We start from the raw sequence: 54339 nt of genomic DNA, 5'->3' as shown, positions 1-54339 counted from the left end.
TAAGCTTGTTGAAACTCAATCAAAAGCCCAGATATTTCTGCTAGTTTTACAAGGATTTTTTGCTGTGAAATACTATCTGCTGCCAAGACTTCGGTTAATGTTTGCTGCTGGCGTTGTTGAGCCATAATATCTCTATACAAAAAGCGGTCTGTTCTAAACAAACCGCTTGCAGTTTTTATGTGGTTGAGGAATGTTTTTATTAATGTGCAAATCTCGCTAACAGTTCTTCACGAGATAAATTAGTTAATTGCAGTAATACATTGGCAAATTCTTCTGGAGACAATAGTAACAAGCTATCAACGACTCTCGACAGTTCTTCATCTACTGAACCGAATCTAACTCTAAGCAAATTTTCAACGACTTGACGTTGACCTTGTTGTACTCCCTCTTGTACTGCCTGCGCTCTAGCTTCCTCATATGCCTGGGTTAAGTTCATAATTAGCTCCCTCTCGTCTTGGGTTAATTCCGGTTGTGCCATGACACTGATACGCCACCTATAAATTATCTCTAGTACATTGCGGCGTACAAGATCCTCTGCTGGTAGCGCCACCAGCTCTTCTACTGCGTGCCTTTGAACCTTTCCCCTGCCTAAGAGTCTAAACCACAGCGTTTCGGGTGTCACGGGCAACTGATTAATGGCTATTACTGCGGCTCTTAAACCGTCAGGCAGAAAATACACCCCACTTATCCAATTTTCTAAATCTAGTGTAGCCTTAAAAGTTTTGAGTATACCTTTTGAAACGCTTGGAGCAAGAATCCAAAGGTGTGGTAAATCTTGCTCACGTATCCTTCTCTTCTCTCGTTGGGCTTCACGCTCCGCATCAGCTATCACTATAAATACTTTTGCTATACAGTTACGTATCTGTGGCCTGCTTGGCTGATTGCGATACGGTTCTAGCAATGCAGTGTTCTGTGTGGCTACTTTACCCAACAAGCCTAATGTTTGGGCTTGGTAACAGATGTTGGTGTTGGGGAAAATAACACATCGACAAATCTTGCTTCATCTGTTACTTCATTACCAACCGATACTTCCCCTAACGGCGAAAGTAATTCTTGTAGAAACTGCTTGGCAAATCTATCGTGCGGTTTTGTCGTCATAGCTTTACTGTTAACCGGGAAGTATTATACCTATCTAGTTCTTCGATTACCTGTTGCTACTCGGTGATCACCTCATGTTTATCTAACATTGTGATAATTCATAAAGGCATATCTGCAACTGCCCCTGTTGGAAGCAATACGCTTTTTTCGACTCTCCCGAATGAATTATTTCAAAGTTAGGTTTTGGGAAAGTTTTGTTTGTTGTAGAGTGAAGCTGTGTAATATACAGTTCTGGATATACTTAGGAGCGATCGCTTGTTTCTATGGGGGCGATCGCTCTTTATTTGCTCATTGGTGTAATAACCTGCGTGTGCTTGTTGCATATTCTTTGCACAGAGAAAGCCATGATAATATGCTTCTAAGCTGATATTAAGATGCTTATCGAGATTTGTCACTGGTGCGATTGCTTGTTATGGAACTCAAGCAGCCGCACATTTTTATGACAATGCGTCCCCTCTCCCAAACTCACGCCGCTAATTCCTCACCAGTCCCGAACAACATATTCCTTTGCTCTAGACTTAGCTGACCAATCGGCACATCCAGCAGATCAACCGATTCACACGAGATTTGCTCTGGCAGCGTCTGCACGTAGTAGCATTGACCATTACCGTGGACGAACTCGACCAGCTTTGTGTCCCGGTGGTAAATTCCGTCTTCTAGTAGTTCTAGCCCCAGGCTTTCGCAGCCAGAGGCTATCTGTGCCATGATTTCGTTTCCTGTAGCGTCGGACATACCAAAATTCTCAATTACCAGTGATTGACTTTTTAACTGTTGTGTATTCTTAACTCATAAATGTAGTAAGCTGTTAACAAAGGGTTATTAGAGTGTTAGCTTAATGCTTCTTGTTAGTGCGATCGCTTGTTACGGAACCCAAGCGATCGCATTTCCATCTACACCGTCGTTAACTGCCTAACTCCTAACTTGGAGAGCGCATCAGAAGCAGTACGGGCATATCGGTCAGGCTCCATCACTCTGCGGCTGTATGTCCACATTTTCCCAAATCTGTTGAATCCAACAAAGCCAACCAAATCCCGACCTCGATAGACTTTTGTGGAGAACATCAAATAGTCAATCTCGCCATGCTGTAACTCGTACTCGGCGCAGGCTTGATTCAACTCGTCCTCTAGCCTTTGGTTGTGCCTGTGGAGGCTCTCTTGAGCTTCTAGAAAAGTCTTTTCTTGGGCTACTCTTTGCGCGAACCAGTTGCGCTCGAAGGGTAGTCGTCCGCCGTCTTGGAGTTGCACCCAGACCGTGATTCCGCAGTCAATCCAGAAGGTGCGGATTTCTTCAGGGTGGCGTTGGATGATGTTTGCAATGATTTGGCGATCGCGGTCGGTTAAGGGACTTTGTTGCTTGTTTATTGTTTGACAGGTCATAATATAAGTCTCTTTTTGATAAAGGGCGATCGCAAGGTTTACCAGATGATGCGATCGCTTTTTTTTGCTAACTACGTTGTGGAGGAGCCACAACGCTTTCACTCAGCTTCGGCGTAGCCGTTTCTTATTCGGTCAATACAAGCAATAGCAGTAATTGAAATGGCGATCACAAATTGTGGTCGCCTATGTTTCGGACTTACGTTGTGGGGGAGCCACAACCCCACTCATCTAGTTTTGGCGTAGCAACTTCTCTTCTTGCCCCGTGTCAGTGACCGGAGCTTGCAACAGCAGCATATCTTTTAATCTGGCGACAGTCGGCAAATGAGCTTCAAGCAACTATCGTACTGCTGTGGCAATTTTTTATTAACCCGATCCGTTTTCCCAACCTATACCTCTCACCTTCACTGTTGAGCCAGTGCCTCGGCTACCCCTCAATCGGTACTTCCAGTCTTCTTGTCATGGTTCTGCAATTCTGGATTGCAACTCTTTCGCGTTTCGGGTGCTGGCTGTTTGCTGTTCCTTTGCCCTTGCTGAATATTGTGCAACTAAAAGTTGCCATTGTCAACCCCTAATTGCACTATTTTGGTTTCTTTCAAACACAGTAACTCAGCCAAGCTACAGTTCAAGACTTTACATAAGCCCATCACAAGTTCAGGAGAAGCGCCTTTAACTTCTGGGTCTGTCTCCATGCGGTTTAAATACTGTCGTGAAATTTCAATCTCATGTTCGGCAAGCTTTTTAGCCAAAGCAACAAGAGTCAAATTACCGCGAAGCAAACGCATCTTCTGACCCCTGTGTTGTGTCCATTTAATAGACCCCACCTCACTTAGCGGTAACATTACAACCTCTTGTGTTTTTTCGTCGCTTGCCATATTATGCAATTTTTAGTTGACAAATGCAATCTCTATCTGCAATTATTAGTATCAGGGAAAAGATGTCATTGGCGCTTATTTTGGCTCTACTGCAACAACACAGATCATTCAAAATTGCTCACTCTATTCAGATTTTTCTAGAACAATTAGAGTACACCGACACGAGCGCCATTAGGTAAAAGCTTAAACAAATCTAATACTGGTTTATATGGATAATGCAGCACCTACCAAAAGCTTAAACAATGCTCACAGGAACCAGAGAATCGTACAGTCATCATTACCACAAAGAACTCACAATTGTTTTTCTTTAGTAGACAACAGACACAAACAGCCATCTGGAACAGCACCTTTTGAGCTGAAAGGCAAGGTCAAAAGTTTTAGCTACATTCGTCACTTGAAAGAAGGCAATCAACAAGTATTCGGTTACAAAATCGGTAGATGGCGTTTAAGTGAGTTTCAAGCTAGAAAACTTGGGATTCAATTATTTGACGGTTTACACTTGTACATTCAAGTACGTCGTTCCAATCTTTGGTCAAATAATCTGGAAATCATCAGAGCTATATTTGATAACAATAGAAAATATGGCGACATGAGAAATAACCATGTTTGGCAAGAAAAAGTACCAAATGTCATCCAGCAAATTAACTGGTTCTACGAACAGCGTGATCTTTTAAGTCAGCAAACAGGTATTCCTCATCATGTCGATCACATACATCCAGTGAATCACCCGAATTTATGTGGTTTAACAGTCAATACCTTAGCCAATTTACGAGGGTTCAACGCCTGTAGAAACGTTATGAATACGTCCCAAAGAAGTAAGTTTGGCAAAAATCTGAGTTAATAAAATAGGCTCAGGTATTTCGGGAAGCATTTTTAAAATTTCACGGACATATCGAAAACCACGATAGTGAGCCTTAAGGTCAAGGATGCCGGAGTCGGGATTAAGGAGACGAAAATCCGCGAGAAGATGATGGGATAAGTTGACCATAAAGAATGCTAGATTAGCAGCATTAGTTACAGCAGTTTGACTTAAGTTCATAAAATCTTCCAATCCCCAAAATTGCTTGGCATCTCGAAAATTGAATTCGATCTGAAAGCGTAGCTTGTAGTAGTCAATTATTTTTTCAGATGACAATTTTAGATCACTAGAAAATAGAATTACATGACTACGAGCATGAGTTTTAAGATTGGTTTTGACGAGAATAACTACATTTAGAGATTGGGCAAATTCTTTGTGAAGTAATGTAACTTGATAAACGTCAGTTTGGATATCATCATCAACGGTACTTTGACATAAATACTTCTTAGGTATGTTGTTGTAGTCAATTTTGTCTCCGTATTTACGACGAGAGCGACTATTGGGGTCAGGGTGTTGATAAGGTATATATAATGCTGAATCAGAGCGAAGCTTAGAAATTATATGCAAGTTAACTTGACGAGCCATCTGCAAGGCATTATTATTCCCAAAGTGTCCATCCAATACTAAGTAAGTAAGGGGAATAAATTTAGCTAATAACTTAAATAGCGACTTAATCATCTTCTGAATTCTGAGTAATTCAGATGTGAGAACTACCTGGGTTTTATTCTTGTTTTTACTTCCCTTTGGTCGCCCACGCCCACGTTTTTCTTGCGGTTTTATTTCTTTGGTTGGTGACGAGCTACTTTTTTCTATATCGCTCTTTATCACCTGTTCTATCTGAATCGGAAACGAGTGCCTTTGCTCAACACTGACTAATGATAATGTAAAAAAAGATAGCCCTGATATGGGTTTACCAGCCAGGCTAGAAAAAAATCTATCCAGTCCATAAGTTTGTTTTCCTGATTTACTTATCACAACTTCATCTCCCGCTAGCAAATATATCTCATTCGGACGAAATAAATGCTTGTGAAAGAATAACCAAAACAATGTCGCCCAAGGTATTACCGTATGAAAGAATCTCAACATCGTTCGATAACTGCCACCACTACCTGTCCAACGAGAAATTCCCAACATCGTCACTCGGCCACTCATTGCTAACATGGCCAGGATTATCTGGTTCAATTGCCGCATCGTCGTAGCGTTTATCTGCGGCAGGAGGCATTGCAGGAGTGATAAGATATCGGGCATGGGTTGATTGTGGCTTTTGAGTTGTCGTTTGGGAAGACAATAACTCTACTACATCAGCCCTCTCTCTTCACCCTCTTATTTTGGCTAAGGTATTGACAGTTCCAGCTAATTTACAAGTGATTCCAGCCACTCAAAATCGCCAAAAAAGCAACAAATTGATTTGAGAGTATAGAAAATCATTAGAGCAATATCTGGATCACTATCTGTAGAAATATAGAAGTTGGGAGCAATTAAAACTTTCTGTATCCATAAACAGAACTAGAGCTAAAACCGTACAAACTCACAAATAAACAGCAACCGCATTACAAATAACGCTTCAACTACCAATAAGAATCTACTTAAACACTTGCCAATAGAGTAAGGACATTTTGCCAGAATTTAAGCAAATTTACTCTCATCGTTAGCACAAGAATTAAACTAACCTTCTGCCCACACACCACAGGGAAATGGTTTAGCCAATTATTACTTTAAGCAAAGGAATTAACACTGATGGGACAAGGATTTTATATAGCCTATGTTTGGGGCATTTTACCTAATGAAGATATTTCTCATGTTTTAGATTCAGATGAAGTAGAGGATTTAATTTACCAACTAGATATTAAACGCCAATACGAATCTAAAGTGCGATGGATAGGAGTTTTTGTTGCAGATAATGACGGCAATCTGTATGAGAAGCGATTACCGAATGGGCGATGGGAATCTATTTCTTACATCATCAACTATACAGCTTTCCCTGCTGCCAATATCGAAGCTTATTTACGAGAGGTAGCATCTGTAGCATTTGCTAATGCCGAACACAAATGGTCTGAGTTTTCCACGGAATTTACCCGACTTACTCATACTGTTCTACCAAATCCTCAGTTGTTAGTTGTTCATGATTACGATTAACAACTCGTTTATTACTCAGCTTTGTTAGCAGTTTTGTACTAGCAACATCATCAGTATTTCTTAAGCGGCACACGAGGCTATGTGTCGCTCCGTTTTCATGCGCCTATCGGGGGGAATATGAATCTCGAAACTCATCATCTGCAAGAATGGCTCAATAGTGGCGTTGATGAAGAATTGATTTTGCTGAATGTGCGATCGCTCTTAGGAGAAGAAATATACGAATATTTACTATACGCGCTACCCCAAACCGCCCGACGCAATGACGGACGACTACGAGATGGTTATTTACGACTATACGCCCACATTACCAGAGTATGGTGGGTCAGTGGACTTGACCCGCTCAACGACTGGCAACCGATGGACTGGGGACGGGCAAAGCCAGATTGTCCGCGACTGGAATGGGAGGGGGAAAGGAGTAGAGGATCTGGGGGAGAATTTACAAGCGACCTTCCCTCGTCCTCTAAGCCCATAAAATACGAGTCCCCACCCAAAACACCTAACCGCGTCACATATTTCCGTGTTCCCTTGCATATCTGGCAGTTAATATCTCTGCGCTATGACGTGCCGATGCCAGAGAACATCGTGATTACCCAAGAAGGTGAAGCATTGGGCTTTTGGGCTTGGGTGATGGCACACCCGGAAATTCCAATTATTCTTACCGAGGGTGAGAAGAAGGCGGCTTGTTTATTATCTCTGGGGTATGCTGCGATCGCACTTCCCGGTATCTGGAATGGCCGTGTCGGCAAGGAAGACTTTGAGCGCTTGCATCCCGACCTAGTACCAATGGCTCAACCGGGTCGTAAATTCATCATCCTGTTTGACTACGAGACTAAACCCAAAACCCAACTACAAGTCTTTCAAGCCACACGTCGTACAGCCCATGTTATCCAAGACACTGGTTGTGAGTGTGCTATTGCTCTATTGCCAGGGCCAGAAAAAGGCATCGATGACTGGGTGGTAGCGTTAGGTAAAAAAGCAGACAAGGCTGTATCAGCGATGATTGCTGATGCTCTCACCCTCCAAGAATATCATCAGAGGTTTTTCTATAAAAAGCCTAGAGGGTTGCATAAGTATAAGCCCAATGTCACCGTTAATACTCGTTACCTCTCCCAAGTAATTGGCTCTTTACCCCAGTCCGGGTTAGTAGGTCTAGCCTCAGATATGGGGACGGGCAAAACCGAGCTTATGTCTATCGTCCGAAGAGATAACCCAGACTTGAGCTTTTTGAACAATGGGCATCGGGTGAGCTTGCTGAAAAACCTCAGCGATCGCCTGCTTACTGCTATGTATTCAGCGATCGCTTGCGGCGATTGGGCAACAGTCCAGGCTCTCAGCATCACCGTAGACTCATTGTATAAGATGGCGAATGATTTACGGGCTTATGATGTCATCTTTATAGATGAAGCATGTCAGTATCTCGCCCATTTGCTCCAGTCGAAAACCTGTAAAGAACACCGTGGGCTTATCCTCGAAGTGTTGGAGTATCTGGTGTACAATGCCAAGCTTGTTGTTTTGGCTGATGCTCATTTAGACGATTTGACCATTGACTTCTTCAGAGCGATGCGACCAGAAGGCGAGAAGCCCTACATTATCAAGAATGAATATCGCTCAGGCGATCGCCAAGTCTACTGGTACGAGGGCGAAGACAGCAGCGCCATCGTTGCTCAAATTCATCTTCAGTTGATGCTTGGTCTGAAGCCGATTGTCGTCAGCGATAGTAAACGATTCATCAAAAAATTAGAACGCGCTTTGAATGAAATAGAACAGCAAAGACGGAGGGGTAAGAAGAAAAAGCTAGCGTGGTAAAACTTACTAGAGAAGAGCGGAAATGCTGTAATCTTGACCTTGTAGCGAAATAATGGCGCAAAAACTTGGCAAGAAAAAGTCTAAAACCAGAGGCAACATCGTTTAAAGTACTCGATTGTATTCAAAAAAAATGCCCATCGTGCGGTCAAGCAATGTGGAATGAATACAATAATCCTCGACATATAAGAACGTTAAATGGGGTAGTAGAATTACAGCTAAAAATTCGTCGATGTCAAAATAAGTCATGTTTCTTGTACAAAAAAGTGTATCGACCAGAGCAAGAAGGTTCTTTAGCTCTACCACAAAACGAATTTGGTTTGGATGTGATTGCTTATATAGGAGCATTACGCTATCAGGAACATAGAAGCGTTCCCCAAATACACGCTCACCTTGAATTAAAAGGTATATGTATAAGTCAACGAACGGTCACGCACTTAATTGACAGATATGACGAGTTACTTTCTTTATGGTTAAAAGACCACACTAGGTTAAAAGCCATAATGGCTAATCAAGGACGGGTAATATTAGCGATCGACGGGATGCAGCCAGAAATTGGACATGAGGTATTATGGGTAATTCGAGATTGCTTATCTGGAGAAATCTTACTTGCTAAAACCTTATTATCATCAAGAAATGAAGATTTAGTGACGCTATTACTAGAAGTAACTAATAGCCTAAATGTACCAATTGATGGAGTTGTTAGTGATGGGCAACAATCAATTCGCAAAGCTGTTGGGTTAGCATTACCTAGTATTGCTCATGGTTTATGTCATTACCATTACCTGAAAGAAGCTATTAAACCCATATATGAGGCGGATAGACATGCAAAAAAGGAATTGAAAAAAAAAAGTTAGAGGATTACGAGAAATTGAACGTAGTGTTACCAATGAAGATCAGGATTTGGTGACTATTATTGAAGATTATTGCTCGGCAGTCCGTAGTTCTATAACCAATGATGGTCATCCACCCTTAGAAGCATCAGGGTTAAAGTTACAAGAAAATTTGACTTTGATAGAACAAAGCTTAGAACGGATGGAAAAAAGAAGTGCTTTACCACCACCTTTAGTCAATCTAAAACACCTTCTAGCTAAGGGATTATCTGCGACTGCATCTTTATTTTCACCTGTGAGGGTTGCATATGGGTGGGTTGATAAAGCTAGTAATATTCTCAATAATAAAATAGGTCTTGATGCTGCTGGTGTCAAACAAAGTTATCAGCAACTGTTAACTCAAATGTCCCAACAAAAGCAGAAAGCTGGCACATTGAACACCGCAATCGATAACTTTATAAAAACCACCAATAACTACTGGTCTGGACTTTTTCATTGTTACGAAATTGAAGATTTTCCTAGAACTAATAATGACTTAGAACACGCTTTTGGTATGCTACGTCATCATCAACGTCGTTGTACTGGTCGTAAGGTTGCTCCCTCATCCCTTGTTATTCGTGGCTCTGTCAAACTTGCTTGTGCCATTGCTACTAAACTTCGTTCTTTTACCGCATCTGATTTAGCACAAGTTGATATCGTTACTTGGCTCGAATTACGCTCTCAATTGCAAAAACACCACAAAGCCAGAATTGAACAGTATCGATTTCGCCGAGACCCCAAGGGTTACTTGGCTAATTTAGAGAGTCGTCTTCTCTAGTAAGTTTTACCACACTAGTTTTAATCTCCCCTTCACTGTAACCGAGTTCATACATACTCGCAGCTTCAGTATCATGCTCTGGTGGTGCTTTGGGTTTTCCCTCCCAAGCATCAGATTTTCGTGACGTACTCCACATACTCCCCTTTCAGGGTGAGTGTGGGCTTCTCAATGACTCTTCGCGCGAAGACATTAATTGAGCTTTAAGACCGTGCGTCCCACGGTTCTTTATGTTGATAGCGGCATTTAAATCCCTGCACAAACTTGTATAACAATTAGGACAATTGTGCATTCTTTGAGATAACAGCTTTTTGACTTTGTGACCACAGCTAGAACATTCTTGGCTAGTACCGTTTGGATTTACAACTATTACTCTCAAACCAGCGTTTTCGGCTTTGTTTGAAAGTATAGTTACAAATTGACTCCACCCAGCATCATGAATGCTTTTAGCCAATCTTGTTTTAACTAATCCCTTGACATTCAACTTTTCTACAGCTACGATATCGTACTTATCAAGTAATAGTTTTGCTGTTTTAAAATGAAAATCTTTGCGACTATCAGCAACTTTTTTGTGCTGTTTACCTAGTTTTTGAATAGCTTTTTTACAGCGATTAGAACCTTTTTTACGTCTGGATACTTTACGCTGTGCCGATTTTAATTTACGTTCAGCTTTCCGTAGATGTTTTGGTGCAGCAATTCTATTACCGTCTGAGGCAACATAGAAATCAATTAAGCCAACATCAATACCAACAATGTTTGCAGGATTGAAATCAGGCTTAACAGTTGTAACTGTTTTGTCGTCAAGGCTCAGGGTAACATAATAACCATCAGATTTCTTGGTAACAGATACGGTTTTAATATCAAATCCATCAGGTATTGGACGATGAACAATTACCTTAACTTCCCCAATTTTTGACAACGTGATTTTGTTGTTAACGAAGTGATGGTGTTTGAATTGGGCGTAAGTAAAAGTTTTATATTGCCCTTTTCCCTTGAATCTAGGTTTACCAGACTTTTTCCTATTAACATCACCTTTTAACCATCTATCAAAAGCCAATTCAACTTTTTTTGGAACTTCCTGTAGCACCTGTGAGTAAATCTCTTTGTACCAAGGTCTACTTATTTTGAGTTGAGTAAGAGATGCTTTCTGGTTGTAGTAGTTGGGTTGCTCTTTTAATTCTGGTAGGTGACAGATTAACGGACATCTATCAATTGGACAGCGATTCATTTCATACCATTCAAATCTTTGAGCAAGGAGATAATTGTACTGACAGCGTAGCATTTCCAGCATCTTGTCAATTTTTTCTGCTTGCAATGCAGTAGGTTTGATTTTGTATTGGTATGAAATTCGCATAACTATTCTTGGTTTTTCGACCTACAAATATAATAACAAAAATGTAAAGACATTCTCTAGGCAGTCCTGAAAAAAAGGATTAAAATTCAGAGTATTAGTCAGAGCTTAGACTGAACAACCTGCAGTTCTACTCTGCTCAAAACAATAAAACCATGACTCAGGTAATAGAAGATTTCGTAGATTTGCTCTTACGTTAAAATGGCAATGCTTCCTCGACCCCTGCCCTATAAATCCTACGAATTAAATCGCTTGTGGGTCAATTAGTCATTGCCCAAAAATTCATCTCATCGCTCCTGAAGCGCGCAGTGAGCGAGAGGCTTCTTTTTGATTCAGCTAAGTTAACCCAATCTTCATTACTCATCCCAAAACCGGATTCGTCTAAATTTGTTGTGTTCATTAATACTTATATTAGGAGTTAAGGTTTGCTTGTAGCTATGTTCCGATCATCCTTAAGCAAAAACATGTGCCTAGAGTCAGAACAAGCAGTAGCAATCTCTCCTGATGATACTTTTATGAAGATTTTACTTAAGACTATACCAAAAGCTCTTTGGAATAGCCAATACTAGAGCTTTTTTGTCATAAATACGCTGTTTGGGTCATTATTGTAATCCCCAAATGACCCTCGGTACTGAAAACCATACTTGGTGTATAAGGCTTGTGCTGGGGCGAACGCAGGCAAAAACCCTGTTTGCAAATTCAAGTATTCGTAACCACGCCTTTGTGATTCTTTGATAATGTGTTCTAGAATCTTTGAGGCAATACCTCTACGACGGTGAGCTTTGGCAGTACGCATTGATTTAATTTCACCAGTTCTCCAATCTAATTGCTTCAATGCCCCACAGCCAAGTAATTCTTCTGCTTCCCAAGCCGAAAAGAAAGTAATATCAGATGAACGCAATGCTTCTAAATCAAGAGCATAGACGCTCTGTGGCGGTGTGATCTCATACATATGTTCTAGATATTCCCGCAGAAGGTCAGCAATCTTTTCACCTGTGAGGTCATCTTCGCGGATTTGCAATTGATTCATCTCCTCAATTGATTAAGAAACTTTCTTGACCAAGGTAAACGCTATAGACTTGTCAGTCCTTAGTTTACCAAACTTAATCAGGAGAATTAAATTTATCGGTTCGTTGCATATATAATCATTGCTAAAAATTTACTCAAACAGCAACTTACATTAGTTCCCTAAGCTTTAAGAGGTCTAAAGTCTATGATATTTCCTGAGTGTGACTCAATTAATGCTGTAGACGAACTACTCAAGAAAATTCGTATTAAGGAAACCCAACTTAAGATTGCTCAAGAATCTGGAATGAGTTACGTGGCTCAAGCATTAACAGAACAACTTGTTGAGCTACGCGCTCAATTGTCAGATGCGCCAGACCCAGAATTTCAGTCGCTGATGAGTTTATTAGACAATTAACATCGTTTTCGACAAAGTTATTCGTTTTGGTTGCATTTGGAGCCAGTTGCTCCTACTCGAACAAGTGCTAATTACGTAGTGACAACAACACTCATGCAACTGGCATCCACGGGGATCTCGCAAAAAGTACCGCCGTCCGTCTCGTACAACTTCTTGGTCTTCCCGGTGTTTTGATATCCCTATTGAAACTGCAATAGCAAGATATTGGATGCCAATTTGCCAAAATCTTAAAGGATTAATGTTTTCTATAGTTGTTTTGTAACATTAACAAGAAAGTATCTTTAGTCTTTATTGCAATTGAAACTGCAATAGCAAGATATTGGATGCCAATTTGCCAAAATCTTAAAGGATTAATGTTTTCTATAGTTGTTTTGTAACATTAACAAGAAAGTATCTTTAGTCTTTATTGCAGATGAATTACACCATAGTGCATCAATTAACTAAAAATCAAATTCTAGAGTTAGTGGAGTTATACCAACATGAATTTTGGAGTAAAGGGCGAACATATCCAGATGTTGTCAAAATGATTAATTCTTCTAACATCGTTATTGCTTTGATAGATAAAGATGAACACTTGATTGGTTTTACTCGCGTCTTGACTGACTTTGTTTATAGAGCAACTATTTATGATGTAATTATTAAATCTACCCATAGAGATCAAGGTCTTGGTGCTAAATTACTTAATGCAATTATTCATCATCCCCAACTAATTACTGTTGAACAGTTAACTCTTTATTGTTTGCCAGAAATGATACCTTTTTATGAACGTTGGGGCTTTACATCTGCTACAGATAAATTTGAATTTATGTATAAATATAACTAACTGTGCTTGTTCGGTTACAGCACATATATATCAAAATTACATTAATGATTATTAAACCGACGACGATGTTGCAGCAATAAAGCCGCTCCAGTAAAAACTAAACCAATTAACGCTGCTGTATTTGCTGGTTCTGGTACTGTTTGAGGAGTGCGGAATGACATATTCTTTGTGAGCGCGGACAATAGATTTTTGCACTGTTTCTGTTGCATTTTTCCAACCGTGATGCTTTATTATAGCTCTGGTCGCATTCAGCCAACGCCATTGGAACCCCAGCAACTCAATCTCTTCGCCAACACTGCAATTAAGCCCAACTACAGCAGTAAAGCAGACACACTGCTGATGAGTGCTGATGCTTTACAAAGGTGGAAATCGCGCATACTGACTCATCAGCAACGGGTGAGGGCAAACCAATCACCTCCGCAGGCTACACTGTTTGACCTGACACCAACACACTGTGACCCAGAAGCGATAGATCCGTTCACGTTGCATTTACAACCAATGGCATTTTACCGGATGCCTGATGATTTCGGACAAGCCGCTTTGTACTTTGTCATTGATTCTGCTGCTTCCCTGTTGCTTTATGTCGGGGAAACCAAACGAAGCAATAAACGTTGGCGTGGAACTCATGATTGCAAGCATTACATTAGCAGTTACCAAGACCTACATTATCGCTACCAAATGGAGACAGGCGTTAACATTGGTTTTTGGTGGGATGCGCCTGTTGAGCGTCGAGCGCGGCAGCAGTTGGAGTTGAGTCTGATTTTGAAGTGGCGCTCCCCGTTCAACAAAGAAAACTGGGAGTTATGGGGGCAACCGTTTAAGTAAAGCAGCTGGTTTTCTGAGCAAACTAGAAAATGATTAGGTTATTAAGTTATTGGCTGGATTGGCAGATCGTTATCAATCTCAATTAAGTTAACCTTGGCGTTTTCAACCACTGCATTTCCTAGCAGTGTGTCTTGCAAAGCGTCAAATTTAGATTCGGCTTTTCTAATGCGTTCATAATGCAGAATTACAGGGAGCAACGCGATTTGGTGAGGTGGGATCAAAAACCAGCGATCGCTAACAACTTTCTTCAGTACTAAAAAATATTTCTTATATTAGAAGCCGTATTAATACGTAAGCTATCAACCAATTTCAAGTCTGGTGATGTGTGCAAAAATTTATAAAGGTCAAAAACAAGGTAGGATTCCGGTTAAGTAATCTTTCCAGAGTTTTAACGTCTACCTTTTATGGCAAAAAATATAAGTGCAACTCTTGATTTAAACAAGTCAGTTAAAAGTTTTCACTTACAGGTCACAAAACTTTTAGAATTTACAAATATCACAGAGTGGGATGGAAAAAAGCTGAGAGAACGAGAAAAAGAAATTAGAGAACAGGCAATGATTTTAGCAGGTCAATGTATAGCTGTTTTATTATATAATCTTTCCGTATCCCCAAAAATCCTAAACTATTCTGTTAGTCAAACACAGGGATGGAGAAATTTAAATACACAAAAACATGGTTCTAAAAAGCGAAAAATAGTAACAATTGGAAACGTCGAAGTAACTTTAACTTTACCTTATGTACTTGAACGGAATCCCACAAGTAAAGAATCTGATAATCCTCTGCTCAATGAGCCAAAAATAAAAACTTCAAATCAAGGATTTTGTCCGTTTTTAAAGTGGCTAGGGATGTCTGAAGGTATTACCCCTCTAGTCTGGTCAATAATCGCAAAATATGGTGCGATCGCTAGTTCTTTCGATGCAGCACGTTCGACGCTAACGGATTGGGGAATAAATGTTAGTTTAAAACGAATCGAACGCCTGACTTACCTTTTTGGTGAAATTGGTATTAATCTACGCCAATCAAAAATATTAAATCTGGAGATGAACCACTTATCTAATAGTAATGTTCTCAAAGGCCAACGAGTTGTAATCGCTGTAGATGGTGGAAGAACTAAAATTAGGTTTAATAAAAAAGGTAGACGCAGTAAGAAAACAAACCGTCATGGCTTTGTTGGTGAATGGATGGAGCCAAAGTTACTAACAATTTATGTAGTAAATGAAGAAGGTAAAAAAATTAGGACATCGACAATACCTATTACGAATGATGGCACATATTCAGGTTATAAAGAATTCCTCAAAATTTTAGAGATGTATTTAGTAAATTTGGGTATAAGTGAAGCCAAGCAGGTGTTATTGATTGCTGATGGTGCAGAGTGGATATGGATACACATTCCTCTTTTACTAAAAAAATTAAAATGCCCACTTGAAACTTATCAATTATTAGACTTTTATCACGCAGCATCACATTTACAAGATTTTGCTGATGCCGCTTTTAGTACAGATAATGAGCGTCAATCCTGGTTTAAAAAATCTCGGAAAATTTTAAAGAAAGGTCAGGCACTAGATTTAATGAGAAATATGGGTGAATTTATTTCCGAGGCAACAGGAGAGCGCTGTAAAATTATGGTAAGAGAGCGAAATTATATTTTAAAAGCGTATAGAAGGAGGCTTTTAAAATATAACGAAGTTGCAGCTCGAAAATTACCTCTCGGTAGTGGTGCAGTTGAAAGTTTAATTCGTCAAGTTGTTAATTTACGCATGAAAGGAAACAGTAAGTTTTGGTTACAAAATAATGCAGAAATTATGTTACATCTGCGTTGTCAATGGATAGCTAAAAGTTGGGATAATTTTTGTGATTCTATCTTTAATTCTTTTATCAAACCCCAAACTGGTTGATAAATTTTATACTTTAATTCTGCCTTCAATTTATTTTCTGCCGTAATTGATACTAAGTATCAAAGACTTGTTGCAGAGATTTTTGGAAATAATCCTCAAATGACTTGCTAGCAATCTTTTTGAGATATCTCATCAAGATGATTTTTCGTGTAAATCAATATTTTATTTGTAAATAAAATCACTATTAAATTAAGTATGATTTTTAGCGATCGCTTGATTTTGATCCGACTTCACAAAATCGCGTTGCTCCCGAATTACATGGTAACGCTTTTGAATTGGCTCTCCCGTAGAAGAACGCTCTACTGTTTCCCAATCGATACTTTGTTTCTCCTCAACAATCTGACGATATTGGCTGGCTAACTGCTCCAATGCAATAGCTATGGCGTGTTCTTCACTTTGTCCACAGCAGCGAATTTCCTTTGAGCTTGACTCAATAGGGGACAATAACTCACAAATATACTGATTATTCTCGCCAGCCTGCACATTAATCGTAATTGTTCTGGTGGTTGAAGTCATACCGCTCTGCGCTCCTGAGTAGTATAAATTGCTCTAAATCATGATGTTGTCCTTTCCAAAATCCACGCTGTTCAAATACACCCTGGCTTTGAAAACCTAATTTGCACAATAGCTTTTTTGAAGCGGTATTATTCATCATTACTTCGGCAGTTACAAACTGTAAACTACATTTTAAAAATCCAAACTGTAGAATCGCCTGCAATGCTTCTGTCATGATCCCCTGTTGCCAATAAGCACTGTTGAGTTCATAACCTATTTCAGCAGATTGCGCTTGTTTATCCCATGTAAACCCACACGAACCAATTACAACGTTGTCAAGCTGACGTGCAATTCCCCATCGTATTCCTTGCCCAATTTCAAATCTTTTTGTCCGACGCTCAATCAGGGCAATTGCCTCCTCAATCGAACTAAATGTATCCAGGTCATGAAATTGAGTGACTTTTGGATCGCCAAACACTGCTAAGACTGCACCAGCATCATCTGGTATTTCTTGGCGCAATAACAGTCGTTGTGTTCTTAAAGTTGGAAAATCATCCACAATTTTTCTACTTTATCCAAAGATTAGTTATCCCATAACCGCCAAAGTATCGCCTCATCTCCTTGGAGTTGTTCGAGAAATACTGGCATATAACCGTCTACCTTGGCATAACCACACAATACTACTCCTAAAACTATGAAAAAATCAGTATGCTTAGGAAATCTCGTATTTGAATTAATCGGAATTGCTTTTTCATAACCCAATTCTGGTAAGGAGCGGCTTACCCAAAGTGCGTTATCTTTCCAGAAATAGGGCAAGATAAACGGTGGATACCAATCTCCTTCCTCGTCGTGGCTTTCTTTGCAAACAGATATGCCACCATCAAAAACATGATATGGCAGTTTTTTAGTTGTTTCTGCTCCAGACATGATTGATTGTTCTCTCTAGCAAAAGGCATTTCTGAGCCGGAAACTGTATAAATTTTACTGGGATCAATAGAGCTATTCTTAAATACAAAAGCTTGGTATATAACTAATAATATGCTGAAGATTCCAGATTGTAATCGCTGCCTCCTATATTCTCATGGCCCCCACCCCATTTATAACGTTCATCCATTGGGGATAGAAGATGATCGCTGCTGGTGTTGGGATGTGGAGTCAGGTTAAAGAAAATCAGCTTTCAAATGAGTGCTAAGAAGATTTTCTCACCCCAGCTAGTATAAGAGAGATCGCTTCCTGTGCGTGGCTTTTCAGCATTGCCTTGCTCAAAAGCCGTTTACCTTGGGGAAAGTGCTTGATGTTTCCTGCTCCAATAAAATAAAACAAGCAAGTTCCCATGATATTAATTGCCGACCCAAACGGATCAAGTGGACGAAAACTGCCCTCTTCCACGCCTCGTTGCAAAATTGAAATTAAGATAGTATCAATGCTTACCGAACTACTGTGTTGATAATACTTCCCCTGGTTTTGCACGGACTCATGAAACATGATAGCGGGAAGTTTTGGGTTATTTGATACACAATCTAGTAATGCTGTGAGAAATTTTTCTAATGCCTGTTCGGCTGGTAAGTTTTGTGTCTCCAAATTCTCAAGAGTCTGCAAAAGCTCGGCGTGCGTTTGCTCCAAGACCGCTCGATACAAACCTTCTTTATCTTTGAAGTAGTAATAAATCATCGATTTTGCAACCCCTGTCTTAGCGGCGATCGCTTCGGTTCGGGCTGCGGTTAAACCTAATTGAGCAAATTCCTCTTGCGCTGCTTTTAAAATTACAGCTTTAGTTACCTCAGCATCTCTGACTGGCTTTTTAGAGTTGTTTATCTTGTCACCCTTGTTATACGTCACTGCAATTACATCACAAAACTTATCAATTAGTATACCTCTTACTGACTGAATAGTCAGTTGACGATTGCTGCTAAAAGCTGTTAGATAGGATTTATCAACTGACAAGTCTGTCGATAAACGATCATGACAAAAGTAATCATTATTGGTGGTGGGATTGGTGGTGCAGCAACAGCTTTGTCCCTATATCGTGCTGGCATTGAGCCTGTTGTTTACGAGCGAACTAAACAGTTGCGTGAAGTTGGTGCGGGGATTGCGCTGTGGGCTAATGCTACCCATATTTTGAAGCAGTTAGGTTTATTGGCTCAGGCATTAGAGGTTGGTTGTGTAATCACAAACTATCAATTTAATTCTCAATCTGGTAAAGAATTAGTCAACATCACGCTCGATAATTATGAGTTACCTGTGATTGGCATTCATCGCGCCAAACTACATCAGTTATTGTGGTGCAATGTCTCAGCTGATAAATTTATTCTCGGAGAAACTCTTGAGCGATTTGAGCATCAAAATAATCGAGTTGTTGCCTACTTTCGTTCAGGTTTAGCGGTTGAAGCAGATGCTTTGATTGGTGCAGATGGTTTGCACTCACGAGTCAGAGCCGCTATTTTAGGTTTGGAGCCTCCTATTTACCGAAATTTTCAAACTTGGCGCGGTTTGACCAATCGTGTTCCCAAAGACTACCGCCCTGGCTATATTCACGAATTTTTAGGACGCGGCAAAGCATTCGGTTTTATGATGCTTGGAGAAGAAAAGATGTATTGGTATGCAGCCGCAAAGTCATCAATCAAACAATCAAACACCCCAGTTTGTTTTTCCAAACAACTGGAAACGATGTATCAAGATTGGCCTAGAGCTATTCCAGAATTAATTGCTGCTACCGAACCAATGAATATTTTGACTACCGACTTATATGACCGCCCACCCAAACAACCTTGGAGCCAGCGAAATATTACTTTACTTGGTGATGCTGCCCACCCTATGCTACCTACTATGGGGCAAGGCGCTTGTACAGCTTTAGAAGATGCCTATGTGATTGCCCAATGCTTACAACTACACACAGATCCCAGTATTGCTTTTAAGCACTATGAATCTGCGCGTTTTCCACGCACTAAGATGATTGTTGAGCAATCTTTACACTCTGCCAAAATGGGCGAATTGAAGCATCCTCTCACTGTGGGACTTCGTAATCTGGTTATGAAGATAATGGGTTCTGCAATTAGTAATGGTTTTAAGTCTATCCACGCTTACCGCGCTTAATTGCTTGTAGATTTCAAGCAGGTGCAGAACCACCGAACAAATTTGGATAAGCATCAACAGCTTTTTCATTAAACAACAGCATGAATCATCAAAACTTTCCAAATAAATGTCTTAAATTCGCCCCAGCTTTTCTGATTTCTACTATATTAGTGACTTTCTTTATTGAACCATGTTTTGCTAAGGATAAAGTTAAAATTAGAGGCGAAGAATATGGGGGTAATGGTTGTCCTGAAGGCTCTGCTAGTGTCAGCGTTAGTCCCGATGGTCAGGAGTTAAGTATTTTATTTGCTCAATTTGTAGCTCTAGGAAATCAAGCAGACGAATCACACAAAAACTGTAATTTTAGTATTCCTATTCAAGTACCTCAAGGCTTTCAAATTTCTATCTATAATGTTGACTATCGAGGATATATTGCACCTGACACAATAGGAAGATTAAGAGTAGAATATTTTTTTGCTGGTCAGCGTGGCTCTATTTTTTCTAAAACGTTTAGAGGTGAAACTGATTACAACGTTCGAGACAAATTAGTGACTATGGGCGGTGCGTGGTCAGCCTGTGGTAATAGTGTAAATATGCAGGTGAATGCTGCAATGACCGCCAGTGGTCAAGGTATAGCAACTGTTGACTCATTTGATCTGACTCAACGTGGTTTAGTTTATTACATTAAATACCGTCAATGTAAAAAGTAATACTTCTTGTATAGTTTGCTGCATATATGATTTACAAACAAAAGTTAGGTGATAATTCCAATTTAAAGATATGCTCATGATAGATTTTTAACAGTGCGGTCTGCTCGTCCCACCTCATCAACATTATCCATTATGAACATCGACCAATTCCAGGAACTTAAGCAGAAACTGACTCTTGAAGCAGACTTATCTGTTATCTGGTCGTTTTATATGGATTATTTTGCGGATGATCCTGAATTTATTGAACTGGGCGAGCCTAAATATAATGAATACCTAGATGCTGTCATCCACAAAACCGGAGAGCAAATTTTTGGCAGGGTAATCAAGATTACTGGCTTTTTACCCATCTACATTGCAGAGTATGGTTTTTTCCATGCCCCTTTCTGGGCTGAACAACGTATTGGCGGTGTGATTTATTTCGAGGATATCAAAGTTGGCTTAATTGCTGTGTCGGCAGATTATCCTCCTACAGATGAAGTTAAGTATTCACGCTTTTCTGAGGTCATGCAATTACCTACACCTAATCGTAATGAGCTTAATTGAGATAAGGGTAATGAAATAATGGGCGTAAATGGCTCATTGCACTTAGCCACTATCAACTTTTTAAAATCAAAAGTAATACTTTCTATATAATTTGCTGCATATATGAATTTACGAACAAAAGTTAGGTGTATAACTGAAGTATGCCTAAAATCCCTGATTGCGATAACTGTCTTTTCTATGCCCATAACCCATACCTTGTCTGTGCTGTTCATCTAGATGGGGTAGATGCTAATAATTGCATTGATTTTAGATCCAAACCCAATGCCCAAATAGAAGAACTTTGGCATCCAGTTGGTGCAACCTACTACAACGGCGAGTTAATTCTACAGCCGCGCCAAAGATGGACACAAGAGCAACAGTTAGAGTTACTTGACTGGCATCCAATGTTTACTGGGTTTTGTCCTGGGTGCGGCGCTAAGTTTGAACATGATTATACAACACGGGTGCATTGGGATTGTGCAGACTGTGGTTGGATGGATGATACTGTTTAAGTTGACTATTTACTGACGTGGAATGTCAATGAGTATGTCAAGGGCATTAGTATTTAGTTTTGGGTTTCAGTAATATTACTAAAGTGTGATTTACAACTGCACAACTCGGATAGTATGTTTTGCGTAGAGAAACCCTAAAGCTTTTTATAAAAAGTTATATATTCTTCAATATGAAATTACGCAGTATTTATCAAACTAGCTTAACAGCACTTATATGGACTGGACTAGGAATAGCTATTTGTCAACCCAGCAGTGCAGCAACAGTTTACTCTGTCCTTGACCTTGGTAACTTGATTTCTCAACAAACAGATATCCGTGCAATTGATCTGAACAATAAAGGTCAGGTTACTGGCTTGACGAGCTACTACTATCCCTTGAATGAAAATCAGATAGAATTTCACGGCTTTCGCACTGCTGCTAATAGTCCTATCAACCCAACTACCGATTATATTGACCCCCAAAATGGTGGGTTTGCTTCTCCTTCTGCTATCAACGATTTAGGTCAGGTAGTCGGCATTATACCTTTTGGTAATCCTGAGTGGGACATATATGAAGCATTCCGAACCTCTGCCAATAGTCCAGTCAATGCCGCAACAGATAAACTTGGTCTTGGTAGTTTTAGCTTTGCTCAAAGTATTAATAACGCTGGTCAAGTAGCGGTTGTGACATCTTCCCGATTTTTAGGTTCATTTTCTTACCGAACTGCTCCTAATAGTCCAGTTAATCAAGCAACAGATGATATTGGTTCACTCGGTGGTATTGTTAAGGATGGCCCCTCCTTGGGATCTAGATTTACGTCCGCAACTGACATCAATGATTTAGGTCAAGTAGTAGGAGCTTCTTGGGACATCAATTTACAAACCCATGCCTTCCGTACTGCACCCAATAGTCCAATTAACCCAAATACAGATGACTTAGGGACATTAGGTGGCTCCACTAGTCAAGCTACTGCGATTAATAATTTAGGACAAGTTGTTGGTTTTTCAACTACAGCTAACGGTGAAACTAATGCTTTTCTAACAGCCCCTAATAGTCCAATTACAAATACCAGTAATTTAGGTACGCTAGGTGGCTCATTTAGTTCAGCCAATGACATTAATAATTTAGGTAAGGTAGTTGGTGAATCAACTACAGCCAATGGTGAGCGTCGCGCTTTTTTATATGAAAATGGTCAAATGTTTGACCTGAATAAGCTAGTAACCTCTTCACTGGGCTTGACTCTTAATTCGGCTATTGCAGTTAATGATCTTGGGCAAATTCTGACCAATTCTGAATTTATTGACCCAGATGGTAATCTTTTAAGAAACCGGGCATTTCTTCTCATACCTATTGCCTCTTCTACTGATGTACCTGAGTCATCTTTAAGTCTAGCTATACTAATATTTACGGCTATAGCAATATCAACAAACCGTCTGCTGCTATATAAGTCAACAACCCGCCACTGACCTAAGTACAGGTACAGTGGGGGTCTCCTGGATGTCCAGCTAATCGTCATCCCTCGCAACTAATCCCATCCCTATCCCTATCGAAAGAGTGCGGGTCTGGCTGATTCACCCTAAATCTGCGGTAAGGAATATCAGGACAGTCCAAGTCTGCTGCATTGGGTGGAATGCAGAAGTCTGGGTAGGAAAGATCGCACTGCTGTTGTTGTGGCGATCGCACTTTAGTAGGCGGAGTATCTTTCTTCCCCGCCTAAAATCCCAAGGCATTGTCAGCTGCGATTGCTTCCAAAAGCCCACCTTCTGTTGTTTGGCATTAGCCTCAGCCTGGAGGAATTGTTCTTTAGTGTTGGCACAACCTTGTAAATACTGCCGATATGTTAAATTTCTTGACAAACGTTCTTGAGCATCTGTCTTAACCAACAATTTGACTGATCTTGGTCTGTGAGTTTGCTCCACAGCATCGAAATCATCCACGGTTGTGTTTGTATAGGAAGTTCAAAAATCTCTAATGTGTCTTGATAGACCTTGGGTGCTACCAATCGTGATGGAACAGCAGCAACTAAGTCACTCGATGAAATAATTGCTGGTAGTATTAGTAAATGGGGAGTCGTCAAAACAACGCGACGCTTTTGATTGTACTGAGACAGCACCTTGTCAATTTCACCAACTTCATCCTGTCTGATAGTAAAAAGTGCATGGAGAAGATTAGCGAAAATTTCTGGTGAAATATCATCCTGAGTAATTACAGGATGCCCTCGACGACAAATGCCAACAAAGTGTTCGGAAAATAAAGGCATCTGCATTGTTTGCCTGGGTGGATTTTGGAAAACACCCAAGGCTAGATCAATCTCTCGTTGCTCTAGTAATTCTCCTACAGAGTCTTTGTTAAAACCAATCAATCGAAAATCAATGTTTGGTGCGATTTGATGACAAACTTTTAAAAGCTTGGGCATAACGATACAGCTGGTGTAATCTGAACTGCCAATTGTCAAAGTGCTTTTAGAAGTCGTTGCGTCAAATGTTTGGTTAGATTCTAATGTCTGCCGAATTTGTTGTAAAGCGGCCTTGATCCCCGGAGCAATTAAGATCGCTTTTGCTGTAGGTTGCATTTCTCTACCAATTCGGATAAATAAATCATCTTTAAATAGTGTACGTAATCTTCCCAATGCTGCACTCATAGCTGGTTGCCCTAAATACAGACGTGTTGCAGAGGCTGTAACGCTTTTTTCTTCAAAAAGCACTTCAAAGGCAACAAGCAGATTCAGATCAATGGCAGACAAGTCTATTAATCCCATCGATAAACTACATTATTTCAATCAATTTGATTAATTTATAACATCTCAGTAAAGTAAGACTGAAAGCTGTTTAAAATTTATCAATATGACAAATCAAACAAAGATTGCTGTAGTTACAGGTAGCAATCGCGGATTAGGACTTGCTATTTCTCGCAAATTATCTCAAATTGGCATTCATGTCGTGCTGACGAGCCGGAATGAAACAGATGGTCTTGCTGCTAAAAAGCAATTATCAAGTGAAGGGCTTGATGTCAATTATCATTTATTAGATGTAACCAGTGATACTAGCGTATTAGAGTTTACGCACTGGCTAGGACAAACTTACGGCAAGGTAGATGTTTTAGTGAATAATGCTGGCATTAATCCTACAGCCAAGCCAGAAGAATCTAGCTTGTTGACTGTGCAACTGGAAACACTACAAGCCACATTTAATACTAACGTTATAGCAGTGCTGAGAATTTCTCAAGCTTTAATACCTTTGATGAAAATTAATAACTATGGTCGTATTGTCAATGTTTCTACGGAAATGGCATCTTTAAGCAGCATTACCAGCGATTATTACCCACTAGCTCCTTCCTATAGACTTTCTAAAATTGGGATAAACGGGCTAACTGTGCTTCTGGCAAAAGAACTCCAGGGTGATAATATCCTCGTTAATGCTTATTCTCCTGGTTGGATGAAAACCGATATGGGAGGCGATGATGCACCGTTTACAGCCGAAGAAGGAGCCGAAACTGCTTTCTATTTAGCAACCTTACCAAATGGTGGAGCGCAAGGACAATTTTTTGCTGAGATGCGGAAGTTTGGTGGCCCAATTCAATTACAGTGGTAGGTTTTTATGGAGTCAAGCGATCGCCAATATTGGCTGTCTCAATCTCAACATTTGGTTCAATCTGAACCTCATGTTCAACAACTGAGTGCTTTAGAAGCATGGTTTTCCCTTCCAGGTCAACCACTCAAGACTCCACCTCGCTATAAAACAGCATTACTCACTTGGGTGGTTGTTTATGTCTTGATTAACTTGTTGAATAAACTTTTAGCACCCTTGCTTGGCTCCTTACCTCCTTTGATGATTTCATTCATTATTTCCGTTACTATGGTTGCGCTGCTGACCTATGTTGTTATGCCGAGGGTGACTCGTCTGTTTAGCTCTTGGCTATACGCAAAATCCTGAGAAATTTTTTAGGTTAAAATTTAGAGATTCCATTTTTGAAAAAATAGTGGAATCTCTGGACAATCCAACTTAAAATCTTCCCGTAGACTTCCTCAAACCCCTCTTGGCTTTCAATAGCCTCTGCATTGAACAGCAATTCTTCCAAAGATGCTAGATCGACATCAGTTAATGGAACATTGCATTTGAGGAGGATTAAGTACCAGAATTTTTAGTTGAGTCTACAGCTTGCAGCAAGTTCTACATTTAAAAAAGTTCCTGAGCGGGGTGTAATTGAACGCAATTGCTGAACAAAAGCATTAAATCTCTCATCAGTTATTCCGAAGCCAGCTTCAGCACAAGCAGACAAACCTCCTTCGATGGGAATAGGAGAACCATTCCTGGGACTATAGACAATGAATTTATCAACAGTACCAGTACCAACTGCAAACCCGATAAGTTGGCGAACTGTTCGCAAAGCAGCATTATCTAATCCACCACCAATACTGCCAATACTGATATTAACAGCGCGACTTTGGGCCAATGCCGGCGCACTCATCGACAATAGGGAGCAACGCGATTTTGTGAAGTCGGATCAAAATCAAGCGATCGCTAAAAATCATACTTAATTTAATAGTGATTTTATTTACAAATAAAATATTGATTTACACGAAAAATCATCTTGATGAGATATCTCAAAAAGATTGCTAGCAAGTCATTTGAGGATTATTTCCAAAAATCTCTGCAACAAGTCTTTGATACTTAGTATCAATTACGGCAGAAAATAAATTGAAGGCAGAATTAAAGTATAAAATTTATCAACCAGTTTGGGGTTTGATAAAAGAATTAAAGATAGAATCACAAAAATTATCCCAACTTTTAGCTATCCATTGACAACGCAGATGTAACATAATTTCTGCATTATTTTGTAACCAAAACTTACTGTTTCCTTTCATGCGTAAATTAACAACTTGACGAATTAAACTTTCAACTGCACCACTACCGAGAGGTAATTTTCGAGCTGCAACTTCGTTATATTTTAAAAGCCTCCTTCTATACGCTTTTAAAATATAATTTCGCTCTCTTACCATAATTTTACAGCGCTCTCCTGTTGCCTCGGAAATAAATTCACCCATATTTCTCATTAAATCTAGTGCCTGACCTTTCTTTAAAATTTTCCGAGATTTTTTAAACCAGGATTGACGCTCATTATCTGTACTAAAAGCGGCATCAGCAAAATCTTGTAAATGTGATGCTGCGTGATAAAAGTCTAATAATTGATAAGTTTCAAGTGGGCATTTTAATTTTTTTAGTAAAAGAGGAATGTGTATCCATATCCACTCTGCACCATCAGCAATCAATAACACCTGCTTGGCTTCACTTATACCCAAATTTACTAAATACATCTCTAAAATTTTGAGGAATTCTTTATAACCTGAATATGTGCCATCATTCGTAATAGGTATTGTCGATGTCCTAATTTTTTTACCTTCTTCATTTACTACATAAATTGTTAGTAACTTTGGCTCCATCCATTCACCAACAAAGCCATGACGGTTTGTTTTCTTACTGCGTCTACCTTTTTTATTAAACCTAATTTTAGTTCTTCCACCATCTACAGCGATTACAACTCGTTGGCCTTTGAGAACATTACTATTAGATAAGTGGTTCATCTCCAGATTTAATATTTTTGATTGGCGTAGATTAATACCAATTTCACCAAAAAGGTAAGTCAGGCGTTCGATTCGTTTTAAACTAACATTTATTCCCCAATCCGTTAGCGTCGAACGTGCTGCATCGAAAGAACTAGCGATCGCACCATATTTTGCGATTATTGACCAGACTAGAGGGGTAATACCTTCAGACATCCCTAGCCACTTTAAAAACGGACAAAATCCTTGATTTGAAGTTTTTATTTTTGGCTCATTGAGCAGAGGATTATCAGATTCTTTACTTGTGGGATTCCGTTCAAGTACATAAGGTAAAGTTAAAGTTACTTCGACGTTTCCAATTGTTACTATTTTTCGCTTTTTAGAACCATGTTTTTGTGTATTTAAATTTCTCCATCCCTGTGTTTGACTAACAGAATAGTTTAGGATTTTTGGGGATACGGAAAGATTATATAATAAAACAGCTATACATTGACCTGCTAAAATCATTGCCTGTTCTCTAATTTCTTTTTCTCGTTCTCTCAGCTTTTTTCCATCCCACTCTGTGATATTTGTAAATTCTAAAAGTTTTGTGACCTGTAAGTGAAAACTTTTAACTGACTTGTTTAAATCAAGAGTTGCACTTATATTTTTTGCCATAAAAGGTAGACGTTAAAACTCTGGAAAGATTACTTAACCGGAATCCTACCTTGTTTTTGACCTTTATAAATTTTTGCACACATCACCAGACTTGAAATTGGTTGATAGCTTACGTATTAATACGGCTTCTAATATAAGAAATATTTTTTAGTACTGAAGAAAGTTGTTAGCGATCGCTGGTTTTTGATCCCACCTCACCAAATCGCGTTGCTCCCTCGACAATATTGCTCCGACAATCATCAAACTGGTAAACTTCTTCATTTTCTCTCTCTAAAAAATTGGAAAACTAATACAGAGGTTTTATTGCTCACTAGTTAATATGCGGACATTATCTGAAGATGATCATTTATTAAAGCAGGGTTTAAGGAACAGCTTTATTAGACATGAGCGTTTTGAGAGTTAAAGCTATCACTTACGCTTGGGTTTCCTCTAACAATCATGCTGTAAGACTGTCTTAAACGGGCGGGTAAGTTCAAAGCAGCTATACACTCTACTTTAAGCCCAGGCGAGCGCAACTCACAACTCAGAATTATTTAGCAATTCCTATCAAAATGAGGAGGTCAAAACAAAATTTTACAAGGCATTCTAGAGTTAAACCTTGAAAAATTTCGGATGCCCAAAATTATGACAATCTCTCTGAATCACACTATAGTTCCTGCTCATGATAAAGAAGCATCTGCACAGTTTTTTGCACAAATTTTTGGTTTAAAAGTTGAGCCTGTCAAACATTTCGCTGCTGTGCGCGTTAATGACACACTCACACTAGATTTTGATGACAGAGAAACATTTGAGTCTCATCATTACGCTTTTCATGTCAGCGATGAAGAATTTGATACTATCTTTGTGAGAATCAAACAAGCTGGTCTGGAATATAGTAGCGACCCGATGCACCACAATCCAGGAGAGATCAACAATAGAAAAGGAGGGCGTGGGTTTTATTTTTATGATCCAAATGGTCATAACTTGGAACTTTTGACCCGTGATTAATGAAACTCAGCTTATCGTACTCAAATCTTTCTCAAGACGGCTGGTAAATTCAGAGAAGCGATGTCTAAGACGATGCTGCGCCTACGCAAGCCATAATTAGTTGGTTAATTACCCGTGTCATCGGCAAATACAGCAGCCGTGTTCATTCTTCGGGTGTATTGTATTGGTGGGGCATAAATTCTTAGAGGATAAGTGCCATGATACTAACACAACCTGAAATTCAACAAGTTTTAGAGCGAGTCAAAACTGCTTTTCCCAACTTTACTGACTGGGAATATAACAATGAAAACAACGAGGAGTATTTTGGTTTCTCAGTATGGGGAGAGTTGGAAATCAAAACAGAAGAACTAATAATGCCACGGCGGTTTTTTATCACACTTGATACTAATCATGAAGATAAATGGCAAGGATGTTTAACGATAGGGCTACATAGCTATCTGTGGTCAAGTGCTGATGTAGGTGATGCCCACTTAGTGAATACAGACCCTTGTGAAACTTTAGAACAAGCAGTTGCAGCACTCAAGACGAAAATATCAGACTTGTTTCAAGCTTTCTTAGCAGGAAATTAGGACAATTAGCGATCGCATATAAGTTTTCTTTAAGAAAACTCACAGGCGCTCATGTGCAGAATATTTTTAGATTTAATTAATTTAATTGAATTTATGTGCTTAATTTTATGTTCATAGTCTATATTTGAGCGATAATATATGTAGAGCTATCCCCTGTCGAGATAACTCTAAATAAGTAAGTCGTGGAGAAAATTCCTAACTATGTAACAAAGAATTAAGCAGAAGAATTAGAGTTAAATCTTACACGTTGCGTACTGTAATTTCCTTTTTCTCCTCTCGTTTGGACTCCATCAATGACGGCATAGGAAAGGTCTAACTCATCCTCAAAAGTTTTCGCGGCTAGTTCATCTTTTTTGAGATGTTGCCATTCCAATTCAATCGGGTTCATTTCTGAGCAATATTTGGGTAGAAAGAAGATGTACAAACCCATGTCTTCCCACTTTGACCATAATTGCTGTACTTCTTTACACCGATGAATCGGGCCGTTATCCTGGACGATTACTCTAAATTGAGTGCTTGGTTGATGAAATCCATATTTTTGCAAATTTTTATTTTTACAGCTTATTATCTATTACAGCTTGTTCCTGAAAGCAAAGAGATAAATTAATATTAGTCAGAGATAAACAAAGAAAAATATAGTTACAACTTAATAACATTAATACATAGTTAAATAATAACTAGACAATAAAGCTAGTTTAACTGTTTTATTAACCTTTTACACAGTTTTTTTATTAATATAGCAATCAGCATTTTATGAAACAGTTTTTAGCTGCAATGCTTTTGCATTAATTAAAAGAAAAAAGCAATAACACCATTTTATTACCCATTTTCCGAAGCAGCAGGCCATTACCGAAAACCATCTAGTTTTGAATATTTACCGTTCGCACCCAATCCCATCCCTGTCCCTGTCGAACCCATGTGGATCTGGCTGATTCACTCTAAATCTGCGGTAAGGAATATCACGACAATTCAAATCTGGCGAGTTCGGCGGAATGCAAAAATCTGGGTAGGAAGGATCGCACTGTTGTTGCTGCGATCGCTCCGTAGTAGGTGCAGTATCTTTCTTCCCTCGCCTAAAATCCCAAGGCATTACGGGCTGCGATTGCTTCCAAAAGCCCAGTTTCTGTTGCTTTGCATTAGCCTCAGCCTGGAGGAATTAGTCTTTGGTATTGGCACATCCTTGAAGATATTGCCTGTAAACCACAGCTTGTCCCTCTTGCACCATTGTCAGGTTGACAGAGCGATTGTTCACAAACACCTCAGCTACAAGCCTTTTGTATTTATCACGCTCAATTTGGCGAACTTGCACAGACTGACCCACTGGCAGTAATTGACTAAGACGAGTTCTAGACTGCTGCCCCCACGGAGTTTGTTTCATTTCTGGTGCGTCAACACAGCCCAGGCGAATGGTTATTGTTTGGCCTTGCTGATTGCGGACTCGTAGTGTATCTCCATCGCCTACACTCACCACTGTCATACTCGGTAAGTTGGTCTGTGCTACAGTTGGCACTCCAGAGAACAGCACTAGTAATGCTGCAAGAATAGGTGCTTTATTCATTTAAGTAGGAATGAATTTTGTTTGTATCAAGGATAACTTGTATTATCTTACTGTCGTGTGATTTGGATCAGTCAAAGAGATATATTGTGACGAGTTCTATCTAGCAATGCTGAGACAAGCCGCTTGCACGTCTACGCTTTGATTCAACGATTTAATTTACCTTAACTGTTTTGTAGCCGATTCAATCCAGCCATACCAAGGATTAGAATTAATCACTGAAGTCAATTGTTGATTGAGTTCAGAAGTTGTAGGTGCATCTGCCTTAACCGCCACAAGATAATCTCCAGAACTGTATACAGCAAACGTCCACATAGTTCCAGTCTCGTTGTCTTCTGTTACAAAAACCCATTGATCGTAATTCGGTTTGTGCAAGGGGTAATAAGCAAATGCTACAACTTTAACTCCTTGTAAAAATTTGCTGATACTTGGTTGCCATAAAGACTTTTTAGTCAGGAAAATTGATTGCCGTATGGATTTAGTATCACCAAAAACGACATTTAGCCCTTGTTGTCGGCTTTCAGACCATGTAATTGGTAAATAAAAGAAAAACTGTCCATCGAAAACTTCATTAAACTCAATGACATTCCATGCCCAGTCAGGCATCTGGTCATTATGAAACAGCGAATCAAATGTAAATTGTTCAGCCTGAACTTGCAGCAAATTGGCAAATTCAGGAGCAACTCCTTCTATCGCAGACTCAGGTGTTATACCTGATTCAAGCCATTGTAAAAAAATTGGGTGAAATAAATTGTTAATAGTAGTCGTCATATTATTATTGGAAAATTTATTTTATTCTTTTATATAAATCTTGACTTTCATGTATTAATAATAACCTTCATTTACTACTGCATCTGTGATTCAAATCAAACCGAAAAAATCACATCTGCTCTATAGTTGCCCATGAACAATTTTTGTCAATTCAGTACGGCTGCGATTCGCTTCTGACCAAAAAGCTATACAGAAGATGACTAGCATTAACATCGGCATACATAGAAATAATGCAGCCATTTGATGAGGCATTGCACCTGTTAAGCTTATAGGAACAACTGCACTATACCAAAATAAAAGCCAAAGTCCTAAAAATCCCATCACAAAAGGATTTAGGCTCATTTGTACATGAATCAAAGTTTGATGAGATTGTACTTCAAATCGACCTCGAATTGTTGGTAAAAATGAATTACGGTAATGGATTATACGGCTAATTTGAAAACTTTCCGAACCTATGCTTCCTTGATAAAGGGCGTGTTTTGTAGAAAATCTAAATGCTTTTGGTGGCTCAATGTTTGCACTCAGCCTTTCCAAGATGATCGGCAGTGAGTCAGATGTCACAATTGTAAACTCATCGTGGGGTAGTATTTTCATAAACTTTAAGCATTTTGAGGATAACTGAAGTCTAATTCCGAGTGCAAAGGTATTGTTTTAATTTTTCCCCTACTAATAGCTTGTTGAACAAGTTATCCTGACTTAATATCAGATGGCAATCACTTAACTAGTGGGACTTCAATCGCACTATAGATAAAACTTGATAACCAGCACCTTGAGACATACATTGACCATCAACATCAATGGGGCAAGCACTTTGGGCAAGCGTTGGGCGAGTCCCTTCAACATATACCACTGTCATCTCAACAATTTGGTTATGAAACGATTGCAGTTGAGTCCGAGAAACTTGATTAGATGGACGTAAAACCAACCGACTTTGGTTTGCAGTGTTAGCAAGTAAGAAAAATTCCTCTCCCCGGTAAGCTCTAGCTGACATCACAGCAGGAATTTGTTCATAAATTAATTTTCCACGCAAAGTAAATGTTTTTGATGGATTTACATTGTTATCTGATTGCTGCCACAATCCCAAATGTTTATTTTTAGCATTCGCTTGTGCAATTAAATATTGGGTTTTGTTCTCGGAGCAATCTTGTATAGTTTCTCGATCTACAACAGCATTACCTGACTCTACCAAAAGCAAATTTACTGAGCGATTGTTCGCATACACTTCACCAACTGTACGCTCAGTTCCATGTTGTTCTGTACTTCTAATCACTATGGAGCTTTGAAGTGGTAGTAGCTGTTTTAGTCTTTGTGTTGTTGCTAGATAACCTCGGTCAGTTGCTTTTAGTACATTTATGCACGCTAAAGTGACTGTAATTTTTTGCCCAGCATTATCCTTAACCTCAATCGTTTGTCCATCTACAATCCCAATTACTGTACCTAGCACTAAAATTAGTTCGAGTAAGTTCATTTGTCTGTGTTTTTTATACTGAGATATTTAATTTTATTCGAGTAATTCAGCTATGAGTGCGATCTCACTCACAAGTTTTTATTCAAAGCTATTGCTCTAATTTAAAATTCTTACCATCAAAATTTTACAAATACAAATGCACAAGCACAAAGGGATGTAATCAGGAAACCCCAAGCGAGTGCTGAATAACGGCGAATAGCATAGGGTTTAAGAAAGCTAATAACCGCAGTTACACAAGCGCCTAAAAAGCAAACTAAAAATGTTTTAGACCAGACGATAGTTGCCATTAGCTGAATATCGTAGGTTGGGCTAGGAGCAGGTTTATTGCTTGAAATATCCAAAAAGGTTAAAAATAAAAGTGTTGCGGGAATGAGAACTCCTCCTATAATTGCGATATTCCGGTATCCTGGTACACTCCGACACTGAATCATGGATATGACAACTGAGCATAAGCCTACAAAATTTACAATTGCCCAAATAATTAAAATAAATAAAACAATTAATCCCATAGATAATGTAAATAAATTAAGCTAGACCTAATTATTCCTTCAAACTTTCAATCTGCGTTCGGTGTTTCTTCAGTCGCCAAAGAACGGATCAACTCTCGAATTACATCTGTTGCTGGTCGTCCTGTGCTTGAACAGTATTTTTCTAACTTTTCAGCTTCACTTGCTGTCAGATTGATTGTCAGCCGTTTTACAGCCCATTTCTTATTCACTGATAAAAAGCTTTGTTTGAGATTACTTCTCTAATATCAATCATCTAAACTGTTGCTACCACGATAGATTCAATGAATTTAGATTTAAGAAGCTATCAAGAAACTGCACTTATTTTTAAACCTGTAATGAAGTGCTTAGATAAATGCCAGATTATGAAGCTTAAGTAATTTAAGAGCAAAAACTATGAATGGAGTATAAGTCCACAATCTTTCTGTAATTAAGCATTCAGTAGAAATACACGTTAACTGCCCCCTTAACAGCCGTGTAGCTAAAGAAAATTTGAAATCGCTTGTGGTACTCGTTACTAAAGTAATGTGTAATAGCCTAATTCGCTGATGTTGGCGATCAGATCTGCTGGGCGCTCTGCGCCATCGCTACTAATTCTAAGCACGATGTTCCAAAATAGATGAGGCTAACCAATAAATTTATATTGGTGATTTTGCCTTATTAGAATATACAGATATCAAGCGCCCCTTAACTAAGTAATCAATCTGATATATCAGCGCTCCTGTAATTAACCATAAAATACCAAACACTACTATTATCTGCTCTTGAAATTGTGTATAAACCTTTAGAGGTTCCGTATAACTCAAATGAAATATAGGCGAAATAAACGTGAAGAGTAAAGCAGCTACTAATGTGGATAAGGTAATGACAAGCCAACCATACAGTCCTTCCCACCAACTCATCAATTTCGGGAGTAATCCTTTAACATCGCCTACCTCTGGCGCTTGAATTTCAGCCAAAAAACGTCCCAGCAGCAAATGTAAGTAATGATGAGTAAAAGAAATAACTGCGATTGGCGACAGCACAGTTATTAACGCAAATATAACAAGTAACTCTAAACTACTGGTAAATTTAGCAAAATTGTATCCGAATCTAACTAAATTTTCAGCTACAAACATAATTACTCGTAGGAATAGCATTAGAACAAATGATTTTAACCAGCAGCTAGGGTAGGGCAACCAAGTAGGCCAACGAGACTTTGACCCCACGCCATCTAATATATTTCGCTTTGTCATTTTAAAAAATAAATAAATACGGAATTATTCAATTAACCTTTCAAATCTAGTAACGGTTTCGACCAATCCTATCTAATTCCACAAGAAATATCTAAGGGATATTCAATCAACAACGGTCTTTCAGGCACAAAGCGAGAATTGTACTCAGACTTTTTACCTAAACCTATCAGTGAACCAACTTGAACAGGACAAGCGATTGGTTTCAAATCTTGCACCTCCCAAAAAACAGCCCAGGTTGGCTTATCGCTGGCTGTAGATGGTGGACGAAACTTGGCTTTCCCTGGATATCTACCATTGCGGGAATTTACATGACCAATATATACAGCCTCCCAAGACGCTTGCGAGTAAAAGGGTTGTTCTGCATCTGAGTGTGAAGCGTAAATTAATACTTTGACATTCTTACCCGTTCTAGACTCATCAATTTTGCGAAATAGCTCAAAATCCATACTGCCAAAAGCAATCTTAGGTTTTTCATCACCTTGCTCACCCGCTAATTGAGCCATTACCTCCATCGCTGAAAGCAGGTGCATCTCTGGAACGGGCGCAAGAATCGCAAATGAATTTGTTGTGGTCATGTTTTTGCAAGATTATTTTGTAGCCACATTTGAGGTAAGTAAATTCAAGGATGTTATTTTTGCTTCAGACCCAGGCTAGTTCTTCTAAAGCTTGGGCAACCTGTGGGTGTAACTGCCATTGCCATTCTCGTTGAGAATTATTTTTGCTACCTTCCAAATTCTTCCAGTATCCAGAAGCTAATACCCCTGACCAGAACGGTTTACCATTGTCTTCACGCTCAGGTGGCAAGTAGCCTAAATGATTTGCAAGCAGTTCTCCGATCCTGGCGTATTGCAGATTTGCACCATTATAATTTTCATACCCAGCCGCTTGCGCTAACCCTGTGGCAGTAATGGTTTGTGCAGGAGCATTGTAGTGAGCTTTAAGCATTAACTTATGGCCATCAGTCATTTGACTTCTGATAGCTGTGAAAGCTTGTTTGTAATCATCAACTGTAAGTAATTGATTTAACATATCATTTTTATAAATTTTTCAGAAATTGTTAAGTAATAAAGAATAACAAGTTTGTCTACAATCCCTTTAACTCATGAACACGTTGCCATTCCTGCTGCGTAATCTTGTAATTTGTAGCATTCGGCTGACGAATTACCATGAGATTTTTCAGCACAGGATCTTATTTTAAGTTTTCCCGTAGCAGAGGCTTTTCTAACAGCTTGCTAGTAAATCGAATCTTAGCGCAAGGCTTAACACCAACGCAGCTAGTATTAATCCAATAGCCAATATCAGGCGGACTGGCGATCATCTTGGGTGGTTTAATGATTTGGGCGATCGCCTTCACCCGTAAAATGCGATAGCGCGAAGCTGGGCGCTCTGCGCCATCGCACACAGAGCGCATCTGCTCACATTCCTGGGGACTGAATTTCCTTGGTTAGTGCTTCGTGTAAGTTGTTAAACTATGTCTTAACTTGAGGTAAAATCAACTTCATCAATCAATAATGCTGCTAAAAACCAAGCTATTCATGAGACTTGATTGCAAAAAAGATATTGTTCACTATTTTTGAACAACTTGAGAAAACTATGGAATTTAACAACAATATTGAAGCAGTGATTTTTGACTGCGATGGGGTATTAGCTGATACAATGCCTTTGCATTATGAAGCTTATAAACGAGCATTCAACGAAGTTGGGCTAACATTAGAGCGCGACTTTTTCTATAGCTGTTCTGGTGGTAAAGCCAGTGAAACATTAAAAAAATTACTGGATGGACAAAACTACAGTGGTGACTTGCTTCAATTGCATCAGCGCAAGAAGGAAATTATGTTTGACTTAATTTCTTCGGAGCAACTACGCCCATTAGCCTCAGCTCGTTTAGTTCCCTTACTGAGTTGTTGTTACCGTCTTGCAGTTGTCTCCAGTGGTTCAGCTACTTCTGTTAATTACGTTATTCGCAGTCTAAATTTATCTGAATATTTTGAAGAAATTATCACTGGTGAAGATGTTCAGTTAGGCAAGCCAAATCCAGAACCTTTTTTATTGGTTGCCGACAGGATGAGAATTGCACCATGTAAATGCTTAGTAATTGAAGATTCTCAAGCAGGTATTGAAGCTGCTGATCAAGCCAAGATGCAGAGCTTGAGTGTTTATTCATTTGTCCCCACAATCTAAACAAGATATGCACTTGTTGGGTATCCGCAAAGATATGTGCATTCTAGGGACACTTTGTCAATACTTTCGTCCTTGAACAACAGCAACACCTTCATGCACAAGTTCATGAACAAAACATAAAACCATACCTATGACTGGAACCACAGGGAATATCATTGCTGTTGCTCCCAATCTTCAATCACCAGTCCACTAACACGACTAAATTCTCTTGTGTTATGTGTGACTAATGTTAAGTTATTCACAACTGCGATCGCCGCAATCTGCAAGTCATAAGGGCCAATTGGTGAACCAAGGGATGCTAACTCTGCCCGGATAGTACCAAAAATCCTTGCTGCTCTATCGTCGAAAGGTAAGGAGACAAAATTATTTAAAAACACTTCTTGTAATGCTAGAGTCCGAGTAGGATTATTGCTTCGCATTGAACCATAAAACAGTTCGGCTTTGACAACCGAACAAACAGCTATATCTGCTGGTGATAACGACTCTAGCCTTTGCCTGACACCAGACATAGGACGGTTCAGATAAACAATGCAGGCATTAGTATCTAACAAATATCTCACTCAAACTGCTCCCTCGTGTCATATTCACCTTGGGGATATCTTTGGATGGGATCATCCGCTAACGAACCGGCTGTCTGCTCAAAAAATCCTGGCGGCCATCCTAATTCCTGGGGTGTCTTTGCTGGCGTTGATGGTTCTACTTGTTGATAAATCACCACAACTTCCATTTCCTTGTCTGTTATGCCAACAGGAATCTCAAGGTGCAAAATGCCATCAGCCCCAACATGAGAACATAACTTAATACTCTGCATTACTGCTTTCTCTCACTTGTTAGTTAATTAAACATTACGTGCTATCTCATCTATAATGCCGTATTCTTTCTTCATCACACTCAACAGTTTCTACTCTACATCAGTCAAATACGGACACTTCAACGAACAATCAGGTTATAAAAGTGTTTTCTCAAAAATACATCTATGTTAAAACTACGTCCTCTAGTTAAAGTTGTGTGATTTGAACGATAATTTAGCCAAACGGTCACGAAATACTTCACTCTGTACTAGGACAACATATAGTTCAAAGCTATAAATGGAGTTCAAAAAACTCAAAACTTAATTACAGCAAGGAACATAGTCAAATAGTTCATTTGTACCGTACCGTAATGAGAGAGAAATAAAAATTCAGATTTCAGGCGATCGCTTTATCACTCAATTTTTGGCGAAACATATTTTTGAACCATATTGTGGACATTTTGAATTATATTTTGACCGAAAGTTTAAAATTTTCGACTAAATTAGTGTGTCTTGCTCGGCATTTTTTACCACATCTAAAAATAAAACTTTTGGTCGTATTATGGTTCACATTTAAAACACGCGGACATAATTTGATTCATAAAGCTAAGTTATTGATTGGCTCAAAAGCTTGAAATTACGTTAACTTTTGGTCACGTTATGGTTCAAAATTTGGTCACGCAGGGGGTAAAATCACAAGTTGCTTTATCTACAGCATTATTCACAATGCTGGTTTGCCACAGTCCTGCTTTTGCTTGGAATAAGGCAGGACACATGGTATCAGGCGCGATCGCCTGTCTAGGTTTTCTTCTAAGAATGAATAAAAAGCTATCAATCTCCGAAAATTACTAAAAATATCGTGAAAATAATTCTATATAGCTTTCAGACTCTCCTAAAGGTTAACAATGAGGACGATAATACAGAAATCTTATACATCTTGGCTACTCTTGCTTACAATCTCAGTAGTTTCTTTTTTATCTGGCTGTGACAATAACCCTTTTGATAATAAACCCTTTAATCAACAAGCATGGCTAGAGAATCCTTTGAACAAAAGTAAGGATAAAAATGCACGCCTAGAGATGAGTGAAAATTTACTGAAAAACCATCTCCAAATCGGCATGACAAGCCAACAGACAAGAAAATTACTTGGTAAACCAGATTTCGTTAATTCTAATTGTGGTGATAAAAATAGTTGTGATAACTATTATTTAGGTGAATATATATTTTTACTCACCTTCGATAGTACTTCTAAATTAATCAAAAAAGAGATTGTTTCAATTTAATTTTTTATTTTTAAATAGATCAAGTTTTCGTGAAATGGTATAAGGTTGAATGGCAAGCTTGTTAAGCCCAAAGGTATGCAACGTAAGGATTGCATATCTTTTTACTTTACGGGAGGTTATACGTAGAGGGCAAGATATGATTAAAGGGATTTTGTTAGCGGTAGATTTACAAAATAGCTTTTTGATTACACCTGAATGTGTTGCGGTTGTGCCAAAGGTAGTTGCTCATGCTAATCAGTTTCATCAAGTTTGGGCAACTCGCTTTTTTAACCGCAATCCTAATTTCTCACGTCAAGTAAATTGGAACGAGATGGTATCTGGACAGGAAACAGAGCTTTCTTATGCCTTAATTGGCGTTGTTAGCAAAACGTTTGATAAGCCTTCATATTCGTCGATGTCACCTGACCTACTCCAAGCTCTGCAAAAGGACGCTATTACTACAGTTGCAGTGTGTGGGGTTGATACAGATGCTTGTGTGATGGCTACAGCTTTGGGACTATTTGATGCTGGATTTGAAACATTTGTAGTATCGGATGCCTGCGCTTCTAGCGGTGGACAGGAATATCATGAAGCAGCAATTAAGATATTAAAACGCAATATTGGCGAGAAATATGTGATTTCTTTTAGCGAATTACTCACAATATTATCTTTGGGATTTGCATAAAAGGCGTTGCTCCTCCTAAAACTTTTTCTTTCTCACCTGCTCCTCTTCACCCCTGCTGCCGAGAGCGTTTTTCTCTTTACAAGCGTGCCATTCGGCTCTAAACGGTCGGGCGCAAACGGATTTTTGGGCTGCGATGAGAGCAAATAGCGGTGAAGTATTTACACAGAATATAACCGAAGTTACTAACCTTTGTTCATTGCGCTCGGTAAAAGCAACAGGTTGAATTGTAACTGCCTTCCCAATCACTCTTTGAAAGTTCTCGTCTTTTGAATCATCTGTTGAATTGTTTCGGTTTTGCCAATTTCATATAGACTAATCAAATTATTCTCAATCGTAAAGATTTGCTCAACTATTGAATCCGCAAGTAAATTGCCTTGCAAATCTCTGACAATTTGATGAACAGTAACTATATTTCGATTGTTTTCATCCGTCTCGAATTTTAAGGTTTCAAGCTGTACTTGAATCACCTTATATTGATTAGTCCAGTATTCGCGCACCGCATCGCGCCCATAAACGAAACCGCCTGACAACCCGTTTGCCCATTTCACGTCCGGGTGCATCACCGAGATGATGGTTTCCATCTCGCCTTTATTGAAGGCTTCGTATAAATTTTGCAGAAACTGCTGATTTGAACTCATAATTGTTCACCATCTAATACGAATGTTATCAAAATTTTATAGGCTTTTGCCACTAAATCAAGGCTTTCAATTTTTTATTGAATAGTAAAATTACATCAAATTTTCTTGGTGCAAGATGTAAAATTTGGAAAGACAATAACTTTACTATATCAGCCCTCTTTCTTCACCATCTGATTTTGGCTAAGGTATTGTTTATTAAAAGTAATTCAGAACTTAAATCTTAACTAGCTTAAAATTTAAATTCTGAATTTCTACTAAACTATTTTGCAAAATATCAGTAATCAAATAAATCTTATCCTAGTCCTCTAATTGGTGTATTTTGATTAGCTGGACTATTCTGATTATTTGGCTTTGTGTTATTTGGTGTGTTTTGATTAGCTGGACTATTCTGATTATTTGGCTTTGTGTTATTTGGCGTATTTTGATTAGCTGGACTATTCTGATTATTTGGCTCTGTATTATTTGGTGTGTTTTGATTAGCTGGACTATTCTGATTATTTGGCTTTGTGTTATTTGGTGTGTTTTGATTAGCTGGACTATTCTGATTATTTGGCTTTGTGTTATTTGGTGTGTTTTGATTAGCTGGACTATTCTGATTATTTGGCTTTGTGTTATTTGGCGTGTTTTGATTAGCTGGACTATTCTGATTATTTGGCGTTATAATTTCCTCTGACGAAGGTGTTGGTTGCTCTGTATTATTGTGATTAGGAGGCTTTTTGGTATCTGGATTGTTTTGAGCAGGTGGCGTTATAATTTCTCCTGAAGAAGGTGTTGATTGCTCTGTAGGTTGCCCCACCCCTCTTTGTGGGAGAATAGCAAAGCTGAAGTAAGGAATGATCAAAAGGAAAGAAACCGCTTTAGATATAAATCTTATTTTTTCAAATAGCTTTCGATTCATTTTCTTTCTTTGATATTTATTGTTTAATGATTAGTCTAGCATTAGGGTGATATTTTATAGTTTATTTTAAAAATAAATTAAGCTTTTTGTTAATTGCATGATAAATTTTCTTCGGTCAAATTGCCTCCTTTCCAAACTCCACTTTTCAAAGAGCCATTGACAAATTGAAATACTCCTTTCCCCTCACATTTCTCGTTCTTGAAATTACCTCTATATTCATTACCATTTTTCCATTTTAATCTTCCTAGACCGTTACGTTTATCCTCTACGTACTCACCTATATAATATTGGTAAGAGCTAGCTTTAGTGAGAAATGAATATCTTCCACAACCATTACGTTTATCGTTTTTAAATTCCCCATCATATCTATCACCATTTTTAAATAATAATATTCCCTTGCCAGTTAATTTATTATCCTGATCGAAAGAGCCATAAAATTTAGCACCATTTTTAAACTCTCTATTTGATTGGTCTGGTAATGGTGGTAAAGATAATAAAGATATTTCAGTATCGCAAGGTAGTTGAATAAAGTTTTCGCTTGTTTTGGTACGTAACAGAATTAAAGAAGCTAACACAAACATTATAAGTATTCCTGTCCCTACTCCAGTTACAACTAAAACTCTTCCACGAGATGGCAATTTCCAAGACATTGTTGGCTTTGATAGTGCTGGAAATATAGAGCTTAGTGATTGCAAAGCCTCGTTTGCTGTTTGGTATCGCTCGCTAAATTTGTAACGTACCATTTTAGTTAAAACATCAGCCAGTTTATTGCTAACATTTATCTGGTTTCGCCAAATTATTTCTCCATTGGTAGGGTCTTCTTGGAAGTCTTTAGGTAATTTGCCTGTCAAAGCTTGGATACCAATCACTCCCACTGCATAGATATCACTACATAGTCTTGGCTTGGATTTAGCTTGTTCATTTGGCATATAACCATTTGAGCCAATGGCAATAGTCGAAGTAACATGACCTTGAGTATTCGCACTCAAATCTTTAATTTCTTTAACTGCACCAAAGTCAATCAATACAATTTTGCCATCATGCCGACGACGCATCAAATTTTGGGGCTTAATATCACGGTGAATAATATTCTCCTGATGAACTATAGCTAAAACTTGAAGAATTTCTTGTAATAGTTTGACAACTTCAGGTTCACTCCATTGGCTACCAGGTATTATCTCTGCGCTTAAGTCATACCCGTCGATAAATTCTTGCACCAAATAAAACTCGCCATTTTCCTCAAAATGAGCAAATAACTTAGGTATTTGGTTGCTAATGTTCCCTAAACGATATAAAGTTTCGGCTTCACTGTCAAATAGTCGCCTAGCAACTTGCAATACTTCTGGTTCAGATGTTTTAGGCTTGAGTTGTTTCACGACACACCTGGGATGGCTAGGCAAATCTATATCTTCAGCGATATAGGTATCACCAAACGAACCACTTCCTAAAAACTGTACAATTTTATAGCGGTTACGAAGGATTATGTCTTTCACTATTTATAGTGTTTTACAGCGTATCTTGGTTGTATTGTAATAACTTTTACCAAACTTGGGATGGATGTATTTTCACTCTTCTATCTTTAAAGTTAAATTTTCTCCTTCACAACTAAACTTTGCCTTTGTATACTGAGTTCCACTTGGCGCATACATAAAATTTAATGTGTAAAACTTGACTTTATCGATTATGTCTTTTTTGTCTCTATCAAAAAACAAAGGGTTCTCGATATAATCAAAATCACTAGGGTAAATAATCTTCCTTTCTACTAAACCATCATTCCCTTTCCATTGTTTATTTCGATAATTCGTTTTCTCTTTATTTAGCTCACTACTGCCATCTAAATATTTATCTATATCCTCCTGTTTCCAGGGTTCAGTATAACTTTGTTTCAAGGCGTTATATAAATTTGTATATCGACTATCTTCAATATACGCATGTAGTCTTATAAAAGTTTTTTTGGTATAAAAAGAAGGGACTATCGGTCTTTCATTAGTAAGATTGAACCAACCTTTAGTTTCTTCTACATCGTTTGGTGCGATATACGACACTGCAAAGGTTATAAATTTATTACAATCGCTTGTTAATTGTAATCTACTGTAGATTAAATTACCTGTTTTTTCATCTTTCTCAAGCAGCTTAATAACCTCTTTTTTATGAGATTCTAATCTTTCTATATATTTCAGTTTTTCCGCAGAATTAGTTGCTAGCTGCGATTTTAATATCTCTGTTTGTTGAGTCTGATTATTGTTATACCAAGTAACTGCTGCGGTTACAATTCCTACTACTGCTGATATTATTGCTACCTGTATTGTAGGCTCTTGCCACCAACGTTTTGATTTATTTGAGTCTGGTTCTGGATCGGTATTTCTTAAATTTACATTAAGATTGACTGGATTTGAATTTGGATTGAGATTGACTGGTATTGAACTTATATTGGAATTGACTGGATTTGAATTTGAACTAGGACTAACAGAATTGACTGGATTTGAATTTGGTTTAGGATTAACGAAACCTGAATAATTTGTCGCTTCAAGCTCGTAAACTTGGATATTAGTAACCTCAATATTTAGCTGTCCTAAAACAATATTACTGCCATTTTTCAATGGGAGTTCCTCACCATAAACAAGGTCTTGCCCGTCTACTTTGGTAGTATTCTTAGGGGACAAACTCTTAATAAAAAACTTTTGTTGCTGTTCATCAAAATAGATTTCCGCGTGTTGACCTGATACACTAATGTCCTCCAAATACAGGTTACATGACGGTTTCTCACGGCCAATTCTAATAACAGCACCATTAAGATTATCTCTAGTTGCTTCTTGTTTAGAAATCTTTTTATTTATTAAATTGCCATTGTAGTTCCATTGGAAAGCGATGACCCATTGTTGTGAAGTAAGTGCGTTCATGATTTTGTTATTGTAGTTTTTATAGGTATTTACAACTTTGCACAGTGTTATTCATGAAAATCCTTCTTTTAAGAATGGAATACCCTACACCCCATCCCTTACACTGTGTTCACGGCTCTTGTACTTGATTAGTTGACTGCGAATCATTCGCTTTCAGCCATAGCTGAATCATTTCCACCACAACTTGACTCATCTTCAGCCCACGTAAAGCGCAAGCTGCATGAAATTGCTTCTTAATATCATCTGGGATACTAATGTGCATAGCCTTTAACCTGAGTATGTACAAAACTACAAATGCACAAAACTTGATTCCAGATTGATATTAACAGTATTCAGTAGATTTACGATAATAGTTAAGCTTAAGAAAATATAAACTCTTTGGCTAAAGATTTACAGTCTGTTTACTACCCTTTAATTTTAGAGTTTAGCGATGACCTCCGGCCGGTCATAGACAATCAGCTACGCTATGAGCGCTTTGTACCATTGCACATCGCCTGAACCTGCCGACATTTATCTGGCAAGTAATTGAATGACCGCAGATGCTTCACCTCAACCGTCACTTCGGCCACCCCACCCAATTTCTCACGGTGCAACTGAAGTCATAAGCGGCAACGACTATGCACTAAGTTAATGAGAAAACTCGCATAAGAGCAAGTACAAAGCTGGCAGATGGTTGTGCAACGCCTCTTAGTTTAGTTTTACGCTCAAGGTGCGGCACTAGAACCAACTGTAGTAGCTAAACACTTGAGACTACAGGAGTTTGCATCTGCGGCATTGTTCCCAAAGCAGCCAGTTATCAAGAGAAGCACAAGCTGCTGGTAAAAAATTAAAAGCGATCGCCCCAGATTGACAGATGCGATCGCCTGACATTGCCAGATGTGATTGCTTTACAATTACTCCAAATGGACATTCTCAAAGAAAAAATGAAGCAAGATGACCGTTATACACTGGCCACTGGGGAATTAGGCGCACATCGGCTTTCAATCCTCAACAAAGTTCATAAACCCTACACTGAGTTCTTATTGCAGCGAGTTGGACTTGAAGCAGGAATGGTGGTAGCTGACATTGGTTGCGGCACAGGGAATGTTTCTAACTGGCTGGCTCAACAAGTTGGCGATAATGGCTCGGTCTTTGGTGTAGATATCAGTGCTGAACAATTAGAGCAAGCAAGAAAGAATGCTAAAGTTGAGGGTTTAAGCAATGTTACATTTTCTCTTGGTAGTGCCTATGCTACAGGATTACCATTAGAATCTTTTGACTTGGTTTACTGCCGCTTTTTGCTAATGCACCTAACTCAGCCTACCGATGCACTAAACCAAATGCAATCGCTCCTTAAGCCTGGGGGAATATTAGTTTGCGAAGAAGCAGACTTTAGCTGCACCTTTTGTGATCCGCCGTCAAGAGCTTATGAGCGTTGTTTTGAGCTTTTTATGACTATCAGCGACATTCGCGGTCAGCATTTTCGTCTCGGAGCAACTTTATACCGATTTTTCATGGATGTTGGATTAGCTAACTCAGAAGTTTGTTTGTTTCAACCCGTCGTATTGCATCAGGATAACAAGCGTCTAATCGATTTGTCATTGTTCGAGGCAGTTGATGCTCTTATCGAAGCTGGAATAACAACCCCACAGGAGATTGACCAGACAATTACCCAAATTAGAGCGTTAGCGGCTGATGAAAAAACAGTGTTTGGTATCCCTCGTGTCACACAAGTCTGGGCAAGAAAATAAATAGTATTGATTATCAATTCCTAACTTCGAGTTGATAAATCTTCATTGATGGGTGTTCATTCATCATCCGCCAGTAGTAGCTCTGGGATGGTGGCATTATCCTACCACCGTAGTGGTACAGAAAAATTGGCTTACCCCGGTGCATGGCTTTTTGAAGTCTTTGCTTTAAACTGAAGTCGAGCGCGATGGCGTAGCCCGCCGCAGGCATCGCTGTTATGCCAGATGATATGTGACTTACCAGAGTACTCAGCATTGAGCAAACTCGCAATCTCTATTTTATTACTTTGTTAACGCTCGTCAACTATACAGATTACCAATGCCTAAGATGCAGGAGTGGTTCAACATCACCATACGGCAGTTTCAGCTATGGCAATATTTAGTTAATAATAAAGACTTATGAAAATATTAGCAATTAGACTCAAACCTAATGAAGATTTAAGACAATCTCTAAAAAACTTTGCTATAGAGCAAAATATTCAAGCAGGATTTATTTTAAGTGGTATCGGCAGTTTAAAACAAGCGGCAATTCGCTTTGCTAATCAAGATAAAAGTACAACCTTTGATGAAAAATTTGAAATTTTAGCTCTCAATGGAACTTTATCGAATGAAGGGATACATCTGCATATTGCTCTAGCAGATCAACAAGGTAAGACTATTGGTGGTCATCTTGTCGATGGATGTATAATTTATACTACTGCGGAAATAGTTATTGGCACTACGCAAGAGTTTTGCTTTGGAAGAAGCTTTGATGAGCAAACTGGGTATCAAGAATTAGATATTCAATATCTTCCACTTTGTCCTTAATTTGGCTGCTATGACAATACTGAAGTTATGGCCTTAATCCTTACGAAATCACATCTGCTCTATAGTTGCCCTTGAACAATTTTTGTCCATTTAGTACGGTTGTGATGATTAGGGATTGGTTAATGTAAAAAAGCTAGCACCTGCAAGCGCGATCGAATGACGTTTTATCAAAACTCATTCATATCATTGACCTGTTTCACGAAAATGCCTTGACCTGGGGTTAGTAAATTATCTGGATCGTAACGTCGCTTTGCACTTACCAAATTTCCCCAAACTCGACCAAAATGCTGCTGCCAATCCTTTTTGGAAAAGGGAATAACATCTACGGGATATTTGTAACCACCCAAGTCACGGTTTTGCTCAAATAGTTTGCGATTATCAGACAGCATCCGTGTAACTACAGCATCTTCTGGTGGTGCTGCTGTTCGCAAAATAGAAAACAGAAACACAATCTCTTCTGTAGGAACCCGGAACAAGGGTAGATGAAAACGGTTGGTCTTGACTGGATACAGCAGAATTGGGCCTTGACCTGTATCAGCTAGTGTTAAGTTGGCAGCGACTTCACCAACAAAACTGTTAACTGCGCTACTAGATACAAACAAATCTAACCAGGGATGAGGATAAGACCAAACACCAATAGATTTGAGGAAGGCAACTGTAGGAGCTAAACGATTGAGGAAATCAAAATAAGTTTTGTCTTCTATTTGTTGTGTACCTGGAGTATAGTTTAAGCCTTCAAGTAAAGCGCTGTTATCGGGAATGTTTGGTGGGCTGTAAAAGCTAGCGGCTTCTAAAAGATAACGCCATCCCCCAGTATCTTTTGCAATTAACTGACCTTCTACATAGTTAAAACGCTGATCATTGATTAGTAAGCGTTGGTCACGAGTAAATGTGGCTAAATCGTCATAATATAATTCAAATACACGCACATTAGTAGCAGCATGAATTAGTTTCACAGTGGCTTGAACAATAATTCCGCATTGACCTAGCCCTGCCAGTACAGATTCCCATAGATGGCTGTTTTCTAGAGGTGAACATGTTTCCAACTGACCAGCACCAGTCACCACTTTGAGTTCTAAAACATTATCAACTTGTACGCCATAACGATGAGTTGCACCACCGATACCCCCTACCGATAAAGTTCCACCAATCGAAAGTTCTATATAATCTGTGAGAACAGGTGGCGTTAATCCTTGCGCTAGAGTCTGTTGCAATAACTGACTCCACAACACTCCTGCATCTACAACAGCACGGTCTGTACCCACAAAATGAATCTTGTTGAGCGTACTCATGTTAATCACAATGCCCGCTTCTACTTGTGATTGTCCGTAAGTAGAATGACCCTGACCTCGTGCTGCTACTTTAATTTGATGAGTGCGTGCAAATCGAATAATTTGCACAATATCTTCAATTGACTCTGGGTGAAGTACTGCTATTGGCCGACGATGTATTATGTTACCGAAGTCAACACTAGCACTAGCCACAGTTTCACTATCGGTATAAAGCTTACCATCTAGTGGCGGGATGCTTTCAAAAATGGATGAGGCATCGGCAGATGTTACCCAACCACGCCCAACAACATCAAACCCAATCACAACAGCAGTGACAACTAAACCCTGCAAGACTTGGCGGCGTGAAGTATTTTGATTCATGAGTTTCTACTTGAAACATGAATTTTTACAATATACAATCATTGGGTTACTAGCATAGTTAAATACTAGTGTGGTAAAACTTACTAGAGAAGACGACTCTCTAAATTAGCCAAGTAACCCTTGGGGTCTCGGCGAAATCGATACTGTTCAATTCTGGCTTTGTGGTGTTTTTGCAATTGAGAGCGTAATTCGAGCCAAGTAACGATATCAACTTGTGCTAAATCAGATGCGGTAAAAGAACGAAGTTTAGTAGCAATGGCACAAGCAAGTTTGACAGAGCCACGAATAACAAGGGATGAGGGAGCAACCTTACGACCAGTACAACGACGTTGATGATGACGTAGCATACCAAAAGCGTGTTCTAAGTCATTATTAGTTCTAGGAAAATCTTCAATTTCGTAACAATGAAAAAGTCCAGACCAGTAGTTATTGGTGGTTTTTATAAAGTTATCGATTGCGGTGTTCAATGTGCCAGCTTTCTGCTTTTGTTGGGACATTTGAGTTAACAGTTGCTGATAACTTTGTTTGACACCAGCAGCATCAAGACCTATTTTATTATTGAGAATATTACTAGCTTTATCAACCCACCCATATGCAACCCTCACAGGTGAAAATAAAGATGCAGTCGCAGATAATCCCTTAGCTAGAAGGTGTTTTAGATTGACTAAAGGTGGTGGTAAAGCACTTCTTTTTTCCATCCGTTCTAAGCTTTGTTCTATCAAAGTCAAATTTTCTTGTAACTTTAACCCTGATGCTTCTAAGGGTGGATGACCATCATTGGTTATAGAACTACGGACTGCCGAGCAATAATCTTCAATAATAGTCACCAAATCCTGATCTTCATTGGTAACACTACGTTCAATTTCTCGTAATCCTCTAACTTTTTTTTTTCAATTCCTTTTTTGCATGTCTATCCGCCTCATATATGGGTTTAATAGCTTCTTTCAGGTAATGGTAATGACATAAACCATGAGCAATACTAGGTAATGCTAACCCAACAGCTTTGCGAATTGATTGTTGCCCATCACTAACAACTCCATCAATTGGTACATTTAGGCTATTAGTTACTTCTAGTAATAGCGTCACTAAATCTTCATTTCTTGATGATAATAAGGTTTTAGCAAGTAAGATTTCTCCAGATAAGCAATCTCGAATTACCCATAATACCTCATGTCCAATTTCTGGCTGCATCCCGTCGATCGCTAATATTACCCGTCCTTGATTAGCCATTATGGCTTTTAACCTAGTGTGGTCTTTTAACCATAAAGAAAGTAACTCGTCATATCTGTCAATTAAGTGCGTGACCGTTCGTTGACTTATACATATACCTTTTAATTCAAGGTGAGCGTGTATTTGGGGAACGCTTCTATGTTCCTGATAGCGTAATGCTCCTATATAAGCAATCACATCCAAACCAAATTCGTTTTGTGGTAGAGCTAAAGAACCTTCTTGCTCTGGTCGATACACTTTTTTGTACAAGAAACATGACTTATTTTGACATCGACGAATTTTTAGCTGTAATTCTACTACCCCATTTAACGTTCTTATATGTCGAGGATTATTGTATTCATTCCACATTGCTTGACCGCACGATGGGCATTTTTTTTGAATACAATCGAGTACTTTAAACGATGTTGCCTCTGGTTTTAGACTTTTTCTTGCCAAGTTTTTGCGCCATTATTTCGCTACAAGGTCAAGATTACAGCATTTCCGCTCTTCTCTAGTAAGTTTTACCACGCTAGGTTAAATACTGTTACAGCTTTTACACGAGAATGCTTGTTTCTCTGAGTGGGATTGAGCCAACATTTTCACATCCTTCGATCAAAGACAAGGCTTGGGAGCTTTGGATCGTTCCATAATTCTCTGCACTACATCTATACATTTGTCTACTCGCGGGTCGTTTCCTAGATATCTCTGGGCGATCGCTGCGTTGTCTGGGTTTAACTCCACTGTGGTTAAATGCGCTTTTTCGTCCATGCCATCAAAAATCCAAGCAGATCCTAGTCCTGTTCCTGTACCAATTTCTAAAAACCTTCCTCCTGGTTTTGAGGCTACAAAGGTGCGTAAAAAAGTGCGCCAGTCAATTGATCACAGCCATTGATAAAGCGAATAGCTTTCGTATCGCGGAGGATATCTGCTGTCTGTGAAGGAGGTATCAGGCGTTCCCAATCGTTCATGATTCTGCCTTACCAATTTCTGTAGCTTCTGGAATTTCAATCAATTTTCCAGTTTTTACATCATAGACGTAGCCGTAAATCGGAATCTCTCGTGGTACTAATGGGTGTAAGCGAATACGCTTCACATCTATAATAAACACTTTGAGATAAGTCCCCAATAGTCAACCAATCAATAAATTCAGCTTCATTTGATCCTCCTCCAAAACCTATATCATGCCAACCCGTTTCATTTAATTGGGCAGTTTGCAAACTATTAGCCAATAAGTTTCTCATGATTTGGTCGGTGAAGGTTTCCATACCGCAATTAGTGTGATGGATTACGAACCATTCACGAGTACCTAGTAATTTGTAAGAAATTATTAAAGAGCGAATAGCATCATCACTGGCACGTCCACCAGCATTACGAATCACATGAGCATCACCTTCAGCTAATCCGGCAAATTTGGCTGGATCAAGTCGCACATCCATACAGGTGAGAATGGCAAACCGACGTGCAGGAGGTATGAGTAATTCGCCTTTACTACCAAAGTTTTCAGCATAAGTACGATTAACCGATAAAACTTCTTCTAAAATTTGGCTCATGTTTGTTAATTCAGGGTAATTTAACAAGATTTGTAGAGTTTATGAACAGTGAGATTTACCTTGCCATCATCAAACTACGAATTAACTCATCAACAGGGTATTGCGTTGGTGCGAGTTTTTCCATCATTCTCTATGGATTTTCTTGTTGATATTTATCTCAATAGCTCCTGGTATAGTTTTTGCCACTTTTATAGACACTAGTAAAAAACTTAGTTTTGCAAAACTAAATCATATAGTGCGGTATTTTGGTAGACTAATCGTAGTTTATTTAAGTTACTTAATAAATGACAAGTTAATCAAGTATGAATGAGTATAATAAATCACTATATTTACCTCAGATAAGCGATCGCTTCTCCTCCAAAATTTCCTCTCTCCAAGACGTTACGCGAACGCAATAAATTTCCCAAAAACTCACGCAGCTTTTTCCTTTCGATTTAACATCTGCAATCACCAAACCAGCCTTTGACCAAAACAATTCGCAGTAACGCAAGTAGAGGGTATGGGAAAAAGCGAATTGGAGATGACGTTACGCCTCACTTACAAGCCTACGCGAGGATGAACAGCATGGTTTCTTTGCCAAATTGGTATTTTGATGAATCGAAGATGGCAGGTGTTGATTTTGAAGATCCAGCACAAGCTGAATCGTTTGATCTCAAGCAGCCATCAAGTACGCCTGAAAAAGAGCAAGCCTTGGTGTCTCGGCTGGGTATTAAATCAGGGCAAATCGTGATTGATTTAGGAGCAGGAACCGGAACATTTGCAATTCAAGCGTCACTGACCGGAGCATCAATTCATGCAGTTGATATTTCTCAAGCGATGCTGACTTATGCTCGAAATAAAGCTCACAAAGCGGGTGCAACGAACATCCAGTTTCACCGATCTGGTTTTTTGACCTATAAACACTGCGATCATTTAGCAGATTTGGTTGTAACTAAAGCAGCGTTGCACATCCTGCCGGATTTTTGGAAGATGGTGGCATTTTTGAGAATTGCATCAATGCTCAAACCCAGTGGGCGTTTCTTTTTGAGAGATGTGATTTTTTCGTTTCCGCCTGCTGAACACGAAGCCGCGCTCCAAGCTTGGATCGAACTTGCAGCCAAACCTGAAGGTCAAGGGTGGACAAAGCAAGATTATGAGATGCACATTCGGGAGGAACACAGCACCTTTGCCTGGATTATCGAAGGAATGCTAAAACAGGCAGGGTTCCAGATTGTGGAAATGAACCATGTTTCCCCTGTGCTTGCTGAGTATTTGTGTGAAAAGTTATGGTGAAGGGATTTTGATGAGCCATACCAATTTACGAAAAACCTGATACAAATAAAGCATTCAACATAAATCCGTAGCCTGTAATAGAAGCAACAATTGATGTGGTTAACTGGTCAAGACGTTGGCAGATAACTGCTCTTAATTCATCTAAATTATCAAAACATTATATTTGCAAGCATTAGTTGATTTAGCCCTTATTAAATGGCTTGCTAGACTTTGATATCTATCAACCAATACTGTTTTGCTGTATCTGCTGAACTCGATTCAGTAATCGCTTGAGGATATTCATTGCCGTTCTTTGTAACACTAATAAGACTCAGATCACACTTCAATCAGCATACATCAGTTAAACTAAATTTTTATACCAATATTTAGTAAATAGTTACGTAAGGAATTAAGCTATGCCAATGAGGAGAAGCGATCGCAGGGATTCTAATGATGACAATGCCATTAACCACCCACGCTCACGGCAGAAAGATCCAATTTCTCCTCACGAACTTAAACAGTTGTTGATGACTGTACGCGCCCAACGTGATGAGTGGCAGCAAAAAGCTCAAGAAAATGAAGTAGCTACAACTCAACTAGTTCATGTTCAACAAGAGATTCAAACTTATCAAGTCAAGTTAACTCAATTAGAAGAACTTGCTGCCCAAAACTATCAGTTATACGTTAGTGAACAACAAAATTATCAACAAACGCTTTGCTTGTACAACGAGGAACAAGCCAGAAACACCGAGTTACTCACCAAATATGAGCAAGCTAACTCCGAGCTAGAAAGGTATTTAACTTTATATAGTGAGGCAAAAGCAGAACTCAAGTATGAGCGACGTTCCAAAGCTAGTATTAAAGGATGGGAAACCCGTCGCAAAGCTGAAAATGAACGGCTGAAGCGTGAAATTGCTGATATGGTTGTTCTGTTACGTGAATCTATGTCCAGTAAGGATGAGGCAGTCAATAACCTCTACGTTGTCGCTGAACGTTTAGATCGGATTCAGTCTTTAGTTGATTCAGTGGAAGAAGAAACAACAAATAGTCCTATAGGCTTGGTGCAGAAGTTTAAACGCATTTGGCTGGCAATCAAAGAAATACTTTCAGAATAATAAAATCTCATGGGTAAAAAACTATTATCAACTAATCCTAGCGAAGGCAAGACCAAGCTGGGAGATCAAATCCGTAACATTGCAGACCGCCTCAAACATGAAAGCCAAGTGCAAATACAAGCGACTTCACGAATTTTAGGAGCTGCTGCCCAAATTAGTGAAAATCATGAACGGCTGATCAATGAAGTAGTCGAGATGGTTGAGGAAGACCTTAACAACGAAACTGATATGTCTCAAAGGCAAAGCTACACAGTCGAAATCCTCAAGCAGAAATATAAAACGTTACGAGATGCCAAGGCTCACTTTAACTTAAAAGCCAATAGTTGGGAGGCACTTGTTAACCAATTAAATACTTTACCTTTGCAATCATCCTTAGCTGAAGATAGCCCAGAGCTAAATCAGAGATTGAATGGTAAACAAGGTAATGATTATACAAAAGTTGAAAGAGTGGCTGTTGTTCTAGAACCTGATGTTTATCAGATGTTTCCGACTTCAGAAGCAGTTAACGAAGCTTTGCGTTTTCTAATTAGAATTACAAGTAAAAATCTTAGTTCATAACAAGCGAGACTCTATTTTGCATGGATCTGTCAATGTGAAAGCTCAAAAAGAAGGAAAAATGCCATGAAATCTTTGCTAGAAATGCTTTTCAAAGGTTTCAAGTTGTCTGAAGGTGCTTGCATTTTTGTTTGGAGGGCTGGAGCATATATAATACAGGAATTTCAGAATCAATAGCTATTCTTAAAGTTAAGACTTAGATACAAATGTAGCTCATGTATTGCTGTTTGAAGCAAGATGCTTATAATATCGAGTTTGAAGGCAGTTCTAATATGTATTTCAGTAACCGCTCTGTTTAACCTCTGATTGCCACTAGGCGTTGATCACATTCCTAATCGTCAACAATTACTTCACCGTCAAAGTCTGTTTAACCTCTGATTGCCACTAGGCGTTGATCACATCAGTTTTTTTAG

The 54339-nt window shown here is 38.9% G+C and carries 70 protein-coding genes and 4 pseudogenes (1 of these 74 running past the window's edge); 26 read left to right on the top strand and 48 right to left on the bottom strand.

Annotation, left to right across the window (positions count from 1 at the left end; genetic code table 11):
• The 7 genes from NSMS1_RS31665 to NSMS1_RS31640 all read right to left on the bottom strand — a co-directional run.
• Positions 1 to 125 carry the 5' portion of a hypothetical protein gene (locus NSMS1_RS31665; RefSeq protein WP_224095453.1) on the bottom strand. Its footprint begins 97 nt before the window's first position, so 125 of the gene's 222 nt are visible here — the first part of the coding sequence; its start codon is at positions 123 to 125; its stop codon lies beyond the left edge, outside the window.
• 74 nt (positions 126 to 199) lie between these two features.
• On the bottom strand, positions 200 to 934 hold the full coding sequence (locus NSMS1_RS31660) for a hypothetical protein (RefSeq protein ID WP_317986610.1): 735 nt from the start codon (positions 932 to 934) through the stop codon (positions 200 to 202).
• 2 nt (positions 935 to 936) lie between these two features.
• Positions 937 to 1098 carry a hypothetical protein gene (locus NSMS1_RS35380; RefSeq protein ID WP_317986609.1) on the bottom strand — a complete coding sequence of 54 codons (162 nt, stop codon included), beginning with the start codon at positions 1096 to 1098 and terminating at the stop codon, positions 937 to 939.
• 176 nt (positions 1099 to 1274) lie between these two features.
• Complete coding sequence (locus NSMS1_RS31655; RefSeq protein ID WP_224095452.1) at positions 1275 to 1493, bottom strand: hypothetical protein; 219 nt, start codon at positions 1491 to 1493, stop codon at positions 1275 to 1277.
• A 70-nt stretch (positions 1494 to 1563) separates the two neighbouring features.
• The gene (locus NSMS1_RS31650) at positions 1564 to 1830 is read right to left on the bottom strand and encodes a hypothetical protein (RefSeq protein WP_224095451.1); all 267 of its coding nucleotides are present in this window, start codon (positions 1828 to 1830) and stop codon (positions 1564 to 1566) included.
• Positions 1831 to 1988: 158 nt separating this feature from the next.
• Complete coding sequence (locus NSMS1_RS31645) at positions 1989 to 2576, bottom strand: hypothetical protein (RefSeq protein ID WP_224095450.1); 588 nt, start codon at positions 2574 to 2576, stop codon at positions 1989 to 1991.
• Between the two features lie 443 nt (positions 2577 to 3019).
• A complete protein-coding gene (locus NSMS1_RS31640) occupies positions 3020 to 3346 on the bottom strand; it encodes a helix-turn-helix domain-containing protein (RefSeq protein ID WP_224095449.1) in 327 nt (108 codons plus the stop codon).
• Between the two features lie 208 nt (positions 3347 to 3554).
• Here NSMS1_RS31640 and NSMS1_RS31635 point away from each other — a divergent pair, with 208 nt between their 5' ends.
• Positions 3555 to 4187, top strand: a complete 633-nt coding sequence (locus NSMS1_RS31635) for a hypothetical protein (protein WP_224095448.1) — start codon at positions 3555 to 3557, stop codon at positions 4185 to 4187.
• Here NSMS1_RS31635 and NSMS1_RS31630 read toward each other — a convergent pair.
• Positions 4113 to 5453 (bottom strand): transposase, encoded by a 1341-nt coding sequence (locus tag NSMS1_RS31630; RefSeq protein WP_224086359.1) that lies wholly within the window; start codon positions 5451 to 5453, stop codon positions 4113 to 4115. The two genes, NSMS1_RS31635 and NSMS1_RS31630, sit on opposite strands and share 75 nt — an antisense overlap.
• Positions 5454 to 5942: 489 nt before the next feature.
• Here NSMS1_RS31630 and NSMS1_RS31625 point away from each other — a divergent pair, with 489 nt between their 5' ends.
• From NSMS1_RS31625 to NSMS1_RS31615, 3 genes are all read left to right on the top strand, one after another.
• A complete protein-coding gene (locus NSMS1_RS31625; RefSeq protein WP_224095447.1) occupies positions 5943 to 6341 on the top strand; it encodes a hypothetical protein in 399 nt (132 codons plus the stop codon).
• Positions 6342 to 6458: 117 nt separating this feature from the next.
• Complete coding sequence (locus tag NSMS1_RS31620; RefSeq protein ID WP_317986608.1) at positions 6459 to 8147, top strand: DUF3854 domain-containing protein; 1689 nt, start codon at positions 6459 to 6461, stop codon at positions 8145 to 8147.
• Between the two features lie 152 nt (positions 8148 to 8299).
• Positions 8300 to 9794, top strand: a protein-coding gene (locus NSMS1_RS31615; RefSeq protein ID WP_224095446.1) for a transposase whose coding sequence is annotated in 2 segments (ribosomal slippage) — positions 8300 to 8986 and positions 8988 to 9794 — 1494 coding nt in all. Because the reading frame shifts where the segments join, the coding sequence is not laid out codon by codon here.
• Here the strand turns inward: NSMS1_RS31615 and NSMS1_RS31610 are convergent.
• The 3 genes from NSMS1_RS31610 to NSMS1_RS31600 all read right to left on the bottom strand — a co-directional run bounded on the left by NSMS1_RS31610 (position 9769) and on the right by NSMS1_RS31600 (position 12163).
• Positions 9769 to 9930 (bottom strand): hypothetical protein, encoded by a 162-nt coding sequence (locus tag NSMS1_RS31610; protein WP_224095445.1) that lies wholly within the window; start codon positions 9928 to 9930, stop codon positions 9769 to 9771. The genes NSMS1_RS31615 and NSMS1_RS31610 overlap by 26 nt on opposite strands.
• A gap of 9 nt (positions 9931 to 9939) precedes the next feature.
• On the bottom strand, positions 9940 to 11106 hold the full coding sequence (locus tag NSMS1_RS31605) for an RNA-guided endonuclease InsQ/TnpB family protein (protein ID WP_411908700.1): 1167 nt from the start codon (positions 11104 to 11106) through the stop codon (positions 9940 to 9942).
• Between the two features lie 601 nt (positions 11107 to 11707).
• Positions 11708 to 12163, bottom strand: a complete 456-nt coding sequence (locus NSMS1_RS31600) for a GNAT family N-acetyltransferase (RefSeq protein ID WP_224095697.1) — start codon at positions 12161 to 12163, stop codon at positions 11708 to 11710.
• 192 nt (positions 12164 to 12355) lie between these two features.
• Here NSMS1_RS31600 and NSMS1_RS31595 point away from each other — a divergent pair, with 192 nt between their 5' ends.
• Both NSMS1_RS31595 and NSMS1_RS31590 read left to right on the top strand, forming a co-directional pair.
• On the top strand, positions 12356 to 12565 hold the full coding sequence (locus NSMS1_RS31595; protein WP_224095443.1) for a hypothetical protein: 210 nt from the start codon (positions 12356 to 12358) through the stop codon (positions 12563 to 12565).
• Between the two features lie 412 nt (positions 12566 to 12977).
• Positions 12978 to 13388, top strand: coding sequence for a GNAT family N-acetyltransferase (locus tag NSMS1_RS31590; protein ID WP_224095442.1), 411 nt, complete (start codon positions 12978 to 12980; stop codon positions 13386 to 13388).
• Positions 13389 to 13429: 41 nt separating this feature from the next.
• Here the strand turns inward: NSMS1_RS31590 and NSMS1_RS31585 are convergent, their stop codons facing one another.
• On the bottom strand, positions 13430 to 13549 hold the full coding sequence (locus NSMS1_RS31585; protein ID WP_224095441.1) for a PEP-CTERM sorting domain-containing protein: 120 nt from the start codon (positions 13547 to 13549) through the stop codon (positions 13430 to 13432).
• A gap of 61 nt (positions 13550 to 13610) precedes the next feature.
• On the opposite strand from NSMS1_RS31585, the gene NSMS1_RS31580 reads away from it, so the two are divergent.
• Positions 13611 to 14213 (top strand): GIY-YIG nuclease family protein, encoded by a 603-nt coding sequence (locus NSMS1_RS31580; protein ID WP_224095440.1) that lies wholly within the window; start codon positions 13611 to 13613, stop codon positions 14211 to 14213.
• A gap of 41 nt (positions 14214 to 14254) precedes the next feature.
• On the opposite strand, the gene NSMS1_RS31575 is transcribed toward NSMS1_RS31580, so the two are convergent.
• On the bottom strand, positions 14255 to 14410 hold the full coding sequence (locus NSMS1_RS31575; protein ID WP_224095707.1) for a hypothetical protein: 156 nt from the start codon (positions 14408 to 14410) through the stop codon (positions 14255 to 14257).
• A 207-nt stretch (positions 14411 to 14617) separates the two neighbouring features.
• On the opposite strand from NSMS1_RS31575, the gene NSMS1_RS31570 reads away from it, so the two are divergent.
• On the top strand, positions 14618 to 16108 hold the full coding sequence (locus tag NSMS1_RS31570; RefSeq protein WP_224095587.1) for an ISLre2 family transposase: 1491 nt from the start codon (positions 14618 to 14620) through the stop codon (positions 16106 to 16108).
• 189 nt (positions 16109 to 16297) lie between these two features.
• Here the strand turns inward: NSMS1_RS31570 and NSMS1_RS31565 are convergent, their stop codons facing one another.
• The 4 genes from NSMS1_RS31565 to NSMS1_RS31550 all read right to left on the bottom strand — a co-directional run bounded on the left by NSMS1_RS31565 (position 16298) and on the right by NSMS1_RS31550 (position 18442).
• Positions 16298 to 16624, bottom strand: a complete 327-nt coding sequence (locus NSMS1_RS31565) for a hypothetical protein (protein WP_224095694.1) — start codon at positions 16622 to 16624, stop codon at positions 16298 to 16300.
• On the bottom strand, positions 16593 to 17162 hold the full coding sequence (locus NSMS1_RS31560) for a GNAT family N-acetyltransferase (RefSeq protein ID WP_224095693.1): 570 nt from the start codon (positions 17160 to 17162) through the stop codon (positions 16593 to 16595). The genes NSMS1_RS31565 and NSMS1_RS31560 overlap by 32 nt, the downstream gene beginning before the upstream one ends.
• A gap of 23 nt (positions 17163 to 17185) precedes the next feature.
• Complete coding sequence (locus tag NSMS1_RS31555) at positions 17186 to 17530, bottom strand: hypothetical protein (RefSeq protein WP_224095692.1); 345 nt, start codon at positions 17528 to 17530, stop codon at positions 17186 to 17188.
• A 261-nt stretch (positions 17531 to 17791) separates the two neighbouring features.
• Positions 17792 to 18442, bottom strand: a complete 651-nt coding sequence (locus NSMS1_RS31550; protein ID WP_224095696.1) for a TetR/AcrR family transcriptional regulator — start codon at positions 18440 to 18442, stop codon at positions 17792 to 17794.
• Between the two features lie 123 nt (positions 18443 to 18565).
• On the opposite strand from NSMS1_RS31550, the gene NSMS1_RS31545 reads away from it, so the two are divergent.
• From NSMS1_RS31545 to NSMS1_RS31525, 5 genes are all read left to right on the top strand, one after another.
• Positions 18566 to 19696, top strand: a complete 1131-nt coding sequence (locus NSMS1_RS31545; protein ID WP_224095691.1) for an FAD-dependent monooxygenase — start codon at positions 18566 to 18568, stop codon at positions 19694 to 19696.
• 80 nt (positions 19697 to 19776) lie between these two features.
• Complete coding sequence (locus NSMS1_RS31540; protein WP_224095690.1) at positions 19777 to 20385, top strand: DUF4360 domain-containing protein; 609 nt, start codon at positions 19777 to 19779, stop codon at positions 20383 to 20385.
• Between the two features lie 132 nt (positions 20386 to 20517).
• Positions 20518 to 20928 carry a hypothetical protein gene (locus NSMS1_RS31535; RefSeq protein ID WP_224095689.1) on the top strand — a complete coding sequence of 137 codons (411 nt, stop codon included), beginning with the start codon at positions 20518 to 20520 and terminating at the stop codon, positions 20926 to 20928.
• Positions 20929 to 21068: 140 nt separating this feature from the next.
• Positions 21069 to 21419 (top strand): hypothetical protein, encoded by a 351-nt coding sequence (locus tag NSMS1_RS31530; RefSeq protein ID WP_224095688.1) that lies wholly within the window; start codon positions 21069 to 21071, stop codon positions 21417 to 21419.
• Between the two features lie 170 nt (positions 21420 to 21589).
• Positions 21590 to 22864 carry an HAF repeat-containing protein gene (locus tag NSMS1_RS31525; protein ID WP_224095687.1) on the top strand — a complete coding sequence of 425 codons (1275 nt, stop codon included), beginning with the start codon at positions 21590 to 21592 and terminating at the stop codon, positions 22862 to 22864.
• Positions 22865 to 22969: 105 nt separating this feature from the next.
• Here the strand turns inward: NSMS1_RS31525 and NSMS1_RS31520 are convergent, their stop codons facing one another.
• Both NSMS1_RS31520 and NSMS1_RS31515 read right to left on the bottom strand, forming a co-directional pair.
• Positions 22970 to 23281 carry a hypothetical protein gene (locus tag NSMS1_RS31520; RefSeq protein ID WP_263432603.1) on the bottom strand — a complete coding sequence of 104 codons (312 nt, stop codon included), beginning with the start codon at positions 23279 to 23281 and terminating at the stop codon, positions 22970 to 22972.
• Positions 23239 to 24156 (bottom strand): LysR family transcriptional regulator, encoded by a 918-nt coding sequence (locus NSMS1_RS31515; protein ID WP_224095686.1) that lies wholly within the window; start codon positions 24154 to 24156, stop codon positions 23239 to 23241. The genes NSMS1_RS31520 and NSMS1_RS31515 overlap by 43 nt, the downstream gene beginning before the upstream one ends.
• An 85-nt stretch (positions 24157 to 24241) precedes the next feature.
• Between NSMS1_RS31515 and NSMS1_RS31510 the strand changes: the two genes are divergently transcribed.
• Together NSMS1_RS31510 and NSMS1_RS31505 are read left to right on the top strand one after the other, a co-directional pair.
• Positions 24242 to 24988, top strand: coding sequence for an SDR family oxidoreductase (locus tag NSMS1_RS31510; protein WP_224095685.1), 747 nt, complete (start codon positions 24242 to 24244; stop codon positions 24986 to 24988).
• A gap of 3 nt (positions 24989 to 24991) precedes the next feature.
• Positions 24992 to 25330, top strand: a pseudogene (locus NSMS1_RS31505) (antibiotic biosynthesis monooxygenase); the annotation flags it as partial.
• 208 nt (positions 25331 to 25538) lie between these two features.
• Here the strand turns inward: NSMS1_RS31505 and NSMS1_RS31500 are convergent.
• Complete coding sequence (locus tag NSMS1_RS31500; protein WP_224095684.1) at positions 25539 to 25850, bottom strand: hypothetical protein; 312 nt, start codon at positions 25848 to 25850, stop codon at positions 25539 to 25541.
• Positions 25851 to 26124: 274 nt separating this feature from the next.
• Positions 26125 to 27615 (bottom strand): ISLre2 family transposase, encoded by a 1491-nt coding sequence (locus tag NSMS1_RS31495; RefSeq protein WP_224095587.1) that lies wholly within the window; start codon positions 27613 to 27615, stop codon positions 26125 to 26127.
• A gap of 624 nt (positions 27616 to 28239) precedes the next feature.
• On the opposite strand from NSMS1_RS31495, the gene NSMS1_RS31490 reads away from it, so the two are divergent.
• On the top strand, positions 28240 to 28602 hold the full coding sequence (locus tag NSMS1_RS31490) for a VOC family protein (protein ID WP_224095683.1): 363 nt from the start codon (positions 28240 to 28242) through the stop codon (positions 28600 to 28602).
• Between the two features lie 197 nt (positions 28603 to 28799).
• Positions 28800 to 29171 (top strand): hypothetical protein, encoded by a 372-nt coding sequence (locus NSMS1_RS31485; RefSeq protein WP_224095682.1) that lies wholly within the window; start codon positions 28800 to 28802, stop codon positions 29169 to 29171.
• 214 nt (positions 29172 to 29385) lie between these two features.
• Here the strand turns inward: NSMS1_RS31485 and NSMS1_RS31480 are convergent.
• From NSMS1_RS31480 to NSMS1_RS31425, 12 genes and pseudogenes are all read right to left on the bottom strand, one after another.
• Positions 29386 to 29682, bottom strand: a pseudogene (locus NSMS1_RS31480) (transposase); the annotation flags it as partial.
• A 363-nt stretch (positions 29683 to 30045) separates the two neighbouring features.
• Positions 30046 to 30261 (bottom strand): hypothetical protein, encoded by a 216-nt coding sequence (locus tag NSMS1_RS31475; RefSeq protein WP_224095681.1) that lies wholly within the window; start codon positions 30259 to 30261, stop codon positions 30046 to 30048.
• A gap of 66 nt (positions 30262 to 30327) precedes the next feature.
• The gene (locus NSMS1_RS31470; RefSeq protein WP_224095680.1) at positions 30328 to 30729 is read right to left on the bottom strand and encodes a thermonuclease family protein; all 402 of its coding nucleotides are present in this window, start codon (positions 30727 to 30729) and stop codon (positions 30328 to 30330) included.
• 156 nt (positions 30730 to 30885) lie between these two features.
• Positions 30886 to 31497 (bottom strand): hypothetical protein, encoded by a 612-nt coding sequence (locus tag NSMS1_RS31465; protein WP_224095679.1) that lies wholly within the window; start codon positions 31495 to 31497, stop codon positions 30886 to 30888.
• A 120-nt stretch (positions 31498 to 31617) separates the two neighbouring features.
• Positions 31618 to 32091 (bottom strand): hypothetical protein, encoded by a 474-nt coding sequence (locus tag NSMS1_RS31460; protein ID WP_224095678.1) that lies wholly within the window; start codon positions 32089 to 32091, stop codon positions 31618 to 31620.
• Positions 32092 to 32218: 127 nt separating this feature from the next.
• Complete coding sequence (locus tag NSMS1_RS31455; RefSeq protein ID WP_224095677.1) at positions 32219 to 32965, bottom strand: thermonuclease family protein; 747 nt, start codon at positions 32963 to 32965, stop codon at positions 32219 to 32221.
• Between the two features lie 116 nt (positions 32966 to 33081).
• The gene (locus tag NSMS1_RS31450) at positions 33082 to 33474 is read right to left on the bottom strand and encodes a hypothetical protein (protein WP_224095676.1); all 393 of its coding nucleotides are present in this window, start codon (positions 33472 to 33474) and stop codon (positions 33082 to 33084) included.
• 47 nt (positions 33475 to 33521) lie between these two features.
• A complete protein-coding gene (locus tag NSMS1_RS31445) occupies positions 33522 to 33683 on the bottom strand; it encodes a ribbon-helix-helix protein, CopG family (RefSeq protein ID WP_224095675.1) in 162 nt (53 codons plus the stop codon).
• Positions 33684 to 34109: 426 nt separating this feature from the next.
• Positions 34110 to 34496 carry a hypothetical protein gene (locus tag NSMS1_RS31440; RefSeq protein WP_224095674.1) on the bottom strand — a complete coding sequence of 129 codons (387 nt, stop codon included), beginning with the start codon at positions 34494 to 34496 and terminating at the stop codon, positions 34110 to 34112.
• Between the two features lie 278 nt (positions 34497 to 34774).
• Positions 34775 to 35281, bottom strand: a complete 507-nt coding sequence (locus NSMS1_RS31435) for a hypothetical protein (RefSeq protein ID WP_224095673.1) — start codon at positions 35279 to 35281, stop codon at positions 34775 to 34777.
• A gap of 64 nt (positions 35282 to 35345) precedes the next feature.
• Positions 35346 to 35735: a hypothetical protein gene (locus tag NSMS1_RS31430; protein WP_224095672.1), complete on the bottom strand. Its 390-nt coding sequence runs from the start codon at positions 35733 to 35735 to the stop codon at positions 35346 to 35348.
• 160 nt (positions 35736 to 35895) lie between these two features.
• The gene (locus NSMS1_RS31425) at positions 35896 to 36117 is read right to left on the bottom strand and encodes a hypothetical protein (protein WP_224095671.1); all 222 of its coding nucleotides are present in this window, start codon (positions 36115 to 36117) and stop codon (positions 35896 to 35898) included.
• 182 nt (positions 36118 to 36299) lie between these two features.
• Here NSMS1_RS31425 and NSMS1_RS31420 point away from each other — a divergent pair, with 182 nt between their 5' ends.
• Positions 36300 to 36887, top strand: coding sequence for an HAD family hydrolase (locus tag NSMS1_RS31420; protein WP_224095670.1), 588 nt, complete (start codon positions 36300 to 36302; stop codon positions 36885 to 36887).
• A 152-nt stretch (positions 36888 to 37039) separates the two neighbouring features.
• Here the strand turns inward: NSMS1_RS31420 and vapC are convergent, their stop codons facing one another.
• Together vapC and NSMS1_RS31410 are read right to left on the bottom strand one after the other, a co-directional pair.
• On the bottom strand, positions 37040 to 37447 hold the full coding sequence (vapC, locus tag NSMS1_RS31415) for a type II toxin-antitoxin system tRNA(fMet)-specific endonuclease VapC (protein ID WP_224095669.1): 408 nt from the start codon (positions 37445 to 37447) through the stop codon (positions 37040 to 37042).
• Positions 37444 to 37698 carry a hypothetical protein gene (locus NSMS1_RS31410; RefSeq protein WP_067776594.1) on the bottom strand — a complete coding sequence of 85 codons (255 nt, stop codon included), beginning with the start codon at positions 37696 to 37698 and terminating at the stop codon, positions 37444 to 37446. The genes vapC and NSMS1_RS31410 overlap by 4 nt, the downstream gene beginning before the upstream one ends.
• 639 nt (positions 37699 to 38337) lie before the next feature.
• On the opposite strand from NSMS1_RS31410, the gene NSMS1_RS31405 reads away from it, so the two are divergent.
• The 3 genes from NSMS1_RS31405 (at position 38338) to NSMS1_RS31395 (ending at position 39624) form a co-directional block, all read left to right on the top strand.
• Positions 38338 to 38529 carry a hypothetical protein gene (locus NSMS1_RS31405; RefSeq protein ID WP_224095668.1) on the top strand — a complete coding sequence of 64 codons (192 nt, stop codon included), beginning with the start codon at positions 38338 to 38340 and terminating at the stop codon, positions 38527 to 38529.
• A 95-nt stretch (positions 38530 to 38624) separates the two neighbouring features.
• Entirely contained in the window at positions 38625 to 38960 is a 336-nt protein-coding gene (locus NSMS1_RS31400) for an outer membrane protein assembly factor BamE (protein WP_224095667.1), read from the top strand.
• 136 nt (positions 38961 to 39096) lie between these two features.
• Positions 39097 to 39624 (top strand): cysteine hydrolase family protein, encoded by a 528-nt coding sequence (locus tag NSMS1_RS31395; protein WP_224095666.1) that lies wholly within the window; start codon positions 39097 to 39099, stop codon positions 39622 to 39624.
• Positions 39625 to 39639: 15 nt separating this feature from the next.
• Here the strand turns inward: NSMS1_RS31395 and NSMS1_RS31390 are convergent, their stop codons facing one another.
• The 7 genes and pseudogenes from NSMS1_RS31390 to NSMS1_RS31360 all read right to left on the bottom strand — a co-directional run bounded on the left by NSMS1_RS31390 (position 39640) and on the right by NSMS1_RS31360 (position 44322).
• Positions 39640 to 39870, bottom strand: coding sequence for a hypothetical protein (locus NSMS1_RS31390; protein ID WP_224095665.1), 231 nt, complete (start codon positions 39868 to 39870; stop codon positions 39640 to 39642).
• Entirely contained in the window at positions 39867 to 40262 is a 396-nt protein-coding gene (locus NSMS1_RS31385) for a nuclear transport factor 2 family protein (protein ID WP_224095664.1), read from the bottom strand. Before NSMS1_RS31385 ends, NSMS1_RS31390 begins: the two co-directional genes overlap by 4 nt.
• Before the next feature lie 292 nt (positions 40263 to 40554).
• Positions 40555 to 41160 carry a hypothetical protein gene (locus NSMS1_RS31380; RefSeq protein ID WP_224095663.1) on the bottom strand — a complete coding sequence of 202 codons (606 nt, stop codon included), beginning with the start codon at positions 41158 to 41160 and terminating at the stop codon, positions 40555 to 40557.
• Between the two features lie 89 nt (positions 41161 to 41249).
• Positions 41250 to 41741 carry a hypothetical protein gene (locus NSMS1_RS31375; protein ID WP_224095695.1) on the bottom strand — a complete coding sequence of 164 codons (492 nt, stop codon included), beginning with the start codon at positions 41739 to 41741 and terminating at the stop codon, positions 41250 to 41252.
• An 87-nt stretch (positions 41742 to 41828) separates the two neighbouring features.
• Positions 41829 to 42656: pseudogene (locus NSMS1_RS31370) on the bottom strand (protein kinase domain-containing protein); the annotation flags it as partial.
• A 69-nt stretch (positions 42657 to 42725) separates the two neighbouring features.
• Complete coding sequence (locus tag NSMS1_RS31365) at positions 42726 to 44060, bottom strand: FHA domain-containing protein (RefSeq protein ID WP_224095662.1); 1335 nt, start codon at positions 44058 to 44060, stop codon at positions 42726 to 42728.
• A 109-nt stretch (positions 44061 to 44169) separates the two neighbouring features.
• On the bottom strand, positions 44170 to 44322 hold the full coding sequence (locus tag NSMS1_RS31360; protein ID WP_224095661.1) for a hypothetical protein: 153 nt from the start codon (positions 44320 to 44322) through the stop codon (positions 44170 to 44172).
• Between the two features lie 616 nt (positions 44323 to 44938).
• On the opposite strand from NSMS1_RS31360, the gene NSMS1_RS31355 reads away from it, so the two are divergent.
• Positions 44939 to 45790 carry a class I SAM-dependent methyltransferase gene (locus NSMS1_RS31355; protein WP_224095660.1) on the top strand — a complete coding sequence of 284 codons (852 nt, stop codon included), beginning with the start codon at positions 44939 to 44941 and terminating at the stop codon, positions 45788 to 45790.
• 13 nt (positions 45791 to 45803) lie between these two features.
• Here the strand turns inward: NSMS1_RS31355 and NSMS1_RS31350 are convergent, their stop codons facing one another.
• Complete coding sequence (locus tag NSMS1_RS31350; RefSeq protein ID WP_224095659.1) at positions 45804 to 46043, bottom strand: hypothetical protein; 240 nt, start codon at positions 46041 to 46043, stop codon at positions 45804 to 45806.
• A gap of 143 nt (positions 46044 to 46186) precedes the next feature.
• Here NSMS1_RS31350 and NSMS1_RS31345 point away from each other — a divergent pair, with 143 nt between their 5' ends.
• Positions 46187 to 46594: a PPC domain-containing DNA-binding protein gene (locus NSMS1_RS31345; RefSeq protein ID WP_224095658.1), complete on the top strand. Its 408-nt coding sequence runs from the start codon at positions 46187 to 46189 to the stop codon at positions 46592 to 46594.
• Between the two features lie 167 nt (positions 46595 to 46761).
• Here NSMS1_RS31345 and NSMS1_RS31340 read toward each other — a convergent pair whose 3' ends face one another.
• From NSMS1_RS31340 to NSMS1_RS31325, 5 genes and pseudogenes are all read right to left on the bottom strand, one after another.
• Complete coding sequence (locus NSMS1_RS31340; RefSeq protein WP_224095657.1) at positions 46762 to 48246, bottom strand: FAD-binding protein; 1485 nt, start codon at positions 48244 to 48246, stop codon at positions 46762 to 46764.
• Between the two features lie 83 nt (positions 48247 to 48329).
• A protein-coding gene (locus NSMS1_RS31335) for a transposase (protein ID WP_224095446.1) occupies positions 48330 to 49824 on the bottom strand; the annotation gives its coding sequence in 2 pieces (ribosomal slippage) (positions 48330 to 49136 and positions 49138 to 49824; 1494 coding nt in all).
• Positions 49825 to 50067: 243 nt separating this feature from the next.
• Complete coding sequence (locus tag NSMS1_RS31330; RefSeq protein ID WP_224095656.1) at positions 50068 to 50223, bottom strand: hypothetical protein; 156 nt, start codon at positions 50221 to 50223, stop codon at positions 50068 to 50070.
• 74 nt (positions 50224 to 50297) lie between these two features.
• Entirely contained in the window at positions 50298 to 50423 is a 126-nt protein-coding gene (locus tag NSMS1_RS35225) for a hypothetical protein (protein ID WP_263432602.1), read from the bottom strand.
• Positions 50420 to 51005 (bottom strand): annotated as a pseudogene (locus NSMS1_RS31325) (beta-class carbonic anhydrase). Before NSMS1_RS31325 ends, NSMS1_RS35225 begins: the two are co-directional and overlap by 4 nt.
• Positions 51006 to 51569: 564 nt before the next feature.
• Between NSMS1_RS31325 and NSMS1_RS31320 the strand changes: the two are divergent.
• The 3 genes from NSMS1_RS31320 to NSMS1_RS31310 all read left to right on the top strand — a co-directional run bounded on the left by NSMS1_RS31320 (position 51570) and on the right by NSMS1_RS31310 (position 53929).
• A complete protein-coding gene (locus tag NSMS1_RS31320) occupies positions 51570 to 52277 on the top strand; it encodes a class I SAM-dependent methyltransferase (RefSeq protein ID WP_224095655.1) in 708 nt (235 codons plus the stop codon).
• A gap of 395 nt (positions 52278 to 52672) precedes the next feature.
• Positions 52673 to 53371, top strand: a complete 699-nt coding sequence (locus tag NSMS1_RS31315) for a hypothetical protein (protein ID WP_224095654.1) — start codon at positions 52673 to 52675, stop codon at positions 53369 to 53371.
• Positions 53372 to 53380: 9 nt separating this feature from the next.
• The gene (locus tag NSMS1_RS31310; RefSeq protein ID WP_224095653.1) at positions 53381 to 53929 is read left to right on the top strand and encodes a hypothetical protein; all 549 of its coding nucleotides are present in this window, start codon (positions 53381 to 53383) and stop codon (positions 53927 to 53929) included.
• Positions 53930 to 54339 lie beyond the last annotated feature (410 nt).

It is taken from the genome of Nostoc sp. MS1, assembly GCF_019976755.1.
GTDB lineage: Bacteria > Cyanobacteriota > Cyanobacteriia > Cyanobacteriales > Nostocaceae > Trichormus.
Note: the sequence above shows the minus strand (reverse complement) of the source record. Positions and strands in the feature narration are given on the sequence as shown.

What these genes read in the sequence shown, in the direction of transcription:
- NSMS1_RS35380 (WP_317986609.1), bottom strand. Translation starts at nt 1,098, where the DNA reads ATGACGACAAAACCGCACGATAGATTTGCCAAGCAGTTTCTACAAGAA.
- NSMS1_RS31650 (WP_224095451.1), bottom strand. Translation starts at nt 1,830, where the DNA reads ATGTCCGACGCTACAGGAAACGAAATCATGGCACAGATAGCCTCTGGC.
- NSMS1_RS31640 (WP_224095449.1), bottom strand. Translation starts at nt 3,346, where the DNA reads ATGGCAAGCGACGAAAAAACACAAGAGGTTGTAATGTTACCGCTAAGT.
- NSMS1_RS31635 (WP_224095448.1), top strand. Translation starts at nt 3,555, where the DNA reads ATGGATAATGCAGCACCTACCAAAAGCTTAAACAATGCTCACAGGAAC.
- NSMS1_RS31630 (WP_224086359.1), bottom strand. Translation starts at nt 5,453, where the DNA reads ATGCCCGATATCTTATCACTCCTGCAATGCCTCCTGCCGCAGATAAAC.
- NSMS1_RS31625 (WP_224095447.1), top strand. Translation starts at nt 5,943, where the DNA reads ATGGGACAAGGATTTTATATAGCCTATGTTTGGGGCATTTTACCTAAT.
- NSMS1_RS31620 (WP_317986608.1), top strand. Translation starts at nt 6,459, where the DNA reads ATGAATCTCGAAACTCATCATCTGCAAGAATGGCTCAATAGTGGCGTT.
- NSMS1_RS31610 (WP_224095445.1), bottom strand. Translation starts at nt 9,930, where the DNA reads ATGTGGAGTACGTCACGAAAATCTGATGCTTGGGAGGGAAAACCCAAA.
- NSMS1_RS31595 (WP_224095443.1), top strand. Translation starts at nt 12,356, where the DNA reads ATGATATTTCCTGAGTGTGACTCAATTAATGCTGTAGACGAACTACTC.
- NSMS1_RS31590 (WP_224095442.1), top strand. Translation starts at nt 12,978, where the DNA reads ATGAATTACACCATAGTGCATCAATTAACTAAAAATCAAATTCTAGAG.
- NSMS1_RS31585 (WP_224095441.1), bottom strand. Translation starts at nt 13,549, where the DNA reads ATGTCATTCCGCACTCCTCAAACAGTACCAGAACCAGCAAATACAGCA.
- NSMS1_RS31580 (WP_224095440.1), top strand. Translation starts at nt 13,611, where the DNA reads ATGCTTTATTATAGCTCTGGTCGCATTCAGCCAACGCCATTGGAACCC.
- NSMS1_RS31570 (WP_224095587.1), top strand. Translation starts at nt 14,618, where the DNA reads ATGGCAAAAAATATAAGTGCAACTCTTGATTTAAACAAGTCAGTTAAA.
- NSMS1_RS31565 (WP_224095694.1), bottom strand. Translation starts at nt 16,624, where the DNA reads ATGACTTCAACCACCAGAACAATTACGATTAATGTGCAGGCTGGCGAG.
- NSMS1_RS31555 (WP_224095692.1), bottom strand. Translation starts at nt 17,530, where the DNA reads ATGTCTGGAGCAGAAACAACTAAAAAACTGCCATATCATGTTTTTGAT.
- NSMS1_RS31545 (WP_224095691.1), top strand. Translation starts at nt 18,566, where the DNA reads ATGACAAAAGTAATCATTATTGGTGGTGGGATTGGTGGTGCAGCAACA.
- NSMS1_RS31540 (WP_224095690.1), top strand. Translation starts at nt 19,777, where the DNA reads ATGAATCATCAAAACTTTCCAAATAAATGTCTTAAATTCGCCCCAGCT.
- NSMS1_RS31535 (WP_224095689.1), top strand. Translation starts at nt 20,518, where the DNA reads ATGAACATCGACCAATTCCAGGAACTTAAGCAGAAACTGACTCTTGAA.
- NSMS1_RS31530 (WP_224095688.1), top strand. Translation starts at nt 21,069, where the DNA reads ATGCCTAAAATCCCTGATTGCGATAACTGTCTTTTCTATGCCCATAAC.
- NSMS1_RS31525 (WP_224095687.1), top strand. Translation starts at nt 21,590, where the DNA reads ATGAAATTACGCAGTATTTATCAAACTAGCTTAACAGCACTTATATGG.
- NSMS1_RS31515 (WP_224095686.1), bottom strand. Translation starts at nt 24,156, where the DNA reads ATGGGATTAATAGACTTGTCTGCCATTGATCTGAATCTGCTTGTTGCC.
- NSMS1_RS31510 (WP_224095685.1), top strand. Translation starts at nt 24,242, where the DNA reads ATGACAAATCAAACAAAGATTGCTGTAGTTACAGGTAGCAATCGCGGA.
- NSMS1_RS31495 (WP_224095587.1), bottom strand. Translation starts at nt 27,615, where the DNA reads ATGGCAAAAAATATAAGTGCAACTCTTGATTTAAACAAGTCAGTTAAA.
- NSMS1_RS31490 (WP_224095683.1), top strand. Translation starts at nt 28,240, where the DNA reads ATGACAATCTCTCTGAATCACACTATAGTTCCTGCTCATGATAAAGAA.
- NSMS1_RS31485 (WP_224095682.1), top strand. Translation starts at nt 28,800, where the DNA reads ATGATACTAACACAACCTGAAATTCAACAAGTTTTAGAGCGAGTCAAA.
- NSMS1_RS31475 (WP_224095681.1), bottom strand. Translation starts at nt 30,261, where the DNA reads ATGCCTTGGGATTTTAGGCGAGGGAAGAAAGATACTGCACCTACTACG.
- NSMS1_RS31470 (WP_224095680.1), bottom strand. Translation starts at nt 30,729, where the DNA reads ATGAATAAAGCACCTATTCTTGCAGCATTACTAGTGCTGTTCTCTGGA.
- NSMS1_RS31465 (WP_224095679.1), bottom strand. Translation starts at nt 31,497, where the DNA reads ATGACGACTACTATTAACAATTTATTTCACCCAATTTTTTTACAATGG.
- NSMS1_RS31460 (WP_224095678.1), bottom strand. Translation starts at nt 32,091, where the DNA reads ATGAAAATACTACCCCACGATGAGTTTACAATTGTGACATCTGACTCA.
- NSMS1_RS31455 (WP_224095677.1), bottom strand. Translation starts at nt 32,965, where the DNA reads ATGAACTTACTCGAACTAATTTTAGTGCTAGGTACAGTAATTGGGATT.
- NSMS1_RS31450 (WP_224095676.1), bottom strand. Translation starts at nt 33,474, where the DNA reads ATGGGATTAATTGTTTTATTTATTTTAATTATTTGGGCAATTGTAAAT.
- NSMS1_RS31435 (WP_224095673.1), bottom strand. Translation starts at nt 35,281, where the DNA reads ATGACCACAACAAATTCATTTGCGATTCTTGCGCCCGTTCCAGAGATG.
- NSMS1_RS31430 (WP_224095672.1), bottom strand. Translation starts at nt 35,735, where the DNA reads ATGTTAAATCAATTACTTACAGTTGATGATTACAAACAAGCTTTCACA.
- NSMS1_RS31425 (WP_224095671.1), bottom strand. Translation starts at nt 36,117, where the DNA reads ATGCGCTCTGTGTGCGATGGCGCAGAGCGCCCAGCTTCGCGCTATCGC.
- NSMS1_RS31420 (WP_224095670.1), top strand. Translation starts at nt 36,300, where the DNA reads ATGGAATTTAACAACAATATTGAAGCAGTGATTTTTGACTGCGATGGG.
- NSMS1_RS31410 (WP_067776594.1), bottom strand. Translation starts at nt 37,698, where the DNA reads ATGCAGAGTATTAAGTTATGTTCTCATGTTGGGGCTGATGGCATTTTG.
- NSMS1_RS31405 (WP_224095668.1), top strand. Translation starts at nt 38,338, where the DNA reads ATGGTTCAAAATTTGGTCACGCAGGGGGTAAAATCACAAGTTGCTTTA.
- NSMS1_RS31395 (WP_224095666.1), top strand. Translation starts at nt 39,097, where the DNA reads ATGATTAAAGGGATTTTGTTAGCGGTAGATTTACAAAATAGCTTTTTG.
- NSMS1_RS31385 (WP_224095664.1), bottom strand. Translation starts at nt 40,262, where the DNA reads ATGAGTTCAAATCAGCAGTTTCTGCAAAATTTATACGAAGCCTTCAAT.
- NSMS1_RS31380 (WP_224095663.1), bottom strand. Translation starts at nt 41,160, where the DNA reads ATGAATCGAAAGCTATTTGAAAAAATAAGATTTATATCTAAAGCGGTT.
- NSMS1_RS31375 (WP_224095695.1), bottom strand. Translation starts at nt 41,741, where the DNA reads ATGTTTGTGTTAGCTTCTTTAATTCTGTTACGTACCAAAACAAGCGAA.
- NSMS1_RS31365 (WP_224095662.1), bottom strand. Translation starts at nt 44,060, where the DNA reads ATGAACGCACTTACTTCACAACAATGGGTCATCGCTTTCCAATGGAAC.
- NSMS1_RS31360 (WP_224095661.1), bottom strand. Translation starts at nt 44,322, where the DNA reads ATGCACATTAGTATCCCAGATGATATTAAGAAGCAATTTCATGCAGCT.
- NSMS1_RS31350 (WP_224095659.1), bottom strand. Translation starts at nt 46,043, where the DNA reads ATGCTGAGTACTCTGGTAAGTCACATATCATCTGGCATAACAGCGATG.
- NSMS1_RS31345 (WP_224095658.1), top strand. Translation starts at nt 46,187, where the DNA reads ATGAAAATATTAGCAATTAGACTCAAACCTAATGAAGATTTAAGACAA.
- NSMS1_RS31340 (WP_224095657.1), bottom strand. Translation starts at nt 48,246, where the DNA reads ATGAATCAAAATACTTCACGCCGCCAAGTCTTGCAGGGTTTAGTTGTC.
- NSMS1_RS31330 (WP_224095656.1), bottom strand. Translation starts at nt 50,223, where the DNA reads ATGGACGAAAAAGCGCATTTAACCACAGTGGAGTTAAACCCAGACAAC.
- NSMS1_RS35225 (WP_263432602.1), bottom strand. Translation starts at nt 50,423, where the DNA reads ATGAACGATTGGGAACGCCTGATACCTCCTTCACAGACAGCAGATATC.
- NSMS1_RS31320 (WP_224095655.1), top strand. Translation starts at nt 51,570, where the DNA reads ATGGTTTCTTTGCCAAATTGGTATTTTGATGAATCGAAGATGGCAGGT.
- NSMS1_RS31315 (WP_224095654.1), top strand. Translation starts at nt 52,673, where the DNA reads ATGCCAATGAGGAGAAGCGATCGCAGGGATTCTAATGATGACAATGCC.
- NSMS1_RS31310 (WP_224095653.1), top strand. Translation starts at nt 53,381, where the DNA reads ATGGGTAAAAAACTATTATCAACTAATCCTAGCGAAGGCAAGACCAAG.